Origin of the sequence: Halorubrum halodurans (assembly GCF_002252985.1) — an archaeon.
Classification (GTDB): domain Archaea; phylum Halobacteriota; class Halobacteria; order Halobacteriales; family Haloferacaceae; genus Halorubrum; species Halorubrum halodurans.
The window spans coordinates 1-42,928 of the sequence record NZ_NHPJ01000097.1; the positions used below are offsets into that span (position 1 = coordinate 1).

General features: G+C 53.2%; 33 protein-coding genes and 10 pseudogenes. 17 read left to right on the forward strand and 26 right to left on the reverse strand.

Features of this window, described 5'->3' with window-relative positions; genetic code table 11:
• Positions 1 to 156 precede the first annotated feature (156 nt).
• The 9 genes and pseudogenes from DJ70_RS10720 to DJ70_RS10760 all read right to left on the reverse strand — a co-directional run bounded on the left by DJ70_RS10720 (position 157) and on the right by DJ70_RS10760 (position 8,192).
• Complete coding sequence (locus DJ70_RS10720; RefSeq protein WP_094532866.1) at positions 157 to 1,272, reverse strand: hypothetical protein; 1,116 nt, start codon at positions 1,270 to 1,272, stop codon at positions 157 to 159.
• 3 nt (positions 1,273 to 1,275) lie between these two features.
• Positions 1,276 to 2,115 carry a hypothetical protein gene (locus DJ70_RS10725; RefSeq protein WP_094532868.1) on the reverse strand — a complete coding sequence of 280 codons (840 nt, stop codon included), beginning with the start codon at positions 2,113 to 2,115 and terminating at the stop codon, positions 1,276 to 1,278.
• Between the two features lie 3 nt (positions 2,116 to 2,118).
• Positions 2,119 to 3,852, reverse strand: a complete 1,734-nt coding sequence (locus DJ70_RS10730) for a hypothetical protein (protein ID WP_179234036.1) — start codon at positions 3,850 to 3,852, stop codon at positions 2,119 to 2,121.
• Positions 3,853 to 3,875: 23 nt separating this feature from the next.
• Positions 3,876 to 4,295: a hypothetical protein gene (locus DJ70_RS10735; protein WP_094532870.1), complete on the reverse strand. Its 420-nt coding sequence runs from the start codon at positions 4,293 to 4,295 to the stop codon at positions 3,876 to 3,878.
• Between the two features lie 6 nt (positions 4,296 to 4,301).
• On the reverse strand, positions 4,302 to 4,580 hold the full coding sequence (locus DJ70_RS10740; protein ID WP_094532872.1) for a hypothetical protein: 279 nt from the start codon (positions 4,578 to 4,580) through the stop codon (positions 4,302 to 4,304).
• Positions 4,581 to 4,683: 103 nt separating this feature from the next.
• Positions 4,684 to 4,929, reverse strand: coding sequence for a glycosyltransferase (locus DJ70_RS17430; protein WP_094532874.1), 246 nt, complete (start codon positions 4,927 to 4,929; stop codon positions 4,684 to 4,686).
• Between the two features lie 1,033 nt (positions 4,930 to 5,962).
• A pseudogene (locus tag DJ70_RS10750) lies at positions 5,963 to 6,660 on the reverse strand (SIS domain-containing protein); the annotation flags it as partial.
• Between the two features lie 50 nt (positions 6,661 to 6,710).
• Positions 6,711 to 6,776, reverse strand: a pseudogene (locus DJ70_RS18050) (hypothetical protein); the annotation flags it as partial.
• A 543-nt stretch (positions 6,777 to 7,319) separates the two neighbouring features.
• Positions 7,320 to 8,192 carry an IS5 family transposase gene (locus tag DJ70_RS10760; protein ID WP_094532876.1) on the reverse strand — a complete coding sequence of 291 codons (873 nt, stop codon included), beginning with the start codon at positions 8,190 to 8,192 and terminating at the stop codon, positions 7,320 to 7,322.
• 223 nt (positions 8,193 to 8,415) lie between these two features.
• Between DJ70_RS10760 and DJ70_RS10765 the strand changes: the two genes are divergently transcribed.
• Genes DJ70_RS10765 through DJ70_RS10775 form a run of 3 tightly spaced genes read left to right on the forward strand, consistent with a single transcriptional unit; the run spans position 8,416 to position 10,851 of the window.
• Positions 8,416 to 9,243, forward strand: a complete 828-nt coding sequence (locus DJ70_RS10765; protein ID WP_094532878.1) for a polysaccharide deacetylase family protein — start codon at positions 8,416 to 8,418, stop codon at positions 9,241 to 9,243.
• Position 9,244: 1 nt separating this feature from the next.
• The gene (locus tag DJ70_RS10770) at positions 9,245 to 10,393 is read left to right on the forward strand and encodes a GNAT family N-acetyltransferase (RefSeq protein ID WP_094532880.1); all 1,149 of its coding nucleotides are present in this window, start codon (positions 9,245 to 9,247) and stop codon (positions 10,391 to 10,393) included.
• 47 nt (positions 10,394 to 10,440) lie between these two features.
• Entirely contained in the window at positions 10,441 to 10,851 is a 411-nt protein-coding gene (locus DJ70_RS10775) for a holo-ACP synthase (protein ID WP_094532882.1), read from the forward strand.
• 18 nt (positions 10,852 to 10,869) lie between these two features.
• Here DJ70_RS10775 and DJ70_RS10780 read toward each other — a convergent pair whose 3' ends face one another.
• The 3 genes from DJ70_RS10780 to DJ70_RS10790 are packed head-to-tail and all read right to left on the reverse strand — an operon-like array spanning position 10,870 to position 13,076.
• Positions 10,870 to 11,595, reverse strand: a complete 726-nt coding sequence (locus tag DJ70_RS10780) for an SDR family NAD(P)-dependent oxidoreductase (RefSeq protein ID WP_094532884.1) — start codon at positions 11,593 to 11,595, stop codon at positions 10,870 to 10,872.
• Positions 11,596 to 12,831: an AMP-binding protein gene (locus DJ70_RS10785; protein ID WP_094532886.1), complete on the reverse strand. Its 1,236-nt coding sequence runs from the start codon at positions 12,829 to 12,831 to the stop codon at positions 11,596 to 11,598.
• Complete coding sequence (locus tag DJ70_RS10790; RefSeq protein ID WP_094532888.1) at positions 12,828 to 13,076, reverse strand: phosphopantetheine-binding protein; 249 nt, start codon at positions 13,074 to 13,076, stop codon at positions 12,828 to 12,830. Before DJ70_RS10790 ends, DJ70_RS10785 begins: the two co-directional genes overlap by 4 nt.
• A 118-nt stretch (positions 13,077 to 13,194) precedes the next feature.
• Here DJ70_RS10790 and DJ70_RS10795 point away from each other — a divergent pair.
• From DJ70_RS10795 to DJ70_RS10830, 8 genes and pseudogenes are all read left to right on the forward strand, one after another.
• Positions 13,195 to 14,356: pseudogene (locus DJ70_RS10795) on the forward strand (ISH3 family transposase).
• Positions 14,357 to 14,901: 545 nt separating this feature from the next.
• Complete coding sequence (locus DJ70_RS10800; RefSeq protein WP_094532890.1) at positions 14,902 to 15,867, forward strand: glycosyltransferase family 2 protein; 966 nt, start codon at positions 14,902 to 14,904, stop codon at positions 15,865 to 15,867.
• A gap of 40 nt (positions 15,868 to 15,907) precedes the next feature.
• Positions 15,908 to 16,990: a non-hydrolyzing UDP-N-acetylglucosamine 2-epimerase gene (gene wecB / locus DJ70_RS10805; protein ID WP_094532892.1), complete on the forward strand. Its 1,083-nt coding sequence runs from the start codon at positions 15,908 to 15,910 to the stop codon at positions 16,988 to 16,990.
• Positions 16,991 to 17,038: 48 nt separating this feature from the next.
• Positions 17,039 to 17,956, forward strand: a complete 918-nt coding sequence (locus tag DJ70_RS10810) for an NAD-dependent epimerase/dehydratase family protein (RefSeq protein WP_094532894.1) — start codon at positions 17,039 to 17,041, stop codon at positions 17,954 to 17,956.
• Positions 17,949 to 19,199 carry a nucleotide sugar dehydrogenase gene (locus tag DJ70_RS10815; RefSeq protein WP_094532896.1) on the forward strand — a complete coding sequence of 417 codons (1,251 nt, stop codon included), beginning with the start codon at positions 17,949 to 17,951 and terminating at the stop codon, positions 19,197 to 19,199. Before DJ70_RS10810 ends, DJ70_RS10815 begins: the two co-directional genes overlap by 8 nt.
• A complete protein-coding gene (locus DJ70_RS10820; protein ID WP_094532898.1) occupies positions 19,192 to 20,397 on the forward strand; it encodes a glycosyltransferase family 4 protein in 1,206 nt (401 codons plus the stop codon). The genes DJ70_RS10815 and DJ70_RS10820 overlap by 8 nt, the downstream gene beginning before the upstream one ends.
• Positions 20,394 to 21,569, forward strand: coding sequence for a glycosyltransferase (locus DJ70_RS10825; RefSeq protein ID WP_094532900.1), 1,176 nt, complete (start codon positions 20,394 to 20,396; stop codon positions 21,567 to 21,569). The genes DJ70_RS10820 and DJ70_RS10825 overlap by 4 nt, the downstream gene beginning before the upstream one ends.
• A 148-nt stretch (positions 21,570 to 21,717) precedes the next feature.
• Complete coding sequence (locus DJ70_RS10830) at positions 21,718 to 22,785, forward strand: glycosyltransferase family 4 protein (protein WP_179234038.1); 1,068 nt, start codon at positions 21,718 to 21,720, stop codon at positions 22,783 to 22,785.
• Between the two features lie 564 nt (positions 22,786 to 23,349).
• On the opposite strand, the pseudogene DJ70_RS10835 reads toward DJ70_RS10830, so the two are convergent.
• The 5 genes and pseudogenes from DJ70_RS10835 to DJ70_RS10855 all read right to left on the reverse strand — a co-directional run.
• Positions 23,350 to 24,163 (reverse strand): annotated as a pseudogene (locus DJ70_RS10835) (IS5 family transposase).
• Between the two features lie 143 nt (positions 24,164 to 24,306).
• On the reverse strand, positions 24,307 to 25,689 hold the full coding sequence (locus DJ70_RS10840; protein ID WP_094532904.1) for a sulfatase-like hydrolase/transferase: 1,383 nt from the start codon (positions 25,687 to 25,689) through the stop codon (positions 24,307 to 24,309).
• A 526-nt stretch (positions 25,690 to 26,215) separates the two neighbouring features.
• Positions 26,216 to 26,365, reverse strand: a pseudogene (locus tag DJ70_RS10845) (ISH3 family transposase); the annotation flags it as partial.
• Between the two features lie 200 nt (positions 26,366 to 26,565).
• Positions 26,566 to 27,735 carry a glycosyltransferase gene (locus DJ70_RS10850; RefSeq protein ID WP_094532906.1) on the reverse strand — a complete coding sequence of 390 codons (1,170 nt, stop codon included), beginning with the start codon at positions 27,733 to 27,735 and terminating at the stop codon, positions 26,566 to 26,568.
• Positions 27,736 to 27,805: 70 nt separating this feature from the next.
• Positions 27,806 to 28,318: pseudogene (locus DJ70_RS10855) on the reverse strand (IS1595 family transposase); the annotation flags it as partial.
• Positions 28,319 to 28,390: 72 nt separating this feature from the next.
• On the opposite strand from DJ70_RS10855, the pseudogene DJ70_RS10860 reads away from it, so the two are divergent.
• A pseudogene (locus DJ70_RS10860) lies at positions 28,391 to 28,666 on the forward strand (IS5/IS1182 family transposase); the annotation flags it as partial.
• A gap of 122 nt (positions 28,667 to 28,788) precedes the next feature.
• Here the strand turns inward: DJ70_RS10860 and DJ70_RS18115 are convergent.
• Positions 28,789 to 29,256 (reverse strand): annotated as a pseudogene (locus DJ70_RS18115) (IS1595 family transposase); the annotation flags it as partial.
• 212 nt (positions 29,257 to 29,468) lie between these two features.
• Between DJ70_RS18115 and DJ70_RS16935 the strand changes: the two are divergent.
• On the forward strand, positions 29,469 to 31,367 hold the full coding sequence (locus DJ70_RS16935) for a hypothetical protein (RefSeq protein WP_143421003.1): 1,899 nt from the start codon (positions 29,469 to 29,471) through the stop codon (positions 31,365 to 31,367).
• Positions 31,368 to 31,613: 246 nt separating this feature from the next.
• A pseudogene (locus DJ70_RS10870) lies at positions 31,614 to 32,087 on the forward strand (ISH3 family transposase); the annotation flags it as partial.
• Between the two features lie 326 nt (positions 32,088 to 32,413).
• Here DJ70_RS10870 and DJ70_RS10875 read toward each other — a convergent pair.
• Positions 32,414 to 33,298: pseudogene (locus tag DJ70_RS10875) on the reverse strand (IS1595 family transposase).
• A gap of 139 nt (positions 33,299 to 33,437) precedes the next feature.
• On the opposite strand from DJ70_RS10875, the gene DJ70_RS16940 reads away from it, so the two are divergent.
• The gene (locus DJ70_RS16940) at positions 33,438 to 34,433 is read left to right on the forward strand and encodes a hypothetical protein (protein WP_143421004.1); all 996 of its coding nucleotides are present in this window, start codon (positions 33,438 to 33,440) and stop codon (positions 34,431 to 34,433) included.
• An 8-nt stretch (positions 34,434 to 34,441) separates the two neighbouring features.
• Here DJ70_RS16940 and DJ70_RS10880 read toward each other — a convergent pair whose 3' ends face one another.
• The 3 genes from DJ70_RS10880 to DJ70_RS10890 are packed head-to-tail and all read right to left on the reverse strand — an operon-like array spanning position 34,442 to position 38,023.
• Positions 34,442 to 35,977, reverse strand: coding sequence for an oligosaccharide flippase family protein (locus DJ70_RS10880; RefSeq protein WP_094532908.1), 1,536 nt, complete (start codon positions 35,975 to 35,977; stop codon positions 34,442 to 34,444).
• Between the two features lie 4 nt (positions 35,978 to 35,981).
• Complete coding sequence (locus DJ70_RS10885) at positions 35,982 to 36,950, reverse strand: GDP-L-fucose synthase family protein (protein WP_094532910.1); 969 nt, start codon at positions 36,948 to 36,950, stop codon at positions 35,982 to 35,984.
• Complete coding sequence (locus DJ70_RS10890; RefSeq protein WP_245810819.1) at positions 36,947 to 38,023, reverse strand: GDP-mannose 4,6-dehydratase; 1,077 nt, start codon at positions 38,021 to 38,023, stop codon at positions 36,947 to 36,949. The genes DJ70_RS10885 and DJ70_RS10890 overlap by 4 nt, the downstream gene beginning before the upstream one ends.
• Positions 38,024 to 38,378: 355 nt before the next feature.
• On the opposite strand from DJ70_RS10890, the gene DJ70_RS10895 reads away from it, so the two are divergent.
• The gene (locus DJ70_RS10895) at positions 38,379 to 38,828 is read left to right on the forward strand and encodes a GDP-mannose mannosyl hydrolase (RefSeq protein WP_094532914.1); all 450 of its coding nucleotides are present in this window, start codon (positions 38,379 to 38,381) and stop codon (positions 38,826 to 38,828) included.
• 5 nt (positions 38,829 to 38,833) lie between these two features.
• Here DJ70_RS10895 and DJ70_RS10900 read toward each other — a convergent pair whose 3' ends face one another.
• The 3 genes from DJ70_RS10900 to aglF all read right to left on the reverse strand — a co-directional run bounded on the left by DJ70_RS10900 (position 38,834) and on the right by aglF (position 40,929).
• Positions 38,834 to 39,535, reverse strand: coding sequence for a sugar phosphate nucleotidyltransferase (locus tag DJ70_RS10900; protein WP_094532916.1), 702 nt, complete (start codon positions 39,533 to 39,535; stop codon positions 38,834 to 38,836).
• Positions 39,536 to 39,577: 42 nt separating this feature from the next.
• Positions 39,578 to 40,114, reverse strand: a complete 537-nt coding sequence (locus DJ70_RS10905) for a 2'-5' RNA ligase family protein (protein ID WP_094532918.1) — start codon at positions 40,112 to 40,114, stop codon at positions 39,578 to 39,580.
• Positions 40,115 to 40,182: 68 nt separating this feature from the next.
• A complete protein-coding gene (gene aglF / locus DJ70_RS10910) occupies positions 40,183 to 40,929 on the reverse strand; it encodes a UTP--glucose-1-phosphate uridylyltransferase AglF (protein ID WP_094532920.1) in 747 nt (248 codons plus the stop codon).
• A gap of 485 nt (positions 40,930 to 41,414) precedes the next feature.
• On the opposite strand from aglF, the gene DJ70_RS10915 reads away from it, so the two are divergent.
• Positions 41,415 to 42,245 (forward strand): IS5 family transposase, encoded by an 831-nt coding sequence (locus DJ70_RS10915; RefSeq protein WP_094532922.1) that lies wholly within the window; start codon positions 41,415 to 41,417, stop codon positions 42,243 to 42,245.
• A 168-nt stretch (positions 42,246 to 42,413) separates the two neighbouring features.
• Here the strand turns inward: DJ70_RS10915 and DJ70_RS10920 are convergent.
• Positions 42,414 to 42,928, reverse strand: a 515-nt coding sequence (locus tag DJ70_RS10920) for an SIS domain-containing protein (RefSeq protein ID WP_143421005.1), incomplete at its 5' end; no start/stop codon positions are given.

The following is a 42,928-nucleotide window of genomic DNA, read 5'->3' on the forward strand; positions in this document are numbered from 1 at the left end:
TTGGTGTGCTACTCGTTCTACGACACCCTCCAATAATGGGGAAGGCGATGAGCATGCCGACATCGCCTTCCTCGATGTTGAGGTAGGGGATGCGGCTCTCCTCGCCGAACTGATCCATGATGCGCCGTGCTGCTGCGTCTTGATCTGCTGACATTGTTAGTGAATACCTCGATCAAACTCCATTCCGCGTTCGTCACTCGCCGATTCCGCTGTCGCTCCACCTGGGTCATTCTCCGTTCGGCGGTACGATGGTGTACCGCCATCGCCCCCTCCATGCCCACCGCGGGCAGCCGCTTTTTGCGCGACTGCGTGGCCAGCGGCGGCTTTCGGCCCCCACCGAGCGGCGGTCGTCGCGACGCCGGAGCCAGCAAGGTACCCACCAGCGGCGACACCGCCAATGAGAGCTGCGCCTTTCGTCGCACCGCCAACGACTTTGGCCGTCAACGGCGTCGCGTATTTGAACGTCTTCCACGTGATGTAGAGTGCGACCAATGGAAGCGACGTAGCGACGAGATACTTGAGGAACGCTGTTCCTGGTGTGAGCGTCCCACCGCCGTAGATTAGATCATAGCCCTTGAAGACCATCGCCGCCGGCAATGGCAGGACAGCCAGGGGCACAAATCGCTTGGCAAAGCCTAATGCGATATCAGACACAACAGGAATATTCCCATATCCGAGAGCGATTGCGATTGGCATTCCGTAGAGATACACGTAGAGGAGAATCTCCCGGATGTAAAACAACGCCTGCAATGCCCACATCGAAATTCCTCCGAGCAGGGCGAATAGAAGAGACAATCCTGGATTCGTTAGAGACACGGTGAGGAAGCCCAACATAGCGTTCCGAAGCGAAGCCATACTCGGCATCAGTGCGATTGAAAACCCGTCCACGATATAGAGAGCGAGTACACCGATCCAATACCAGACGATAATCAGGAAGGCACCCACCCACGCCGTTTTCTTCGTCTTCCTCGCCTCATAGGCACTTCCAATGTTGAATATCCGGATTGTATGCCGGCCCTGGACGCTCATTACGAGCAGCAGTAATGCGATGAGCATGATTTCGCCGCCAACGAGGGAATCTTGAATTGTGGTCCAGGGTGCGTTCGATGGTTCGCCAAAAACGAATGCGCCATCTGTTTGAGGTGTAGGAGTTCCGAATAATTCCTCGGTGAGCGTATTATAACCGGTCGTCAGGCCATCCATGAAGAGACCAATAATCCAGTCAACAACGCCCTTGAACCCCTCTAAGACGACATCAATGAGATCAACCATACATCAAGCCTCGCTAATTGTGACCTCGCAATTCTGCATCTCGTCAGAGCCAGTGTACTCCACGTCGTAGGATTTCGTGACTTGTTGTCCTGTAGTTCGAGTCTCCAGTACGACAGTAAACTGCCCGCTATTTCCATCAGTTGAACAACCCATACCGTCCTCCCCGATTTCTGAGCCAAACGGGAACGAGTCGCTGAAGATATCTACTGTCTCGCCTGCACCGACTACGACACGTTCTTTTTCGTATATCCCACTTCCACGGGGATCATCGACAGGATTGGGAACATCCCCGGTAAATCGGAGTTCAACTACTGCTCCCGGACCACTCCCGGTATTCTCCACGGTGACGAATGCTTCCCCATTCTTTTTCGAATCTGTTTGGCTTTCGCCATAGACTTCGTCCCATGGTTTATCCGGGTTATTCCGATAGAGCCCAACATCTCGTATCACCAATTCCGGCTGGATAGCGAGCGAGGTTTCTGCGACAGTCTCCTCGCCCTTCAGTGCGAGTACGCGATACTCACCGGGCGCATACGCGGTGCCGATCTCGAATGAGACCCGCTGAGCACCCGCGGCTACGTCGCGCTCCCCGAATAACTCGCCGTTCGGTTGGATGAGGTTGACTTGGTCGACGTCGGCTTCTTCGGAGAGTTCGACGACGAGTGTTGTCCCCTCGACAGCGACACGCGTGAGTGGGCCGTTGCCATCTGGAGAGGTCGTTCCGTCACCAGGCGTCCCAGAACCGCTATTGTCGTTCAGACAGCCAGCGACACTTACGAGGGCAGCACCTGCGACCGTTCGGAGGGCGGTTCGCCGACTGATCTGTGGGTGGTTTCTAATCATGGACTATGGGTTCCGTTGGAAGATGTCTTCTGGACCGAGCATTCGGAGGAGCCGCTTGCCAGCGTAGAACATCACGAAGAACGGGAGGAGCTGCCAGCCGACCTCGAACACCAGCGCAAACCAGCCGTCAATCGTCCCGAGTGGATGCCAGCGGGCCGTCGCGGTATCGCTCACGTACGCCGGGGCGTGACCGAGCCACGAGCCAGGGTGGTACCGCGCCGTGTAGATGTCCGGTTCGTCGATGGTCACGATCGCCACCCCGGAGGCGTTGGTCTCAATGCGCTGATCCGCGACCGTGATGTACCCGCTCCGGGTGGTGCCGCCGATTGGATACTGACGGCTATCGTCAAGCGCAATCGGCGCCCCAGTTTGATTGTCCCGGAGTTCGACCCTGAGCGTCGCTTGCGACTGGTTCTGCTGGATGACCTGGACAGTGAGATTGCTGCGGCGGAGCTGCCGCTCGGAGCCGGCGTCCGGCTCGGCGATTGACGCATTCACGCCCCGGACGATGCCCGCAACATGGAGCGCCTCTCGATCGACGTTCTCGGCTCGAACGGCGACGCCGTACGTCGTCGTGTACGACTGGTTGACGATGTCGATATTGATGTCCTCACCGATGGTGCCGACCGGTGACGGGCGGTCAGTCCCCCAGGTCTCGATGAGTTCTGGTCCGTCTCGAACCGGCTCTGTACGCGGGCCGATCCGCGAGGGATAGGCGTGGACGTACACCGGAATCGCGTCTGACTGAACAGTCGCACTAGCAGTCCGATTCGACCGGACGAGCGTGTCCCAGTTCGTGTTCCGAGCGGTGTAGAACCGCCAGATCCCACGGACCCGTGCCTCACCGTTCTCCGTGAGCGTGTACCCCTGCCACGGCCGCGACTGGAAGATGGCCACACCGGCGTCGCCGTTCGGATACTCGGCGTAGTAGGGGTATGCCGAGAGGTCGTAGATCTCGACGTCGATCGAATCGGAGACGTTCCGTGTTTCCGTCCGATAGGTGACGTCGACGTCCGTCTGGTCACCCAGGTCGGTCCTGACGGTCTTCTTCAGCCGGACGCTAATCTCCGCTTCCAGCGTGAGATTCGCACTCCAGTCGCCCTCGATCTGGTAGTCGAGGGCAGGCGTATGGTCCCCGTCACGCTCGGCGATGGTCTCGCCGTCCTTCTTCACCCGGACTTCTTCGATCTCGTGCTCCGTGAGCGACCACGAGATAGTTGTGTTGCCGGAAGAGCTCCCGCTGGGGACGCGAACGCGGTAATCAACGAACCCGCACAGCGTCCCATTCGGCGCGGTGTAGAGTGGGGTCTCACTAGACCCGAGATGTCCACGAGTAGAGGGCTGGACCGCGAAGATCGTTGCGTGAGCATCGTCGATGAAGACGCCGTCCTCGAGGTCCGCGTGCGGTGGATGTACGGACGTATCTGGGCCGCCGGCGTCGAGGTCCTCAAAGTCGTTCCGCGTCCACGTCGCCGCGGTCGCGGGCGGCCGTTTGAACGTGACGTCCGTCCCGTTGGCGACCTGATGGACGGCGGAGCGGTTCTCGCCGTAGCGCTGCCGGTACTCCTCCTGGCTGATGTAGTTGTCCGCATCACGTGACCACAGCGTTGCCGACTCGTTTTCCGTGAGCCCGTTCTCCTCCGTACCTGGTCGCGGCGGGTCAGCGGCGACGATACCTGTGATTAGGCTCGTCGCGAGCAAGCCGGCCATGAGCATGGAGAGCTGTCGGTGGGTCATCGGGCTCGCGTCGGGATTGCGGCTCACCACGGTGTGAGATCGACGCACTGCGCTAGTGGGAGGCCCATCATCGACCCGGCGACTGTGTACAACGGGCCGAGGACGACGAGGACGACCGCGGACTTCATCGCCGAGCGCTTGTGGCGCTTGAGCCCCTTCTTTTGTTCTGGACCGATTGTGAACATCTCGATGAGGGAATCGGCCTGCCAGACGACGGCGAGACCGACGATCCCCAGCGCAGTAGTCAGCTGGAAGAATCCCTCAATCATGCTTGGGAGGTTGTCCGCGCTACAGACCGCGTTGTCCTGGGCGGCTACTGGCTCCACAGCGACGAGGCTCAGGAGGATGACGGTGAGCGCTGCCTGTCGAGGGATTGTGCCCGTTAGTATCGATTCGCGGTCGGTGCCACGTTCGGAGTCGGAGGGTGTCTGGTCCTGTGACATTGCGGGTTAATCATCTGCGGTATCTCCAGCTGGTGGTTGGTCCTGTTCGTCGTCCACGAGTGACCGGAGATCTGCAAAGCAGTTGGTGTTCTCAGCAATCTCGTCACGTGTGTAGCCCTGCTCGCGAGCCTGCTTGAGGAAGTCACGGAGCTCGTCGGGATCGACATCGCGAACGTCCATCTCCTCGCGGAGGGCACGACGATAGAGGGCAGAGGCGTTGATGTGGTCGTTCCACGTCAAGTACAAGTCGTGAATCGCCTCGATTGTTACTGATCTCGTAATCATATGTGTATGGGCTTGAGTACGTGTATTGGCGCACATCGGGGATATCCTGGGGGAATAAAATATGAATCGGTAGTTAACTGGATTTAACTCGGATCAATCGCGATTAAATCTTCACAAATCCCAGAATAACGATCTGGGTGACAGACTTCCAGCTAAGTGTCTCCGTGAGTGCGTCGAGCGTGGGCTCGATGAGGAAGTCGGCGTTGACGATTACCTCGGCGGCGGCCGACTCCAGATAGTCTCTCGCGATGACTATGCAGTCCGCGGCCATCGCCTCGAAGAACCCGATCCCGAATCCCTCATAGTGATTACTGCGAGTCTTTACCGCTGTGACGATCCGTATCGGCACTGAGGGCGGCTGAACCAGCGTCTCTCAACGCCGCCTCTGAAACTATTCGCAGTAATCACTATCAAAGGTGCTCGGCAACATGAAGACGTTAGCGCCCGTATGTGGCAGGCCACGTTCTCGTAGTCGTTGAGGCAGCCGTACTACTCCCACGAGTGGCGTAAGTGCGTTTGCTTGGGCTTGTAGCGCGTCGTCCTCGGGATTGTTGCTACTGATCTCGAGGGTGAGGCCGGTGTTAGTGGCCACCCGATTAACCGCCTCCAAACAGCAGAACAACCGTTTTATCGGACATTTCAGGAACCGTCCATCAGATACGGAAAAGTGAATCGACGACGGACCGGCGTACTCGCATAAGCACCCACAGCGAAACAATCAGATTCAGTACCACGAGTCCGATCGTTCCAAGCAGGAGTTCTTGTGTTGTGGGGTCAACGAAAACCCACAGCGCCGAGAGAGCGAGAATATCCACGAGTAAGAGCGTCGAAACGGTCAAGAAGCCGGTCCGAAATATCCGCCACTGATCGTCGAAATCAACATCACCGATCAGCTGGTCCGTTTCCGACGGGCTTTGTGAGTCCGGTTCTCTGGGTCGTCTCGGGAGCAACCGGAATCGGATAAGTGTACGATGGAGCCACAATCCTAGTCTTTTTGTAAGCGATTTCGATCCCTTATCATCGGCCATGATTCAACTTTACCATCCGTATTTATATAATCTGCCTACAAACTCGCTAGGTTGAATCCAACGACTATACTCGTTGGTCACTGATTCAAAAGTCGATCGCGGGTACCATCCCGTTGGGGATGTTGTTCTGTCAGTCCCGGTCTGAATTCCGGCATTCAGCGACGTGGTAATCCCAGTTTTCGCGCCATCGTCGGGGATCACCCTAAGGCTCCGACGACCAGCGTCGACGCCCTCACCGTTCTCAGCCATCTGCGTTATTGTGTCGACGGGTACAGCGGTCGTCTTGGTGCCGACGTTCACGTGTTCGCCTCTCAGTCGTGCCTCGAGTCGCCATCGTTGGAGCGACACCGCGGTTTACTCCACGGTAACGCTCTTCACGAGATTGCGAGGCTTATCGATCGGCCGGTCTTTCTCGTCCGCGACGTAGTACGCGAACAGCTGGAGGGCGACGTTCGCGATGACCGGTTCGAGCGGCCCGCAGTCCGGAATATCGAACGTCTGATCGACGGTGCTCGTGTGAGCCGGATCGCTCGTCACGCCGATGACAGGCGCCCCACGCGCTTTGACCTCCTTGACGTTATTGAGCGTCTTCTCGGCCGGCTCTCCGCCGTGAGGACCGCGATCACCGGTGTCTCCGGCGTCACTAACGCGAGCGGGCCGTGTTTCAGTTCGCCCGCAGCGAACCCCTCCGCGTGGTCGTAGGAGATCTCCTTGAGCTTGAGCGCGCTCTCGAGTGCGACGGGGTAGCCGGCCTCCCGACCGATGTAGAAGAACGCCTCGCTGTCGGCGTGCGTCTGTGCTGCCTGTTTGATCGCCGGTTCCTGGTCGAGGACCTGCTGGACCGCCCCCGGGAGCTCCTGGACGCCGGCCAGCAGGTCACGGGTCGCCTGCGTCGAGAGCGCGTTTCGAGCCGCTCCGAGATGGGCCGCCAGCAGCGTCACCGTCGCCACCTGCGAGACGAACGTCTTGGTGGCGGCGACGCCGATCTCGGGACCGGCGCGGATGAACACCGTCTCGTCGGCCTCCCGGGTGACGGTGCTTCCGAGCGTGTGTAGGTCTGGACGCGTTCGCGGTTCGAGCCGACGACGAGTACCACCTCAGTCACGGGAGTCGCTTCGAGTTCCGTCACGATGTGATCGAGAATCGGCCGATTCCCCACGGAGAGCATCGGTTTGGTTCGGTTCTCCGTCAGCGGCCACAGGCGACCCCTTCCCGGCAGCGAGGATGACGGCCTTCATGACTCGGATGTATATGGAGGCGGCCGTAGCAGTTTGGTGGGTGAGGAACCTCGTGAGAAGGTGGTGATACTGCGTCTTGTGCTTTGTTGAATCCGATGACAGCACGGGGATCACGATCTCTGAAGAGGCGATTTTCTCACGCTTCGTCGTCGAGGAGTTGGATCGACCCACCCAGTGACCTTGGTCCTCACTCTCTCTGTCAAGATTCCGTCTCTGAATTCACTCGACAGCGCTCTAGAACCGAGTACAGAGTGACCCGATCCCAACGCCTTCTGCGGATTCAACAGAGCAGCGTCTTGTATTTATTGAGATATGAACTGTGAATTCGGCAGTACCGCATTGCTTCGGGTGTGGTGCCAACCTTCCCGAAGCTGTAGTATCCAATGGCCTTCCGGTGATATTATTAAAGCGCATCAAATTACTAGATTCGATATTTTCCTCCGAGAGTATATTATACACGCCTTTGAGAGGTACTATATGAGCGGCTGTGTTGAATCGCTGTAAGGCGGAGAGATCCACTGTGTGACGAAGCGTTTGATGTTATAGACGACACACATCAGCGCGATTTTGCGGAACTCACGAAACCACGACCGAGCTCGCACGGCGAAGCCGAGCGAGCGCTTGACAGCCGAGTTCACGGTTTCAGTCATTGAGCGCTGATTGTAGCGGGTATCGTCGATCCTGGCGTTGTGCGCGTGGTCGTACGGTGCGAAGATGCGGTGCTTGATCAGCGGTCTGATCCCAAGCTCACGCAGACCTTCGCGGAGCGATTGCTTATCGTAGCCCTTATCGGCCGCAAGAGACCGCAGATCGCCCGCCGGAACGCGGGCGATCTGCTCAGCGAGGTCTGCGTCGCTTCCGTCCCGATTCGTTGAGCAGTGGACGTCAAGGACAGCTTGAGACGCTGTATCGACGATTTTCGTGACTTTGAGCTTCTGAACGCGGTAGCTGATTCGCTGGCAGTAGTGGCGGCTTGCTGGTGAGCGGTCGTAGAACGTGGCGTCGATCGCGGCGTGTTCTGAGAGATCGTGCAGCTGCGCCGACTGGCGCAGCAGCACTCGACAGACGCTCATGCTGATCCGGTCGAACGCCTTACACAACGTGGATGGCGCGGGGAGATCGGCCGCGCTGAGGCCGATCTCCCCAGTTATTTGTGGCATCTCTTCGAGTAAGTCGATCGTCATTCGGTAGGATGTATCGAGGTAAATCCGGAGACAATGGAGGGAAACGAGTGCGTAGTCGGCGAATCCGCCGCCACCGTCCGGGGCGGCGGATTCGCCTCCATCGCCAGTAACTCTTTGAGCAACCGGCACAACCTCCCCGATGAAGCGGGAGATTTGTGTCATAGGCAACCGAATCTTCCCGCTTCAACTCCTTTGATTTAGTGGCCTACCTCGCTGCAGTATGGCGATTCAACACAGCCGATTCTACCCAACCAATTCTCGGCGGTGACTATCGCCTTCTTACGGGATTCCATCTCTGTTCTCTCGTATGTTCCGGGAGCTCTGATCCACACTGGCACTAAAGACGGATGATAAGAATTATATTTTGACATCTGAGAATTCCTGTATGAAAATTATACAAATTGATGTTGAGCCGTGGTATTGTGATCTGGATATCTCTAGATGGAGTGATCACGACGAGAATGTTGCTCAGTATACGAGGGAAATCATGTCCATGCTCGAAGAAACGGGTAACAAAGCTACATTCTTTGTGCTATCTGAGGTGGCTCAAAAGTATCCTGGTTTGGTACAGGAAATACAGGCACGGGGGCACGAAGTCGGAAGCCATGGTACACATCACGTTCACCTCAGCGAGCTAGACAGGGAATCTTTGGCTGATGGTTTGGATACTTCAATTAAAGCACTTAAGGCCGCTGGCGTAGATGAAGTCGCTGGATTTCGAGCTCCTCAATTTAGTCTCTCGTCCGATTCGAAGTTTCTTATTTCGGAGCTCATCCAGCGAGATTTCCTCTATGACTCAAGTGTCTTTCCAGTGTGGACACCACTCTATGGTATCCCAGACGCACCACGAACACCATATCGAATCAGTGAATCTACGCTGTATCGTGACCCAGAAAGCCAACTTTGGGAGTTCCCGCTGAGTACATATCAAGTGCCACTATTAAAACAAAATATACCCATCGCCGGAGGGTTTTATTTACGTGCCATGCCATATCGAATGTTGCGATATCTTCTCAAATCCTCATCGATCTCCCCTAACGTTTGTTATTTACACCCTTGGGAACTGAACGCAGAACCGCAACGAGTCGAAGAATACCCTTGGTTCCAGTACCATGGTCGGAACACTACCCGGAGGAAACTCGAATCTCTATTGAACGATTTCTCATTCACCACCACGAAAGACTACTTGGAGAACCACTTAGATAGTGAATAGTATGTCGAATACTCAAATACGTCCGATTGAGGACGAAGATATCCCGGAATTTCTCGACCTCGTCGACAACTATTTATCAGAAATATCGAATGAGTTGTGGGACACAGATTGGTTCAGATGGAAGTATGATCAAAATCCTTGGACCCCTGAGATTGCTGCAACCGTTGCGGTTGAGGATGGGGAGATAATCGGGGGCGTCGGCTTTGTGCCCGTTCCGATGGAATTTGAGGGGTCGGAGTTCCTAGGAATTTCGCCGACCGATCTCGTCATCCATCCCGACCATCGGGGGGGAATGACGTTTTCAGAATTGGTCGAGAGAGGAATGGAGGAGTTCGCAGACCATAATACTTGGCTGACTTACGGTCAACCACGTGAGGACACCGTTGATGTCTGGACCCGACTTCGGGGATGGAGTGAGGTCGAAACCGTTCCACGGAGTTGGCGAATTAATCGGATTCAGACGTTCGTTGGGGACCTAACTGAGAACAAGCTTCTTTCGACTCTCTCTATGGCTGGCCAACCGATTTTCCTATCTGCCAACCTGATTGATCGTGCGACCCGAAAGAGCACAGATCCCAGCGTAACCGTATCAGCGTATGAATCTGTGCCATCGGAGCTACTACAAGATTTGTATGAGACTATTTCGCCAAGCGGGCTCCAAATCAATCGAAACAAGCAGTTCTACGAGTGGCGGCTATCGAAGGCCTCCCACGCGGACTACCGCACGTTCGTAGCTCGTAAGGATGGAGATGTTGTGGGAGCACTGACAACGTCACAATGGCGGACTCAAGATGTGGTGAAGATTGTAGACCTTCTGCCAATTAACTGCGACTCGCCGACAGACAAAGCAATCGTTCGAAGCTTAGTTGTTGTAGCGCTTAAGGCTCACCGAAAGAATGGGGCGATTCGTGCATCTCTCTCCCTCCCAGAGGAGATTCTGGCTGAGTTCGGATTTGTCCGCACTCGGCAGATGAAGCAACTCATGGAGTGGGGACCGTTGGCAGAGTTAGCTGGAGAGGCTGTTCCGTCATGGGACCTTCATTTTGCTGGGAAGGTCCTTGAACAAGCAGACCTCACTTCGGAAGAGGCGGAGCGAATGCTCGATTGGCGGCAGTGGAACTTCACGGGGATTGAAATCGATACTGCCTGAGCGGATGTAGAATCGTTCGCAGAAGATGATCAGGAGAAAAGAATCCAATGGCTCCCGTACCCAACTGTGGAATCGATATCGTAGCTATCAGCCGGATTGAACGCTTACTCAAAGAGTTCCCTGAGCAATTCCAGGCCTATGCCTTCACAGAGGGAGAACGTTCCTACTGTGATGAACAGCCGTATCCTGAACAACACTACGCTGCTCGTTGGGCTGTCAAGGAGGCGTATCTCAAGGCCTCGCCTAGTTCAGAGATAAATCGTGATTTGTCGAAGGTCGAAATTATTAGAGAAGAGAGACCATATTTGCGAATTAAGGACACCGCTTACTCGGAAGGCCTATACAGGGATCCTGATTCAGAGTACAGTACTGTCCCAGCGGCTATCTCCATGGCACACGAGCGCCAACTTGATCTCGCCATCGGTCTAGTATGTCTCCCAGCCAGTACCCACGATTAACGAGAAGAAGGGAGCGACCTAGAGCGTGCCCGAATCCACGCGGATAGTTTCGCCTGTAATTGAACTCGCACCTCCGGAGAGTAGGAACACAATTGTTTCCGCAACACTCGCTTGTTGAGTGGGCTCCCCTAGCCCAGTTCGATTGTATATCCGGTCTTTCACGTCTTCGTCGAGACTGTCTGTCATTGAAGTATTCATGAAGCCGGGCACAACACAGTTCGACCGAATCCCACGCCCTCCCCACTCACGAGCAGTATTCAGCGAGAACGCTTCTAGTGCGCCCTTGGTCGCGGCATACATACTTAGCCCCTTGTAGCCGGTTGCTGTCGAGACCGATGAAACGTGTACTAACGCACCTTCGGTCCGATTGAGCATCATGTCCCGAAGCGAGAACTTCGAGAGGAATATTGAGGAGAGTACGTTAATCCGGAACATTTGTTCCAGCGGCGAGACCGATGCATTCGTTACAAGATCGTCATACGCCATTGCGGCGTTGTTTACCAACCCGTATATCGGTCCACGAGGCTTGAGCTCTTCTTGATAGAGGTCGCTAATCTTCTCCGGATTCGAGAGGTCAAAGTTGATGTGGCAGTATCGGTCAGGATACTCTTCCTCGAATTCTTCTGTATTTTCGCTTTCGCTCCGGCTAATCCCGATGATTTGATACTCTGTCTCAGCCAGAAGTGCCTGTACAGTCGCTGTCCCGAGTCCCCGTGAGTCGCCAGTTACGATTACTGATTGCATTTATCTAACCCGTTTGCCGCTTCGCGTTTTCTCTATTTCGTCTACTATGTCGATAATTCGTGGTTGCTTCCATCGCTCCAAATCCCCTATCTGTTCTTCGACGGCTGTTTCGACGACTTCGCCGTCCGCATCAGGAACAGGTTGCACTTCCGCAGTGAGGATATGCCCAGTTACGCTGGATTCGCGCGCTCGAACGATAGCTGCCTGTACACCGTCGATACTACTGATACGCCGTTCAACGTCGTGGGGATTCACGCGGTACCCACCGACATTGATAAAATCGGACTGACGGCCGGCGAATCTGAATTCATCACCCTCTACAAACTCAACTTCGTCACCCGTGTGGTACCATTCCCCGTCGAACTCTTCAGCGGCGCTTTCTGCAAGCAAGGATTCATAGACTGCCAACTCGTTATCTTCGGTGATTTTGAACTGGTCTTCCTTCTCGTCGGGTATCTCAAACAGTTCGCCATTAGATTCGAGCAAACTGCCGGCCTCAGTCAGGGCGTAGACGTTCCGGAACTTCGCATTCGGAAACCGCTCTTTCAACGATTCTTTTAGTTGGGGTTCAAACATCTCTCCCCCAGAAGTTAGCCGTTTGACTGACGGGTATGTACCTCCTAACCGCTGAAGTCGCAACCGGTAAAAGGTAGGTGTTGCTGAGATGTGCGTCACTTCATATTCGCTAATTACTTCCTCAATCTGATCAACGCTATGCTCGAAGATATAGATCATCGGATTCAGGTTGCTAACGGCTTGGAAGAACACCTGAAGACCAGCAATATGGGTCGGATTGTACGCGAATGCCCAAACGTTGTCATCAAACCGTTCGTCAGTTCGGACTGACTGGGTCAGCGTACCTAAGGTCTGTTCAACGCGAGTGGGAGTCCCGGTTGTGCCAGACGTGTAAATTCCGAGTGTCCACTCATCATCCGCAGTCCTGATCTTTTTGGGTAGGTCACTCGGGTCTTCAATTTCAATCTTTGGGACTGGTTCAGTTTGCTCCAGATCTCTGGCATCAAACCCGAGTTCCGATAGTGTCTCAGAGGAGAATTCAGAATCCAAAAGCGTGAATTCTGATTCGGTCAGGAGAGCGATTAATATCTCAGTAAAGAGCTCGTCGGGTTCAGAAGTCTGTAGTACTGAATGCCGCTTCTCTCGGTTTGAAATTCTCTGTACGAGCTCCCCGTACGAGACTTCGATTTCTCGCTCAATATCCCACCAGAAGAGACTCATGAATTGATTTTACTCAAGACCTCACCGACCTCGTCGACCACTTCGTCCTCGAAAACATCGACTCTGTACTCATCTTCGATACGGACGGTCATTTCAGCCAGATCGAGGGAATCGAGACCCAAGTCATCCGTGAGCGACATGTCGTCGTTGATGGCACTCACTGTACTCGCATCGTCTTTCGATTCGAGAATCTCGTTCAGAATATTCCGAAGCGTCTCCCGTTCTGCTACTGCCTCATTTGACATTGTAGTAATATCGCATTCATGGTTAATCACACTTACGCACTTTTGCCTCCGTCAGTGGGATAGTTCAACATCAGTACATCACAAAGCCGGTTAGTTGAGACGTCTGCTTGCTTGAGGTGTGTCTAAAACCCAGCAAGCAGACGGTGAAATCCATGAGGACCAACTCCTTAACTTCCTCGTCAACTCCCTTGACGAGGAAGTCGCCCTCAAACTCGCTGAAAACGCTGAACTGGATGCTGTAGACATCTACGAGGTCCTCGTCGGCGTACGCGCCGACGAGGACCTCAGTCTCAACGCTCTGTGAGAGGAGTGAAGATGCACCCCACGAAAACTCGGTTCTCTACCACCTCCGCACCAAGTTCGACCTTGAGACGCTCGAACAAGTCGGTAACGCGCTCCTTCAGAAGGACGTTCTTGACGCCCTTCCCCAGCAGGTGGAGGTCGTTTCAGACCTCCACCTGCGGCCCTACTACGGCGACGAAGCCGGTACAGACGGCCTGTATCACTCACAAGCGAAGCGTGGAACAACTGCGTTCCATGCCTACGCGACACTCTACGCGCGTGTGAAGAACAAACGCTACACGCTGGCGGTGTCGCCGTCTTCGAGACGGCGCACCACCAGCAGTGTCCTCGCAGAGTTTCTCGGTATCCTCGACGGCCTTGACCTCGAGGTTAAGGCTGTCTTTCTTGACCGTGAATTCTACCACAGCAAGTGTTTGACGCTGCTTCAGGCACACAACCACCCCTACGTCATGCCGATCGTCCGCTGGGGACAGACGATCAAGCAAGAACTCTCGGAAGGCTGGAGTCGCGTGATTCAACACAACATGACGGCGAAACTCGACGGTCACAGCTGGACCGTCGAGTTTCCGGTCTACATCGACTGTACGTACCAAAACGGACGGTACGACGAACATGGGGTGGCGCGTCACGGCTACGCCGCTGACGCGCCGTTCATCGACTCACCACGAGACACTCGATACCACTACGCGAAACGCTTCGGTATCGAGGCCAGCTACCGACTCTCCGAGCAAAGTATTGCGACGACATCGACACAAAATCCGGTCGTACGGCTGCTGTACGTCGTGGTGAGCTTGTTGTTACAGAACGTGTATTTACACTGGGAGTACGTGGCGACGCCCCGTCGTGGGGAGCGTCGCCTCTGGAAGTGGTCGTTCAAGGAGTTCATCAACATGATTCAACGGGCAGCGTGGACGGCCCTCGCAACACGTCAGGCCGTCCCCGCAAACCGACCACCAGACGACCGGTTTACCCGCTAATCTCCGACCGGGCTAGCCTTCGCCAAGAGTGGCGACGCTGTCGCTGTCGGCGGCAGCAGCCGCCGACAGCGACAGTTCTCCGCCGGCTCGTCGATGATCTTCTCGTCAAGGCCACCAGCACAACCGCTCCGCCGTGGAACTCAGGCTTCAGAAACAGCTAGCCGAGGATGCTTTGTGAGGTACTGATCCTGTATTTCAGTGCGAACGTCGAACAGTAGTGACCCCGCAGTATTCACTACCGCAAACAGATCAGAAACCACTCCATCCCGGTCACGGTCCCGGCCCGATTAGGTGACGGTTAGGCCGGTACCCAAGCGGGTAGCGAACCGTTGCTGTTGACGGCACGTTACTCATCGCACGAGACCGCGTAATTTCGGTATTGGAGGCGCTGTCTCGCGGATTATGAAATAATTTCTTCTCAGATCGGACTGGTAGGAACAGCGTAACACTTATTCAAACATAGATTTATTTTTCTTCAAATACCTCATGTCACAGAAGAGAACGGCGAGACGGGCATTCAATGTACTCCGTACGAGGAGCGAATAATGGCGACCCACGCACCACCGGGTGTGGATGACGAGGGACAGGTCGCGCCTGAACAAGAACGCATTGATGCTGTGTCCGACACCGTAGTCGCCGGGATTCCGACGTACAACGAGGAGATCGCGATCGGCAGTGTCGTTTCGAGGGCACAGCAGTACGCAGACGAGGTCATCGTCGTCGACGACGGGAGCACCGACAACACGGTCCAGATCGCGCGATCCGTCGGAGCGACCGTGATCGAACACGAGGAAAACAAAGGGAAAGGCGGTGCCATCCGGACGCTGTTACAGTATACCACCAACACCGATGAGATTGACAGCCTCGTCGTCCTCGACGGTGACGGCCAGCACCTCCCTGAGGATATTCCGGACGTCGTAGAACCCGTCCTCGAAGGAGACTGTGACATTTCGATCGGCAGCCGGTACGTTGATCAGGAAGAGACTGAGACGCCGCTTCATCGACGGGTTGGGCAGCACGTGCTCGATTACCTGACGTTGGGATCGTCCGGGGAGAACCTGAGCGACACGCAGAGCGGATTCCGGGCGTTCTCACCGGAGGCGGCTTCGCGGTTAACCCTCCAGACGGACGGCATGGGTGTCGAAAGCGAAATGATCAGCGAGGCGGCAAACCGGGAGCTCGATATCGAGGAGGTACCGATCGACGTCCGGTACGAGGGCGTCGACGGTCAGACGCACAACCCGTTCAAGCACGGGCTGGGTGTGGCCGTGTTCGTGACGAAACTGATCCGGGATCGGCACCCGTTGTTGTTCTTCGGGGTGCCGGCGGTGGTTCTTCTCGGGTTCGGAGGGGGACTGTTACTCCACACGGCGTACCTCTACCAAACGACGACGGCGTTCCACCAGTGGCGTGCGCTGATTAGTGGCTTTTCGGTGTTGACGGGCGTTCTCTGTATGTTTAGTGGGCTCGTATTAAGTCAGGTGAGAAATATGGTCACTCGTATAGAATGATGTTAAATCATATTTCGAATACTCTCACACAGCTTCACGAATGACAGATATAATAATCGTACTCGGTACTCGTCCAGAAATAATCAAGCTCTCGCCCGTTATCCGGGAGTGTGAACGACGTGACGTTGATTACACGCTTCTTCATACGGGGCAGCATTATTCGGATAGCCTTGATACGGTGTTTTTCGAACAACTGGAGTTGCCAGTTCCAGACTACAACTTGGAGGTCGGTTCGAACTCCCAAGGTAAGCAGACGGGTGAGATGATATCGGGAATTGAAGAAAAACTCCTTGTAGAAAAACCGAATGTACTCGTCGTACAAGGAGATACGAACTCCGTACTTGCAGGTGCAATTGCGGCCTCGAAATTGGACACGGAGGTCGCACATGTTGAAGCTGGTCTTCGGAGCTTTGACAGGGAAATGCCTGAGGAGACCAACCGAGTTCTAACAGATCATGTTGGAGATTATCTGTTTGCTCCTACCGAACAATCGGCGGATCACCTGCTCAGTGAAGGAATCCCTGAAGACAGAGTCTATGTTGTCGGGAACACGGTCGTTGATGCGGTACAGCAAAACTCCAATTTAGCAAGGCAGAAGTCCGACATACTCGATAAAGTCGATCTTAAGCCAGGGGAGTATTTCCTTCTCACTGCACACCGCGCGAGTAATGTCGATAATACCTCCCGGTTCAGTAGTCTACTCTCTGGGGTGAGTGAGGCTGCTGAGTTGTTTGAACAACAAGTAATTTATCCGATTCACCCCCGAGCTCGGAACACGCTGGAAGAAGCCGGAATTGAACTTCCTGAAAACGTCCGAATAATCGAACCACAGGATTATTTGGACTTTCTCACACTTCAATCAGAAACAGAATTAATTTTCACGGATTCAGGTGGGGTTCAGGAGGAGGCGTGTATTCTTGGAATACCATGCGTGACACTTCGTGATTCTACTGAACGTCCGGAAACCGTTGAGGTAGGAGGAAACGTGCTTTCTGACATTAATTCTGAGTCAATCACTGAGAAGGCAGATAAAATGTATGGTAAAAAAGGTGATTGGGAGAATCCATTTGGGAACGGGAAAGCATCAATAAAGATCATTGAGAATATTTCCTCTGAATTATAGCCGGATTGAGTAACAAATGATAAGTAATCAAACTCTCTGAATATCAGTATGGCAAAAATTCTAATCACTGGTGGACTTGGTGCAGTAGGAGCCCCCCTTACAGAAGAACTTGAGTCTAGAGGACATGATGTCTGGGTTGGGGATCTTCCATGGAGTGAACGAGAGAAGTACTTCAAATGCGACGTAAGTCAGTATAGACAACTGGAGAAAATTTTTGAGGAACATAATTTCGAGTACGTGTACCATCTTGCAGCGGAGTTTGGGCGTAAGAATGGTGAAGATTTCTACGAAACGATGTGGGAGTCAAACGCCATTGGGACGAAGAACATGCTCCGTCTCCAGAACGAGTATGGGTTCCGGATGATCTTCTCATCATCAAGTGAAGTATATGGAGATTATGACGACCTGATGAAGGAATCTGTACCGCTTGAAGAGGGACCTCGACAACTCAACGACTACGCCATCTCGAAGTGGGTCAACGAACAGCAAATCCTCAATGCTGCTGACCGCCATGGAAACGAAACCGTTCGTGTCCGATTTTTCAATACGTATGGTCCTGGTGAGAAGTTCAGTGAGTATCGGAGTGTCGTGTGTAAGTTCTGTTATCATGCCCTCCACGATAACCCATATCATGTCTACGAAAACCACCATCGTTCGTTCACCTACATAGGGGATACAGTTCGGACGCTTGCGAATATTGTTGACTCATTCAAGCCTGGAGAAGTCTACAATATTGCCGGTGAGGAGTACTACGACATCAAGGAACTCTCTGATATGATTCTCGACATCCTCGACAAAGACGATGACAAGGTGGAGTACCGCGGACGCGAGGAATATAACACCCTAAACAAGAGAGCTAGTGTTGAGAAGGCGAAGCGTGACCTTGACCACGAGGCACGTGTGTCACTTGAGGAAGGCCTCTCGAAAACAATCGAATGGATGCGGGACTACTACGACCTTGACTGAGAGTACACCCAACATCGAGAAAGTCGTCATTATTGGGACCGGCTTCATCGGCCTACCCCTCGCACTCCGACTGGCCAAATCTGGGAAGAGAGTCGTCGGCGTCGACATCGACGAGAACCTGGTTGCGGCTATTAACGACCAATCGCTCAACCTTGACGAGGCCGAACTCCAGGCCATGCTCGAAAGCAACGAGGTCGACGAGAACCTTGTCGGTCGAACGTCGCCAGAGAGCGGCGATGCGTTCGTCATCTCGGTCCCGACGCCCATGAGTGAGCCGCAGAAGAGTCCAGACCTAAGTGCGGTTGAGGCAGCAGTCGAATCTATCCTTCCACACCTGAGCCAAGACAACATTGTCAACGTCGAGTCGACAATCCCGCCGCTGACGTGTAAGGAGGTGATTGCCCCGAAGCTGACCAACGCCGGCTTCGAACCGGGTACCGACGTCCATCTTGCCCACTCGCCGGAGCGGATCCTTCCAGGGAACGTCTTCGAGGAACTCGTACAGAACGACAGAGTGATTGGTGGGTACACCGATGGGTGTGCGGATGCCGCTGCCCAGATCTACGAGCCGTTTCTTGAGGGTGACGTCTATAGGACAGACCTGATATCGGCCGAGCTCTGTAAGCTGATGGAAAACACCTATCGCGACGTCAACATCGCCCTGTCGAACGAGTTCGCCCTTATCGGCGACGCCCTCGACTTGGACATGACTGATGTCATCGACCTCGCGAACAACCACCCTCGCGTCGACATACTAAAGCCAGGCATCGGTGTGGGTGGCCATTGCCTCCCGATCGACCCATGGTTCCTCAACGAGGTCGATCCAGAACATACGAACCTCATCACGACGGCGCGACGCATCAACGACATGATGCCAGACGCGACGGCGCGACGCATTCGGCATGCCCTTAGTGGACTAGATTCGCCACGTATCCTCGTCCTCGGTGCTGCGTACAAGCCGAACACGCGAGATCCGCGAGAGAGTCCAGCCCAGGACATAGTCGAGGAGTTGCGCTTGGACGGTTTCGACATTGTCCACCGTGATCGCCTCGTCGAGGACATGACCTACGATGATCTCAAGCCCCTCGTCGACGAAACGAATCCGGATGCGGTCGTCCAGTTGGTCGCCCACGACAAAACGAATGAAGAGTTGGCATCTCTCGCCGGAGAGCTCTCGGAAGGCGGCGTGAGCGTACTGCGCCCCGGGATTGGAAACCCGCTACAGCCACGTACTAATGAGTGAAGCGAATCCGACGGAGGTCCTGATTATCTCGCAGTTCTATCCGCCGGAATCAATGGGCGGTGCCCATCGCTGGGAGAAAATACCCCAGCATCTTGATGACTCCGTCAATCCTCACGTCTTGACTACGTATCCGACGTTTCCCTTTGGGGAGTTCGATCGACGCTGGCGGCCGATCGAACGGGACACGGTAGATGGCGTCCCTGTCACCCGATTGTTCACGTATCAACCGATAGACGATACCACCCTTGGCCGGATCCTCAATTACGGGATATTTTCGGTGTTGAGCACGCTCTATGTAATCTGTACCTTCTGGCGATACGACTGTATTGTCACAATGTCCGCGCCTCACACGACGTTTTTCCCCGGGGTGATCGGAAAGCTAACGGGGTGTGGCTGGGTCCTCGACATTTTCGACCTCTGGGTCGACAACGCACCAAAAGCCGGATACGTCGACGAGGACTCACTCCTCTATCGGGCCATGAGTTGGCTCGAGCGTGTCTCGTTTACTCTAGCGGACGCTGTGATCGTCATCACTGATACAATGGGCGAGTACTACGAGGAGAAGTATCCTAATCTCTCGTTCGATATGCACGTCATCCCCTTCGGTGTCGACACGGAACTGTTCACTCCCGACGTGCAGCCTACTGAATCGACCGATGTCATCTATACTGGAAACCTAGGTACTGGACAAGCCTTCGGCCCATTTCTCCGCGGGTTCGCCGCGTTGGATGGAGAACCCGACCTAATGCTGGTCGGTGGAGGCGCACGCCGCACAGAACTTGAGGAGGTAGTTGTTGAACTCGGGATCGAAGACCGTGTGACCTTCGCGGGACATGTTGACCGTGAGGAGATCCCTGCTCTTCTCGTTGGTGCAGACGTGAGTTTCGTCCCGCTGAAGACGGAGCACCAGCTTGACTACGCCCGCCCGACGAAGCTTTTGGAGACAATGGCTGTCGGAACGCCGTACGTGGCCAGCGCGGTGGCAGAAATAGAGGCCCTAAGTGACCGGTGGGGCGCCGGCTTCGCCGTCGAGAACGATCCGGAGGAAGTTGAGGCGGCTCTTCAGAACATCCTCTCCGACAGTACTCGCCGAGAAGAGATGGGAGAGCAGGGTATCGACCTCATCGAGAAAGAATACCGCTGGGAAGCTGTCGGAGCAGCCGCTTCGCAAGCAATTCAAGGGGTGAATAAGAGATGAAGATTCTACACGTCTGCGGAACATTCCCACCGGCATACGCATACGGTGGTCCCCCCCGGTCAGTGGAGAATCTCACCAGCGCGCTCGCTGACGCGGGACACGATGTCACGGTGTACACGACAGATGCGATGAACGCTCAGGACCGAGCCCAGGATTACAATAATCCTGAACTTTTGAACGGAGTCAAAGTGTTCCGATTCCGCAATGTGAGCAACTCGCTTGCATGGAAGAACATCCAGATTCCGCCACGAATGCTATTCTCACTTTTTACTAACACCGGAAAGTTCGACGTGGTACACACTCATGAGTTCCGTTCGCCGCCGACCGTATTTTCACATCTAGCCGCGGAGTTCAGAGACGTTCCACACGTTCACCAACCCCGAGGATCAGTTCCTCGGTTTGGGCTGTCTGGACTCAAAAAGATGTTTGACTCGATTATCGGCAAGCGAATGCTTTCCAGTGTCGACCGAATTATCGCGTCGTCAAATACCGAATCCTCAAATTTCTCAGATGTGCTTCCGAGCGTTGATTTCAAAAAGGTCAGACATATCCCCAATGGTATTTCGGTAGAGAAATTCCGAGAACGACCGGAATGCGGCGCATTCCGGGAGAAATACGAGATAAACGAGAATGAACGCCTCGTCTTATTCCTAAGCCGGCTCCATCCTCGTAAGGGCGGTGACATGTTAATCAACGCTGTCAGCGAACTTTCTGACGAATCTATACGCCTCGTCTTCGTAGGGCCTAACGAGGGGGCTCAGGGCCAGTGGAAAGCCATTGCTGGGGATAGAGGAATAGCCGAACGAACACTGTTCACAGGCCCGCTATACGGATCAGATAAACTGTCGGCCTACGCTGACGCCGACGTCTTCGTCCTCCCCTCGAAAAACGAGTACGAATCATTCGGTAACGTTGTTCTCGAAGCATTAGCCTGTGGGACCCCCGCGATCTGTACGAATGTCTGTGGGGTGGCGGAGTGGATTGACCACGATGGCTGCTCGGTAGTACTCCCGGAACCGAGTTCCCTCTCAAAGGAATTACGGTGTGTCTTTTCTTCAACCTCGAACCCCTCTTCCCTCCGAAAGTACATTGGAGACGAGTTCAGTTGGCGTTCAGTTGCATCAATGACCGAAAGAGTCTACCGTGAGATTGCTACCACCAGAAGGTGGTAATATAAACCGATATCTTTATGATCAATGGTGATACATTAGCCAGGAACTGGAAAGAAACGTGAATTAGCGGACCTCACCCAAGGTACGTCACAATAATATAACGGAAACCTAAAAACGAATGATGACTAAGTCACGATCATCTGTGAATATGAACTCTACGGAATTTAACGTGCTCTTTATGCCCCGGAGTGAGGAGAACCCATATCAGAGCTCGCTGGTGGAATCGTTACGGGACTCGGGCCATAATGTTTGGATTGAGGGGGGTTATCCAATCAGTTTCGTAAAGGGTATTTTGGAGAATGGGATTCCAGACATTATTCACATTCACTGGCTTTCTACGTACCTTATCGGGAACTCAATGGTGACGACTATCCTGAAGTCGACTGTCTTCGGACTTTGTGCCATAATCGCTAGAGTACTCGGGATCAAACTAGTTTGGACTGTTCATAACTTGGCGGAACACGAACAAAGAAATCCTATGTGGGAGGAATTCATCAAGTCGGTGTATTCATCCTACATCTTCAATCGGATAATTGTTCATTGTTCCTCGGCAGTGAATCTAGTCCAGGAAAAATTCGGGTGTGAAGAAAGCAAGGTTGATGTAATACCCCATGCCAACTATATTAACCTCTATCCCGATACTGTTTCCGAGAAACAGGCCCGCACGGAACTCGAAATAGACCGTGACAAGACCGTATTTCTACACTTCGGTAAAATCCGAGAGTACAAACGTGTAACGTGGTTAATTCGAAACTTCAGTGGAGTTAGTGACGAGGACGCGCTCTTTTTAATTGCAGGCAGTCCAGAAACAGAAGAGATAGAGGAAGAAGTACTTGCCCGCGAAAACAATTGCAACCGAATAATCACCGATCTACGGTTCATACCCGAAGACGAGATACAGTACTATCTCCGTGCAGCAGATGCGATGGTACTTGGATTCAATAAGGTCCTCACGTCGGGGAGTGCTGTGCTCGCTATGTCGTTTGGGGTTCCGATCGTTTCCCCCCGGTTAGGTTGCCTTCCGGACATAATCTCTGAGAGGGGAGGATTCCTTTACGAGAACGATAATCCCGACAAACTGGTGGAAGCAATAGAATGTGCACTAGAAAGCGACCTAAAATCAGCCGGAGATGCTAACTTCCAGAGAGCTAAACGGTTCAGTTGGAGTCGTATGGCGGAGCTTACCACAGATTGTTACTCACAGGCCATAAAGTAACAATTTATCCAACAATTGAGTAAGGGGCACTGTTTAGTTCTGTATATCCTCGATTAGCGTCTTTTCATCGAGCACCTGATTGAGTCTGTGGCAGTTGTAGTAGTTTATAAATGTACAACTTTCGTTCAAAAACATTAAATAAAAGCCATATGGATTCCAGTGAACGAATAACTTCGTCATAGAGCATACTTATCATGCTCATCTTCTATTCATCATTCTAAACTGAATACCATCAAGATTGATGATAAGAATTATACTTTGCCGTCTGGAGTTTGCCCGTATGAACATTATACAAATTGATGTTGAACCGTGGTATTGTGATTTGGATATCTCTAGATGGATGCCGTGTTGAACGCAAGACGGCGCCAACATCGGATTTTTGATATTCGATCTTCTACCGGTAGCGGCGCTTTAGCTGTAGATTCTCAGATCGGGCGATTTGATTCGAGCGGAATTATGCGGCGACCAAAGCATCAGTTTCACAAGATACCAGATAAAGCATGAGGTGGACGATGGCGATGCCTCTCTCGGATATATTCGGAGAAGGAGAGCAGGCGGCGAGCTCTAACTCGCCGCCTGCTCGAGGTTATGGACGATACACTTCCGTGTGAGCTCCCGGAACTGGCCGTGCCAGCTCCGGGAGCGGATCTCGTCGCCGTCGTCTTTTAGCATCGCAAACACGGTCTCACTCATTGACCGCTGGTTGTAGACATCATCGTCAATTCTGGCGTTGTGGGCTTTCTTGAGTGCGTTTTGCTCGCAGTGTTTGATCCTGGTCGTGTAGACCTGTCACGGCAAGCTTCACGGAGATTACTCCACGAGTACATCTTGTCGGCCAGCAACGCTTGCAGGTCTTCGGCGTTCCGCCGAAAGACCTGCAGCCCGATATGGCCGTCATAGGCTTTCTTCGTCGTGAAATGAGCGTCCATGATAGCAAGAGAATCCGTGTCAACAAGCAGCGTCGTTTTCATCGCGTTGAACGAGTAACCGACCCGATTCCGGTAGTGTGAGCTGGCTTGATCACGCTGAAAGCCCCTGGCGTCGATCGACGGGTGCCTGAGAGCTCCGCCTGCTCCGCCGAGGCACGGAGCAGGCGGCGCAGTTCTTTCATCGGGAATTCATCGTCCCAGACGCTGAAAGATGTGTAATCCAGAGATGCCTCAAGATCAAACACACCGAGAATTCCCGGCATCTCGTTGAGATAGTCTTCGAGCCTCCGAAGCGGCTTGTTGATCTCCTCTTTGAGCAGAAGGAGCGCGATTTTGGTGGACTTGGCGTACCCGCTGTCGCTGACGGCGACAACGGGTACGTCTGGTTGTTCAACACGGTTCGTGGCGAATTCGTGAAACGTCTGTGCGAGGGTCTTGAGACGTCCCATATCGCCAGACGGCGTCCAAATCCCGTGAAATCAGCGATACGATCCGCAGACGGCGTCGGCGTTCAACGGAGCAAGTCCATTGATTATCTCTGTACTACCCGAATACTGACGATTTCTATATTGTTCTTTCTGTCGAATTCTAGTTAGATATAGCCGAGGTCTTCTAATTGTTGTGTGAGGTCGTTATCAAACCTGAATTTGACAGATTCGTCTGCATCGTCCTCGAAGTGGAACTCTCTTGCAATTTGTTTGAGAGATTTGGTTTTTTCCCCCTGACTCGCTGAAACATCAGACCGCTCGTCCGGAAGTTCAAATAGCTCAACCCGCTCATCTGAATACAACAATTTATATTCCGATGTTCGGACCGCCGTCAGTGGTGATTTGTGGTATTTGGAGGTTTCAAACTCGGCGTTGTGTTCCAGATAGCCTTCGAAGTGAGCACGGCCGCGTTGGCTGACCGCAAACTCAGGTGTCCCAAACCTAAGGTCTGTCCCCTCAAACTGCTCATGATTGACACCGATCTCATTCAGTACGGTTCGCATTAGGTCAATATGGCTAGTTGTTTTCGATGAATCCTTGATTGAGTCTAACCCGAATACAACAGCTGGGACGTGAGTCAACGCGTCATCAAGCACCAAGTTGTGGCCGAGGACACCCTGTTCACCAAAGCAATCGCCGTGGTCAGCTGTCACTACAACAATTGTGTCAGACAACTCTTCCAAAACTTCCTCAAGTAACTTGCCAACGAGATAATCCGCATAGTAGATCTCGCCGTGATACATCGCCTCTAAATTTTGGAGCGTCGCGGCGTCGAAATCTCCGGTCGCTATCGCTTTCTTAATGCGGCTGGCTTCGCCGAAGACGGAAAACGAGTCATCAATAGCCTCCGAAACCGTTGTGGCAACTTCATCAGCGAACTGCTCTCGGAACGCTAATGGTGGGCAGTATGGGTGATGTGGATTCCCGACGTGGGAATAGACAAAACGCGGACCGTCCGTTTCATTGAGCCATCGGCGCAATCGATTTACGAGAAACCAGGAGAGGTTGTGCTTTCGATAATCGAGATTAAGGCCGGGCCCTATGGAGTGGAGTCGACGAAGGTACCCGAAAAGATCGATTGGATGTACAGTCTTCCAGAGTTTGGACTTAGAAAACTGATAGAAGTCATCGAAGCCTCGATCAAGTCCTGTAGCGCTACTGATGTAGGGGTTCGGCGATGTACACATTGTCCGGTAACCCTCTTGTTGGAGAAGTTCTGGAACCGTCGCCAAGGTGCTCGGCACTGACCGGTTGCCGTGGCCATTGAGCCCGATATTGTGCGTAGACATCCTTGTACCTGTAAGAATCGACGCGGTTGAGGGAGGAGTCCACATCGATGCTGAGAAGCATCTTTCGAAGACAACACCGTCGTGTTCCTCAGCGAGTTGTTCTAAACGAGGCGTCGTTTGAAGATCACCGTGTAACGAGGTGTGTTTGGCTCCAACGCTTTCCAGAGAAATCCAAATAACGTCCTGATGAGACGACATGGCAGCCTCTTCACGGCCAGTGGATAATAAAGTGACCCCAAATCAATAGAATCTTCTGCCCACTATTACAGGCAGGTTTTCATCGTTGATTCGATGGAGATAGTAAAAACAAATGTCATGGCGAGAATCTATGATACTCTATACGGTCTGTGAAGGCTGCGGCAGCTGGGACATTGTTCGCGCTCGTGACCAGCGTACAGCCGTAACCGAAGTAATTCTATCGGCCGTTGGATCGTAGTTCCACGACCAGTCAGAGTCATCTTGGGTGTTGTACGCACGTCAGTTGAGCCGCTCTCGTAAGTAAGGTAGAGTAGACTGTGGCCGGCGGCCTGTTCGATTAGATCGTTGAAATTCAGTACCTCACAAAGCATCACCAGTTAGCCTGACTTGAGTCAGCTGTCCTGTTGTGATGAGTCGTCGGTAACGGTTGAGCAACGCTGATCGAAGGCGGAGCTGTCGCTGTCGGCGGCGGTCAGCCGCCGACGCGACAGCGTTGCCACTTGCGAGACACTTGCTCGGTCAGTGACTACCGGTAGAACCGGTCGTCAGGTGGCCGGTTCGCGGGGACGGCCCGACGCACCGCGAGGGCCGTCCACGCGGCCCGTCGAACCATATTCTCGAACTCCTTGTATGGCCACCACCAGAGGCGACGCCCGCCTCGGCGGGGCGTCGCCACTGTTTGTTAGGCACATTCGCAGCAAGCAGACGTTCTAACTAACCGGCTTTGTGAGGTACTGAAATTGTCTCTACATCACGCTAAAAGAAAATCCGAAGCAATTATGCCGGCAAAAAAATACTCATCCGGCACTTTATCGAGGTAGAACTAACACGATGGAATCAAAATCTCAACACTCAGATCGAGAGAATAGAACTCGTTCAACGTACTGTTCGGTATATTTTGGATAGCGTTTCCGAAAGTTGCTCGAAGGAATGTTCACGACCAAATTCCTCAAGGCTCTGCTGGTCATACATTTGATTCTCATTTTTAACAAAATCCGCAATTGTTTTATTGAGGTCGGGAGTCGATCCCGGCTCAAACGTCGGCCCAGCATCGTATTGCTTAGTTTGCCGACCGATTACGCCAAAGTCTGACGCAATGACTGGTCGACCGTAGCCACACGCCTTTTGGAATACACCACTAGTTCGCCGCGAACCAAATTCTTGTTTATACGGAATTAGAACACCATCGGAAGCCAGGAAGTAGTATGGTATTTGCGATTCCTCTATATATTTCAGCCGCTCTACGACGGGAAGATGGATGGAGTTAATCAGACTCTCAAGTTCTGCACGTTCAACGTCAGCTGGGCTTCCAGCAATCAAGAGACGGAACCGAGGTCCCTCATAGGCCCTTAGAGACTTAAGTAAGAACTTTACTCCTTTGTTTTTTCTTAACTCGCCAAAAAATAATAACTGAATGCCTTCTTCATCCACACCAATCAGTTCTCTTGCTTCCTTTCTGGATATATTATGATCTATCACTTTCACTGGATCTGGAATGGGGGATATCAGGTCACTATTGATGAACTTCTCTATGTATTTTTTCCCCTCATAAGAATGGACAAGTATATTATTTATCTTCCCTTCCCGAACTATTCGCTGAAGATAATACTCCTTTAGAGCGGTACTAAAACCAACCCCGCGGGGAACAGCCGAAGAAAGTGATGGACCGTAATGAAGAACTGAGGCGTTTACTTCATTTAGAAAAAAGTGGTTAAAGAAGCTGCCGTTAAGTGTTGCTATTACTGGTATAGAATGAATATTGGGATTTTTAAGTGAATCAATCGTTTCGATTATATCATCAAGGTATAGAATATGGACCGCGTCGTACTTTCTTTCAAATGCTGTGTCGAATAGCTGTCTTAGATTCTGCTCAGATTCTCCTTTAGCCCAAATAATGTCAGAATCCATTACAAAATCTGATACTCTACTATCCTTTGACGCCAGAATATCTGCATCTATCCCGAATTCAGATAGTGAATTCAACAATCGCCCTGCATATTCTGCATGGTGCCCACCCGTATTTTGATCAAATAGTAGGATCTCCATATTATTTAATATTCCGCTTCGCCAATATGAATCTGACTATACCACTCAGCAATCCACGCTCTTCGGTAATCTAGCGGAACACATTGACGGCGATACAATCAACCAGCCCGTGGATCGGTGCCTCAGTAAGGTTCAGTGAGCGGAGAAATCCGTAGGTACGAGCGGCCTGCTCCAAGCCCTGCTTGGAGAGGCCGCGGAACTTCGCCAACCACGGCTGGAGCAGCGACCAGAGACACTCTGCCTGGTTCGTGTGGACGCCATCGTTGGAAACGTATCTCTCGTCGTGGATGACGTATCGGTGATCGTGCTCCATGCCTTGGTAGGCTGGTAATCCATCAGTCCAGACCTCTCCCAGCGGCTGGGAGAGGTCGTCGGCCTCCTCGATAACTGGGCCGAGATCGTCCTCGTAGTCGCTTCCCTCTTGGGCTGACACCACGCGAAGCACGTCGCGGCAAGCCGCGACGAGCGTCAGTTCGTCCCCTTACTTCCCTGTCCAGCGGGTGCGTCCGCCCTCGGGGGACCAGCCGCGGTCGAGTCCCTCCCGCGGCGGGTCTTGGCCTTTGAAGCCCGAACACACCTGCTGGGCCGTGTTTAGACGCTAGCGAGAGACGCTGTTGCCGAGGATTATGAGTGACTGAGCGGGAACGAGTCGAGTATGCCCACCCAACTCGCCCGCTTCACCAGCAAATGCGTCGATTTATCTCAAAAATCTGTCGTCGGTGAGCCTCAGCCACCGCTCCAGAAGGGTGACGGTGGTTACGCTGACTGGGTGATCGTTGCGATTCACTGTCTTCGTGAGTATCTCGACCAACCGTACCGGCGGTTGCTCGATATCCTTCAGGAAATGCCTCGAATCTCCGCTAAACTTGGGTTTTCGGTGGACGAGCTGTCGGATCTCAACACTGTTTGCACGCGGAAACAAGACCTCGAAAGAGACGTTGCGGGCCAGAACGTGGTTTGGGCAGTTCAGAGACCTCGTCCTAAAGTCCGCCGTCAGAAACATTGAGCAAGCCGTCAAGGTCTCACAATAGTGTTCTACCGCGTCTAAACAAGGCACACCTGCTGTGTTTCATCGACCTGTGTTGGTCCATCGACTGTCTGGGAGCGCATCTCCCAGACAGTCGGAAAGCCGTGACAGAACGCAGCCTCAAACTCTCTGAGTTGGTCGTGAAGCGTCGTGTAGCACGGCGAGAGAAGGGCTACGATCTGGGTGATGCTGAGGAGCGTATCGGCGTAGAGAATGAAGGCGATGAGGAACTCACCGGGGGTGAGTTCCGAATCGTAGAACGGTGTCCCCCGCGTGTACGTAGTTTTCCAGTCACAGCGGCCACACCAGATGCGGTCCGATCCGTTGAGGGCGTGGAGACTGTTTGCACTACAGTGTGGACAGGAGCGTTCCTCCCAGACCGTCTTGAGACGCCGCTCAACGATGGCGTCGAGCGGCTCAGGCCGAAATTCTATTACGCCCAGTTCCGCAAGTTCCGCTAGCCTCTGGCCGAAGGCAGGGCGGTCCTCATGTATGTCCGTTTCTGCCCGGCCAGAGGCACTAATACTCCTGGTTCCGCCAGTCTACTGAAGAGCGTCACAGTGACCGCTCAGCAGTATCCATAATTCCCTAAACTAGATTGGAGAAGGTTTAATACAGTCCAATTTAAACGGAGCATAACTACGGAAAGGATGTTAAGCACCTATCAAAAATATATGTTTAAATAGCTTGATAGGTATCTATAATCATGCAAGGCTCTGTAACTGCCGAAAAATTACGAGGGCATTACTCTAAACTTCTCCTAGCCTTTGGTTTATCATATGTATTAATTCTTGCCAAATTATCTAACCGCTTCCCTATTGATATAATAATCGGAGGATTGTACATTCTTTTTTCGCTTGTGATATCTATTTCGGTACTTTGGTCTATTGAACGAAATACCGCCCACAATATCTCAAAGAAATTAAGAAGATACAAACTTGCCGACACTCGTTTTCAGATTAGTGTGTTCTTACTTTGCCTACCAATTATTTATTTTACTAGTTATGGAGTGGTGGCGACAGTCTTATGTTCCCTTTTACTCACAATTTCATTTATATCCACTACATATGTCCAAGAAGACAATAAGCTAGCAATTGTACCACCGATCCTTATTGTAGCGATAATTCTAATTCGGAAATATATATCAACATTTTTTTATTTTGGCGATAGAGATATTATTAGTCACGTCGGAATCACTAATAAAATTCTATCCACTGGAGGAATAAATTCAATTAATTCTCTCTACCGAGTCTTTCCAGGATATCACATTGAAATGGCAATTGTGTCGTTAGTTAGTGGCCTTAATTCACATACTACAATTATGATGGTGGGAATTATAGCGACTTGCGCGGTTGTTCTGTTAATGTTCTTGTTCTCAAATCGTCTTATGTCTAATAATAGAACTTCCTACTTGATCTCATACTTATCAGCCACATCGTGGTTCGTTCTTTTCTTCGGTAATTATTTCATCCCGCAATCTCTGGCCGTAGTATTAACAACGTGTGTTCTACTTATAGGGTACCAATCACACCCTTTTACCGCAAAAATCTCACAAAGATCGACAATTCTTGGCCTGATAATATTATTTACATTGACTATATCTCATCATCTGACGGTGATACTACTTCTTGTTCCACTCAGCGTCGTGGTCCTGGTAGAGGCACTACTTAGATATGGCGAGCCAAGTGAGAACAATTCGATTTTTCTATATTTGATGTTTTTAATCCCTATCACCTATTGGAGTTTTCTTGGGGTTTTCATTCCAGTATTTTTTCGCCTTGCACAACTACAAATCCGCTTAACCTTTGGTATAATTACCCCACAAACTCAGCCAACCATATCAACCTATATTTTCGGCACACCTCCTGCTGAACCAAATTTGGTGTTTTCGCTCATCACACCCCAACTAATCCTATCCACGATAATTTTGGCATTCTTATTTCTTGGCATCCGTTACACACTTGAAAGACAAGATTGGACATTACTTCCCTTTGTTATTACGTCTATTGTTGGCTCCATCATTATTTTCCCGACGCCACTCGGTATTTCGAGTCGGTTCGCCTATCCCTGGATACTGTTTCTTCTGCTCGTGGCTGGAGTTGGAGTTGTGCATGCAAGATCTGTGTCGCCCAAGCAAGCAATCGCGTTACTCCTCATTATAGGAGTGGTTAGTCCTGTTGCAGTAGCTGATGACCAGCAACACATCAATCCCGGTATTGAGGAACAAGTATCTTTTAATCAGCAAGAATATTCACAGTTACAATCAGCATCTGGCCACATTACTGAAAATATAGCCGGACCAGCCACGACATTAAGGTTAGTTGATATATCTTTGAGAACTCTATTTGGCGTCGAGAAATCACAGATAGACGCTGCACCAGCTATTGGTGAAGAAGGTATTAAGACAGATAGTAGCTATCTCATCTATCGGTCCAACTGGACTAATCATCCTTTGGAACCCAATTATCCGGAAGGAATTTCAGAGCCAACCGTATTTGTTGGAGAAGAGTGGTTATCGGACAGCGTCTACTCAGCAAACCAAATATATGATAACGGTGGAGTGGGTATCGTATGGAATCGTTCGGGAGCCTCCCTAAACCCGTAATAGTTCTCACTGATAATATGTAGCCCTTCTGTCAGAAGTCGGTAATGTCACTCCGGTCTATTGCTCACAACGATCCCAGCACTGCCGCCATCTCAGAAAGCCACCAACATCTAACTTTTTCAATAGCGAACCCCCTATAGAGACAGCCGACGACGGTGACCCTACCCGACCCTTCCCATTTCGTCCTGAAAGCAAATCTAAGTACTTCACAAAGCCGGTTAGATAGAACGTCTGCTTGCTGCGAATGTGCCTAGCAAACAGCAGCAAGCAGACAGTGAAATCCACGAGGACCAACTCTTTAACTTCCTCGTCAAGCCGGTTGAGGAGGAAGTTTCTCTCGACCTTGCCAACAACGCTGAACTGAACGCGGAGGACATCTACGAGGTCCTCGTCGGCGCGACCGCCGACGGAACCTCGGTTTCCACTCTGTGCAACTCCAGCGAGGACTCACCCTCTGCGAACGCCATCCTCTACCATCTCCGACAAAGTTCGAGCTGGAACAGCTCGAACGAGTCGCTAACACTTCTTTGACGAGACATCGTCGAACTGCTACCCGAGCAGGTGGAGGTCTGCGCAGACCTCCACCTGCGGCCCTACTACGGTGATGAAGACGACACAGATGCCCTCTACCACTCGGAAGCGAAGCGTGGTACCACCGCGTTCCACGCGTATGCGACACTCTACGCACACGTACGGAACAAACGATACACGCTGGCGGTGTCGCCGTCTCCCGGTAGTCACTAACCGAGCAACCGTCTTCGCAAGTGGCAACGCTGTCGCGTCGGCGGCAGCAGCCGCCGACAGCGACAGCTCCGCCTTCGATCAGCGTTGCTCAACCGCGATCGACGACTCACCACAACAGAACAGGTGGCTCAGGTCACGCTAACAGACGATTTTGTGAGGTACTGAATCTAACTCGATCGCGCCGCTACCACTGTTGAGGCGGGCGGTTTTGTCCATAGACACTTCGAGAATAGACGAGTAGCGGCCGACAGTCCGCGAACACAACCACCTACTGAACGCTCTTGTGTAGCATATTGTTGATTTCAGAGAGTGGCTTTGACGGCGTGTTTGAGCGCTTTTCGTCCGGGTTTGCGGTAGAGTTCTCGTCTAAGTTGGAACGCTCGAAGGTACTGTGTGAGGCGGTCTTTTGAGATGCCTCGATGCGGCAAGAGCCACCGTGGCGTCAGCGACGCGTGGCTCTCGCAGGTGTTGACGTGTACTTCGTCATCAGCGTATTCACCATCGCCGTGGACGACGTATTCGCGGTCGAATGCGTCGTCCTCGTCGAGCGGTTCGTATGCTCGAAAGCCGTCGGTATAGACGGTGAGCGACTCCTCTTTGCGATCGGCCATCAGGAGCCGAATCGTCGATTCGTCGGCGGCTTTCGCAGGGATCACGTACCGCTGTCCAGTTCCTCGATCAGCGAGAATGAACACGGGTGGTTTGTCGCCATCGTACGAACCACGTCCTCGTGTGGATAGACCACGCGAGCACGACGGTCCGTCGCGCTCGCGGCCTTTCTTTCCAGCAGAGACGTACACTTCGTCGATTTCGACCGGCCCAACGAGATCGAGGGAAGGCGCATCGAGCGCTTCGCCAGAGCGCTCGATGCGCCGGTGGGTCGTCTTGTGAGTCACCTCGATTTCGCACTTTAGCTGTCTAAGACTCGTGTTGAACCGAAGGAACGCGTAGATCGTGAACAACCACCGGCGGAGTGCAATCTTCGAGTGAGCGAAGATCGTGCCGGTCTTGTCGTTGAACGTGCGGTCGCAATTCTTACAGAGGTACCGCTGAAACTCCCTGTAGCTGCCGTTTCTGACCGTCCTGTCAGAACGGCAGCGAGGACAAGTAACACCGTCACGCCAGCGGACCTGCTACAACAGGTCCGCTGCGATCGATTCCGACCCAAACATATCGAGCGGAATCATTCGTGTCGGGCACCGCGTCAGCGGTGCCCTTGTCCTCTTTGACTCTACAGCGACCGCTCAGCAGTATCAACAATCTCCTACGGATGAGCGATAATATAAAGTCACCAAGAGTACAAACTTTACTCGAGAGGTTGTTTACGTGCCACCATTAGATCGAGCAGTTGAAATCTACAAGAAGGATGGGTTCTGGAGATTATTATCAAGATCAGCCACGTTTCTTATATCGAAGTTTGAGGGGGGGTTATCATCCCGGCGTAGGGTGGAGTCTATTTCTATAGCTTTCCGCCCTATATTCAATAATTTATATTATTTAAAACATGGTAATCAAAGCGATGTTATGAGCGAAGATTGGGACACATTAATTCTCTTAGACGCATGTCGCTACGATGACTTCGAACGGCAACATGACTTACCGGGAACACTCGAAAGCCGGATTTCTAAAGGCGCAGACAGCCCTGAATACATCAAAGAAAATTTCGCTGGAAGAGAATTACACGATACAGTCTACGTAACTGCAAATCCCCATGTTCAGATGCTCGACGAGAATGTGTTTCACGCCATTATAGATAAGCCTCTATCAAATTGGGATCCAAAAACTAAGTGCGTACGGCCAGAGGAAGTCACGACTGCTGCGATACGCGCCCACGAAGACTACAGCAACAAACGAATCATAGTACATTATATGCAACCTCACGATCCGCCATTAGGCTCAACAGGAGACGAAATACGGGAACAATTTAATCTCGGTGGAGTCCACACAACCAATCAGTCCGAAGAACCCAGACTTTTCGAGGCGGTTGCCAATGGCGAACTCGATGTCGAGAAAGCAAGAAGCGCATACCGTGAAACGCTCGACATTGTCCTTGATGAAGTAAATAAGCTTCTCGCCGAAATTAATGGACGAATCGTCGTCTCAGCAGATCACGGGGAGATGTTCGGAGAACAACCCTACCCGATCATCGGAAAGCTCTACGAACACTATCGCCACCCGCATACTGTCGAACTGTGCAAAGTACCTTGGCTAGTAATTGATCAGGGCTCCCGCCGACACACCGTTTCCGAACCTCCAACAGATACCCAGAGTACGTCGGAAGAGGACCTCAAAGAGAAACTCGAAGCACTCGGGTATAAATAAAAGAGGAGTCATTTTGAGTGAATAAACCAACCTATCAGATCAATTCCAGTTTTCTTTTCGAGGAGTTCTGCGACCAATCTATCTTCCTCACCGAAGACATTGAATATTCGGAGGAAGATGAGGTAGGTACCAAGAATAATAAAGGGAAGGGATACCGCAAGGAGCAATTTGCTGTCAATCAAAATTGTAGCAATCCATCCGACAGACAATGGTGGCACACCTGAGAGGAAAACGTAGATGGTCCTTTTTTCGAAGGGGAAGAGTCCCCGTAAGTAATGGAGCTCAAGAACTCCTGCTGTAACGCCGCATGTGATTCCCACCGCAGTTCCAATTGCGGCACCGAGAATGCCGAGTCGTGGTATAAGTAGAATGTCGAGAACCGCGTTTACACTAACTATCAAAGCCGTGTTTGCCAAAGTCAATTTGGTAAACCCAAGACCCTCAAGAACCATCCCCTCAGGCCCTACTGAAGAGTTCACTAAGTAACCGAGTACGAGAATGATTAACGCGCCGCTACCAGCAGCGTATACGCGAGTGAACAGTAACGAAAGGTATGTCCTTGGAGCTAAGATGAGCGTCAGTGCGACGGGTAACGAGAACAAAAGTATCCAGCGTGCTGCAAGAGCGTAACGGCTGTTTAGCAACTGGTCGTCTTGTTTTACCTCGGTGACCATTGGTTTGAAAACTGGTGCCAGAGAGTTTAGGAATATCAATAAGTTAATACCTAAGAGGTTGGCTACTTTGTATATTGCAAGATCTTCTGAAGTTGTGTTTGGATAATATCCTATAATGAAGAAGTCTATTTGGCTGATTGTAGAATGAATAACGCCAGCGAAAACAAGCGGGAGAGCATACGAAAACAAATTATTGAGTTCGGCACCTTCGATTGAACCATTGAACAACCAACTGACTCGACGGCGTAGGTAAACGATTCCCGCAAATGCAACTATAATTATCGACGATAAGTAACCTAATACTAGACCCTGTAGTTTGTAACCTGCAAATATTAGGACCAGAGTAATGAATAGCTTTCCACCAGGAAGAAGAAGATTGGTTAGGAGGACTCGATACCGGAGTTGCTTAATGGCAATAAACATGCGAACCGTGACGTCCCGGAAAGATAGGAACGGGAGTGCAAGGGCTAGCACTGGAAGTATGGCAGTCAATCGGTCCTCTCCGAATATTGAGGATAAATAAGGAGTAAACGACCAAAGGACAATCACTGCAAGTCCGGTTCCAAGAAGTGCTATAACAGAAATAGTGGCGAACAGATTCCGTGCTTCATCATAATTCTCATCAAGTAGATACTGGGGGATGTAATAGTCAATCCCTCGATAAACACTCAAATCAGCGATTGATTTAGTGAAGAGAACGATCGCCAATCCAAGTGAATATACGCCGAACGTCGATGCAGAGACTAATTTGGTAACACCGATTGTGAAGACAAAACCTAAGCCCCGACCGATAATACTGCCAAAAAAGGTAATCCCGCCCTGGGTGGCAAGGGTAGTGACACCAGAGTCATCCGGAGTATTTTCTCCCATTTCCTCAGCCAGTGATACTACGACTATTAAGTGGTCGATTCGCCTCGTACCAATCTATCGTCCTACGTAGTCCCGTCTCGAAGCTCGTCGTTGCTTCCCAGTCAAACCGTTCGCGAGCTCGCGAGGTGTCCAGCTTACGTCGAGGCTGTCCATCTGGCTTCGACGTATCCCATTCGATATCCCCCTCGAACCCCGTAAAATCCGCGATTGTCTCAATCAGGGACCTGATTGATATTTCCATCCCACTACCAAGATTCACCGGATCCGACTCATCGTACCGCTCAGTCGCCGTTAAGATTCCATCTGCGGCATCCTTCACGTAAAGGAACTCACGGGTCGGCTTCCCTGTTCCCCATGCTGTAATCGAATCATCACCGCGTTCACGTGCCTCGATACATTTCCGAATGATCGCAGGAATGACGTGTGACGTCTCCAGGTCGAAGTCGTCGCGCGGGCCGTAGAGGTTCACCGGCATCAGATAGATGCTGTTGAAGTCGTACTGCTTGCGGTAGGCCCGCGACTGCGTGAGCAGCGCCTTCTTCGCGATACCGTAGGGCGCGTTCGTCTCCTCGGGATATCCGTCGAACAGGTCGTCCTCGCTGAACGGCACCTCCGTGTGCTTCGGATACGAGCAAATAGTCCCCAGAATCGTGAACTTGTCCACGTCGAACTGGCGAGCTATCTCCAGGAGCTCGATACCCATGATCGCGTTGTCGTAGAAGTACTGACCCGGGTTCTCGCGGTTCGCGCCGATACCGCCGACTGTCGCCGCCAGATGGAGGACGACATCGGCGCCGGAGTCTGAGAACGCGCGGCGAATGTCCGTACGGTCGCGGAGGTCGTACTCATCGCTCCGCGGAACGAACACGTCGACATCGTCGGACCGAGCTCGCAGTTCCTCGACCAGATGGCTGCCCAAGAAGCCGGCCCCGCCGGTGACCATCACGGTCCGGCCGTCCCAGTACCCGCTCATCGCCAGTCCACCCGTCCGTACCACGACTGCTTATTGTTCGCGTACCAGTCGATCGTTTGGTGGATGCCCTCACGCCAGGAGACCTGCGGTTCCCAACCAGTTTCTTCGGTGAGCTTCTCGTGACCGACGAGGAGTTCCTCGACGTCGCTGTCACCGGGGCGGTATCGATCGTTATCCTGTACAATCTCGGGGTTGTCCCAGTAGCCGTGCTCGCTGCCGACCTCAAGAATCGTTTCGGTCCACTCGCGCATCGAGATGTTCTCGCCGTAGCCGTAAACGTACTGCTCGCCGGGATTGCCGGCGAGTGCCACGTGAAGGTGGCCGCGAACGCCGTCGCTGACGTAACACATGTCTCGCTTCGGCTGTAGGTTCCCCAGTTCGACGATGTCGCGCTCCAGCGCCTGCGTGATGATGGTGCCGGTGATGTAGCGCGGGTTCTGGCGTGGCCCGTAATTGTTGAACATCCGCGTCGTGACGGTGGGGAGTCCGTACGCGTCGTTGTAGTTCATCGTGAGGAAGTCAGCGGCCAGTTTAGAAGTCGCGTAGATGCTCGTCGGATTGACCGGCGACCGCTCGCTGAGCATAACCCGACCGTCGTCTTGGAACTCGTGTTTCTCGGCCATCTCTTCCTTGATATTCCCGTACTCTTCGCTCGTACCGGCAGTATCGAACTTCGCGATGTCGAGATCGAGGTCGACGATTGACTGGAGAAGATTCAGCGTCCCGGTGACGTTGGTGTTGACCGTCTCGTATGGCCGGTCCCACGATTCGCCGACGTGAGCCTGTGCTCCAAGGTGGAAGATTAGCGTGTCATCGTACTCTTTGAACGTGGACAGCGCCTGATCAACCGAGTGCTTGTCCCGGAGATCTCCGCGGTGAACGGTGATATTCTCACGCTGATGACGAATATTATTCAGCTCACCGCTAGAAGTGGCTCGAACGAACACGTGGACATTCGCACCGTACTCGACGAGCGTATCGACGAGATGCGAGCCAACAAATCCATCCGCACCCGTAACGAAAACGGGGCGGTCATTAAGTTCAGATTGTAACTCCATCTTACTGGTTGTCACTTGTTCTGCGGCTGGTATTTTTCTTTCTATCTGGAGTTTCTGAGGGGGTGACGGAGCACTGAGTCCTAGGATGCGTGAAGAGTACTGGGGTGGACAAAGACCGATGATTAAACACGTTACAGAACGCGCATCTCAGATTCAGATCCGTAGTAAAAAGGCTTAGGCATAAGAGGTGGCGAACATATCCTTCGTGAGGTAAAACACAGCACGACCAGTTTCTCACACTGTTTTAGGTTCTAAAACGGAACCTGCTGACGAGTGCTCAGATCGTTCGCTTTTAGGTGAGATCGATTTATCTGAATACTACCTGATAGACTTAACAAAGGTATTTAATCATGAATTCGAAACGTTAGCCATGACCGAATCAAGTTTTATTCCTCAGAATGAGTGGGAAAGCATTGTTCGGAACGTCCCGCTCGTCTCTGTCGATCTCGTGATCGAACACGACGGCGGCGTGCTCCTCGGGAAGCGTGAAAACGATCCCGCGAAAGGAGAATGGTTTGTACCCGGAGGGAGGGTGTTCAAAAAAGAATCTCGTACTGATGCCGTCCACCGCGTGGCCAAAAACGAACTCGGTGAATCAGTCGTTATCGACGACTGTCTCGGGACCTATGAACACTTCTACGAGACAGCTGCGGTCGGTGGTGTCGACTCGAAACACTACCTCGCGACCGGGTATCGCTGCCACTTCGAACGCGACGATCCAGAGATCGTCTGCGACGAGCAACATGGTGACTTCCGAATCTTTCGTCCGCCGTTCGAAGATCTACATCCGTACGTTCAACAGTATCTCGACGCTCGCTAACCCGACTACTCCCGCACGAGCCGTGCCGCCTGCTCGACATCGGCGGGCGTGTTCACGTTCACGCGCTCGCCGAGACGGACGGTCTCGATATCGTACCCGGCTCGGACCAACAGTCCGACCGCTTCGCTCAACTGGTACTCGCCCTCCGCAGACGGTTGAACCAGCGCACACGCGTGGAACACGTCCGCGGGAAGCACGTAACACCCCGTCGTCACGAGCGTCGACGGCGGGTCGTCGGGCTTCTCGACGAGACCGGTCACGCGATCCCCGTCAAGCTCAAGAACGCCCGTCGTCGATGCCTCCGCTGTCGACACATCCTCGACGGCAAGCACACCGTCGACGCCCTCTTTGGTGGCCGCGGAAACCGCCGGTCCAACACTCCCTGCAAACACGTCGCCGTTCAGAAGCAAGAACGACCCGTCGATGTGCGGCTCTGCCTGAAGAACCGCGTGGCCCAACCCGAGCCGCTCGCGTTGGTGGACGTACGTGATCGGTACCCCCGCGAACGCGTCGCCGAAGTGATCGACTATCTGCGCCCCTTCGTACCCGATCACGACGACGAGCTCGTCGGCGCCCGCATCGATGGCCGTCTCGAAGACGTGTGCCAACAAGGGCTGCCCGGCGACCTCGACGAGTCCCTTCGGTTGCGTTTCAGTACACTCGCCGAGCCGTGTCCCACGACCGGCCGCGGGGATGAGCGCGTGCATACCCGAACTCGCGACCGCAATGCCCGTGAAGCCACCGGCGTGTCACGGCCCCGAGAGAGGAACGGAGACGAGTGTCTCCCACTCGGACTCCGGTCCCGTGGTGTCCACGAGCGCCAGCGCCTGACACGTGATGTTGCCCGGAAGCGTCGCCGTGTCGATCGACTGTGCAACGTCGTGTCGCTCCGTGAGACCCATCTCACTGTAGACGAGACTGAGATGCGGGTGATACGCTGCGGTCGATCCACTGATCGCCTCCCGTGCCGACCGACGTACCTCCATCAGTTCGAGTGTCGGTTTCACGGGGAGGAACACACACTGGTGCCGTGTCGTCGACCAGCGAACGCCATCGAATGCCAATTCCAAGGATACGGTCCCAGCCGCAAGCGTCCGTGTTGTTTCCTCCAACGCTGCACGCTCCCCATCGATGCCGCCGATCACCGTCACGTGTGGCTCGAAGATCGGTGCGTCCTCATACCGTTCAGCAAGCTCCGTGATCGTCGCTTGGAGCTGGCGGTGGGCTGTCGTCTCTGCTCCGGGAACGAACCAAAGTGAGTACGTGCGATTCGACCGTGCGCTCATTATCCAATCCGGACCATCGACACGGAAAAGCGCTCCTCCGATCGGCCACCTCGCCGGGTCGTGCAGGCTCAGTCTCCCGCTTCTACCGTCTCTCCCTCTTCGAACTCCCCCTCCAACCGCGCCTCGGCCTCCTCTCGATCCTCCGGATACCCGACGTCGACCCGCCACCCGTCGAGCGGGATCGCGTCGATCGTGCGCCCGCTCTGAATCAACAGGTCGATCGCGTCCGAGATCTCGTACTCCCCGCGATTCGACGGCTGCACGAGGTGACACGCGTGGAAGATTGCGGGACTAAATGTGTAGAAGCCGGTCATCACCAGATTCGACGGCGGGTCGTCGGGCTTCTCGACCACGTCCGTAATCTCACCGTACTGATTCGTATCGCACACGCCGTACCGCGACGCCTCGTCCCACGGCACTTCCTCGACGAGGAACGCGGCGTCAGCGCGGTCCTCCCGCTGGCGCCGCACCACGTCCTGAAGATTCGCGTCGAAGATGTTGTCCCCGAGGATGAGCATGAAGTCATCGTCGATGTGCTCCTCGACGGTCAACAGCGCGTGCGCCAGCCCGTTCTGCTCGCGCTGGTGGGCGTAGGTGATCGGTACGCCCTCGTACGCGTCGCCGTAGTGATCAATAATCACCTCCTTCAGGTAGCCGACGACGACGACCAGCTCGTCGGCGCCCAGCTCGATCAGCTGGTCGAAACAGTGCGTGAGCAGGGGCTCGTCCGCGACCTCCACCATCCCCTTGGGCTTGTCTTCGGTGAGCGGGCGGAGCCGCGTCCCTTCGCCGGCCGCGAGTACGACTGCCTTCATGTCAATAGCGGAGATGGTACTCGGTCATAGGTCTTTCCACAGACGCGCACGGTGGGTATTCGCGACCATCACCCTAGATCGCTCTCGGCTAACTGGCGGTGGGCAGGTCCTTCGTCGGCCCAACTCCATCGAGCGGTGGCTGATCGCACGTGTCTCCGAGAAGGGATCGCGGGGACCGCTGTCGATCTTCTCGTTGCGTTGTGGTCCGCGACGGGTTGGCATGTAGACGAGAGTGTGAATTTAGGCACTGATCTCGGAGTATAAAACATCATACTGATCATATGACTGAATTGGATGCGGATTCCCGTGAAGTGGCGGCGTCCGTGGTTTCGAATCTGAAACGCCCACCGCTCGGGATTCCGCCGCCTGAAGGCGGAGGAGGATGTTAATTGGTCACGATCGTATTCGAGACTGCTCTGTTGAATCCGCAGAAGGCGGCGGGATAGCGTCGCTCTGAAGGTGGAAGCGAAGCGGAAGAGCCGAATGTGTCCAAACTCCTCTTCCGCTTCGTTAAGCAAGCCGCGTCGCTGGCTCAAAAGCGCTGTGCCGCCAGTCCAACGGCGGTGAGTGATCCGACTGGCCACGGATTTCCCGGTTGGAAGCATGTCACGCTCCACTTTTTGCGGGTTCACATGGATGCGACGTACCGCGAAATCGTGGATTGGGCGAGTGAGATGGATCGCGTTCGTGGTCTGTTACAGCTGTCGCGGACGGCATTTCCCGCACCCTCAACGCTGTACCGGTCGTTTGAGAGGGTGCCCATGTCGGTGTGGCGCGGTTTCCTTCGTGAGTCAGCGACCATCTGCGATCCGGGCTCGCACAGTGCCATCGATGCCACGTTCTTTGACCGCGAAACGGCATCGAGACACTACCAACATCGATCGGATCGCCACATACGCACGCTCAAAACGACGGCGCTCGTCGATACAGACTCGTGTGCCATCCTCGATCTTCACTGCTCGGCACACTGGCCTCACGACACGCAAACTGGCCGTCGAGTCGCCCTTCGTAACACTGAGAAAATCGAGAGTCTCGCCGGCGACAAAGGCTATGATGACCAATCGCTCCGGGACGCCCTCCGATCAGAGGGCGTCCAGCCCCTGCTGCGTCATCGGTTGTTCGCTGCGTACGATCACGCGCACAACGCACGGTTGGACAGCGAGCTATACGGCCAGCGCTGGATGGCCGAGACCGCCTTTTCGGCCATCAAGCGTCGGTTCGGCCCCGCTGTCCACCCTCGCGCGTGGTACCGCGAGTTCCGCGAGCTTGTGCTGACCGCCGCAGTCTACAACCTCGAACAGGCTCTCAAACAGTGATCCTCACGCCGTCATCGGATTCAACAAAGCATTCGAGACGCATTCTTCCTGAAAATCAGGCTCATGACGACCCTATCTGTCAAGTAGGCTCCCACCTACGTGTGGAATCACTACATCGCGAATCATAAAATGTTCACAGATCTGTTCCGTGAGGCTAGAGCGGAATATTCACTCTACCGTCACACTCTTCGCGAGGTTCCGCGGCTTGTCGATCGGCCGATCCTTCTCGTCCGCCACGTGATACGCGAACAGCTGGAGATAGACGTTCGCCACCAACGGCTCGACGATACCGACGTCGGGCACATCGAAGGACACATCCAGCGTGTTGTACTCCTTGCCGTCCGAGACACATCCCAGCGCCGGCGCCCCGCGCGTCTGCGCCTCGGTGACGTTGTTCATCGTTTCGTCGGCCCGGGCACCGTCGGTCAACACGGCCAACACAGGCGTGTCGGGCGTTACTAACGCTAGGGGCCCGTGTTTCAGCTCGCCTGCGGCGAACCCCTCGGCGTGGTCGTACGAGATCTCTTTGAGCTTCAGCGCACCCTCCAAGGCGACGGGCACCCCCAGCGCGCGCCCCACGAAGAAGAACGCCTCGCTGTCCTGGTACTCCCGAGCGGCCTCCCGAACCTGCGGTTCCTCGTCGAGCACCTGCTGGACTGCCCCGAGGGTGTCATAGAACTCTT

Bases quoted from the DNA above. Each gene is read 5' to 3' on its own strand.
- DJ70_RS10720 (WP_094532866.1), bottom strand. From the start codon at position 1,272: ATGGTTGATCTCATTGATGTCGTCTTAGAGGGGTTCAAGGGCGTTGTT.
- DJ70_RS10725 (WP_094532868.1), bottom strand. From the start codon at position 2,115: ATGATTAGAAACCACCCACAGATCAGTCGGCGAACCGCCCTCCGAACG.
- DJ70_RS10730 (WP_179234036.1), bottom strand. From the start codon at position 3,852: ATGACCCACCGACAGCTCTCCATGCTCATGGCCGGCTTGCTCGCGACG.
- DJ70_RS10735 (WP_094532870.1), bottom strand. From the start codon at position 4,295: ATGTCACAGGACCAGACACCCTCCGACTCCGAACGTGGCACCGACCGC.
- DJ70_RS10740 (WP_094532872.1), bottom strand. From the start codon at position 4,580: ATGATTACGAGATCAGTAACAATCGAGGCGATTCACGACTTGTACTTG.
- DJ70_RS10760 (WP_094532876.1), bottom strand. From the start codon at position 8,192: ATGACACAAATCTCCCGCTTCATCGGGGAGGTTGTGCCGGTTGCTCAA.
- DJ70_RS10765 (WP_094532878.1), top strand. From the start codon at position 8,416: ATGAAAATTATACAAATTGATGTTGAGCCGTGGTATTGTGATCTGGAT.
- DJ70_RS10770 (WP_094532880.1), top strand. From the start codon at position 9,245: ATGTCGAATACTCAAATACGTCCGATTGAGGACGAAGATATCCCGGAA.
- DJ70_RS10775 (WP_094532882.1), top strand. From the start codon at position 10,441: ATGGCTCCCGTACCCAACTGTGGAATCGATATCGTAGCTATCAGCCGG.
- DJ70_RS10780 (WP_094532884.1), bottom strand. From the start codon at position 11,595: ATGCAATCAGTAATCGTAACTGGCGACTCACGGGGACTCGGGACAGCG.
- DJ70_RS10785 (WP_094532886.1), bottom strand. From the start codon at position 12,831: ATGAGTCTCTTCTGGTGGGATATTGAGCGAGAAATCGAAGTCTCGTAC.
- DJ70_RS10790 (WP_094532888.1), bottom strand. From the start codon at position 13,076: ATGTCAAATGAGGCAGTAGCAGAACGGGAGACGCTTCGGAATATTCTG.
- DJ70_RS10800 (WP_094532890.1), top strand. From the start codon at position 14,902: ATGGCGACCCACGCACCACCGGGTGTGGATGACGAGGGACAGGTCGCG.
- wecB (WP_094532892.1), top strand. From the start codon at position 15,908: ATGACAGATATAATAATCGTACTCGGTACTCGTCCAGAAATAATCAAG.
- DJ70_RS10810 (WP_094532894.1), top strand. From the start codon at position 17,039: ATGGCAAAAATTCTAATCACTGGTGGACTTGGTGCAGTAGGAGCCCCC.
- DJ70_RS10820 (WP_094532898.1), top strand. From the start codon at position 19,192: ATGAGTGAAGCGAATCCGACGGAGGTCCTGATTATCTCGCAGTTCTAT.
- DJ70_RS10825 (WP_094532900.1), top strand. From the start codon at position 20,394: ATGAAGATTCTACACGTCTGCGGAACATTCCCACCGGCATACGCATAC.
- DJ70_RS10830 (WP_179234038.1), top strand. From the start codon at position 21,718: ATGAACTCTACGGAATTTAACGTGCTCTTTATGCCCCGGAGTGAGGAG.
- DJ70_RS10840 (WP_094532904.1), bottom strand. From the start codon at position 25,689: ATGTCGTCTCATCAGGACGTTATTTGGATTTCTCTGGAAAGCGTTGGA.
- DJ70_RS10850 (WP_094532906.1), bottom strand. From the start codon at position 27,735: ATGGAGATCCTACTATTTGATCAAAATACGGGTGGGCACCATGCAGAA.
- DJ70_RS16935 (WP_143421003.1), top strand. From the start codon at position 29,469: ATGCAAGGCTCTGTAACTGCCGAAAAATTACGAGGGCATTACTCTAAA.
- DJ70_RS10880 (WP_094532908.1), bottom strand. From the start codon at position 35,977: ATGGGAGAAAATACTCCGGATGACTCTGGTGTCACTACCCTTGCCACC.
- DJ70_RS10885 (WP_094532910.1), bottom strand. From the start codon at position 36,950: ATGAGCGGGTACTGGGACGGCCGGACCGTGATGGTCACCGGCGGGGCC.
- DJ70_RS10895 (WP_094532914.1), top strand. From the start codon at position 38,379: ATGACCGAATCAAGTTTTATTCCTCAGAATGAGTGGGAAAGCATTGTT.
- DJ70_RS10900 (WP_094532916.1), bottom strand. From the start codon at position 39,535: ATGCACGCGCTCATCCCCGCGGCCGGTCGTGGGACACGGCTCGGCGAG.
- DJ70_RS10905 (WP_094532918.1), bottom strand. From the start codon at position 40,114: ATGAGCGCACGGTCGAATCGCACGTACTCACTTTGGTTCGTTCCCGGA.
- aglF (WP_094532920.1), bottom strand. From the start codon at position 40,929: ATGAAGGCAGTCGTACTCGCGGCCGGCGAAGGGACGCGGCTCCGCCCG.